Here is a 55,819-nt window from a genome sequence, read left to right as displayed (position 1 = left end):
TGTTGAGGGCCACCTGGTAGCGCTTGCGGCCCCGCAGGGCCAGGTTGCGGAAGTGGGCCTGGTAGTCGGCGAACAGGGCACGGAAGGTGGTGTCGTCGGCCTCGTCGAGGCCCATGCCCGCCACCCAACGGTCGAGGTCCTCGTCGTCGACGAACAACAGGGGGGGCTCGTCGCCCACCAGGACCTCGAGCCCGGGGTACTCCCGCTCCAGTGCGAACAGGTAGGCGAAGGCCTCCTGGTTGGTCAGCCGGGCCACGCCCGGGACCCGCAGCAGCTCCTCGGCGGTGGCCGGCAGGGAGGCGATGAAGGCGGCCAGGCCTCCCGGGGCCGAGGCCGGCGGGCCGGCGGCCAGGGCGTGGTTGGCGAAGCACGACCGGGCCAGCTCGTCGGGGGAGAAGCACGCCAGCAGGTCGTCGAGGGGGGCGTTGAGGGCGCGGGCCACGGCCACGATGGCCAACCCCCGGGTCGACATCCGCGTCGGCAGCCGGTAAGGCCGGGAGCGGGCCTCCATCAGGGCGATCATGGCCACCGAGACCGGGCGCTGGGGATCGAGCTCGGCCGTGCGCACGCTCAGGCCCTCGCGGGTCAGGTGCTCGCGGGCCCGTAGCCGTCGCAGCCGGTCGGCGAAGGGCTCCGGTGACGCCATCGGCCCCGAAGGCTACCAGTGCAACCCTGGGCTGCCGCGGACCACCGGGGCGCCCGGGAACGAAAAAGCGGAGCCCCAAGCAAGTCTCCTCCGACCGACCCGAAAGCCGCTCATTGGTCGCCCGCTCGGGACTCCAGGCATCATGATACCCACGACGGCGAACAAGTCAAGGGAGCATTTCTTGGGTAGAACCTGTGGACGCAGCCTGGCCGGTCTGGCCGTGACAGCCCTTCTGGCGGCCGGGTGCGGGGGCGGCGACGGGGGAGCGTCGGCCGGGCCGACGACCCCGCCCGGCCCGGTCGACCAGACCATCGAGGTGAGCATGGTCGACATCGCCTTCAAGCCCGAGGCGCTCACCGTGGCGGCCGGGTCGACGGTCCGGTTCGTCTTCACCAACGACGGCCGCGTCCCCCACGAGGCCGCCTTCGGCGACGACGCAGTCCAGAAGGAGCTGGCCGCCCGCCGGGGGCGGCGGGTGGGCCCAGCGGTGGGGCCCAACCAGACGCGCGAGCACGTCTACACGTTCGGCGGCCCGGGGCGGCTGGTCATCGGCTGCCACGTCCCCGGGCACTGGTCGGCGGGGATGAAGATCGAGGTGACGGTGGCCTGACGGCGGGGCCGCCGGGTCAGACCCCCCAGGACGGGGCGTGCTCGAGCAGGAACCGGCTCACTCCCAGGCACCGTTCGAGCACCTCGCACAGTTGCTCCTCGCCCGCCAGGACCTGGGCCAGGCTTACCTGCTGGCGGGCCACGACCGTGAGCGTGCGCTCGGCCGCGTCGGTGACCGACGCGAACGAGTCGATGGCCGACACCTCCAGGGCCAGGTCGGGCCCGCCCACGCCCGCCAGGTCGGTGGCCAGCACGAGCAGGTCGGGGCCCTTGGGCAGGGGAGGCAGCGCCCAAGTGAAGATGAGCGGGAAGTGGTAGTCGTCGGCCGGCTCGTCCTCGTCGGGCAGCTCGGCCACCACGTCCTCGAAGGCCAGCAGCACGCGGGGCTCGACCTCCAGGGCGAGGTGGAGGTCGACCGGCCCGCCGCAGCCCTCCTCGGGGTGGAGGTCGACCTCCCACACCTGGCGTAGTGAGTAGGTCTCCACGAAGTGCCGTTCGTCATGGACGTGGAAGCCGTGGTCGACGGCGTGGTCCTTCAGTTCGGCGACGAACCCGGCGACATCGATGGCGGCCAGCGCCCAGACCTCCTCTGACGGTTCATGGACAGTTGCCCGAGCGTAGGCCAGGCCCGCGCCGCCGGCCGTCCCCACCGCTGTAGCGTCCAGGCCATGCTGGCCGACGGGACGCTGCTCGACGTGCTGGGCGAGGCGGCCGAGGCCGTGCGCCTGGCCATGGCCACCGTCGACGACTGGGGGCCGTCGGGCCGCCGTGAGGGCCAGTACAGCCTCGACCTGGTGGCCGACGAGGCGGCGGTGACGGTCTTGACTTCCGCCGGCCTGGGAGTGCTCAGCGAGGAGAGCGGCCTCCACCACCCCGACCGCCAGGTGTGGGTGGCCCTCGACCCGGTCGACGGTTCGTCCAACGCCTCGCGCCACCTGCCGTGGTTCGCCACCAGCCTGTGCGCCGTGGGCCCCGACGGTCCCCAGGCCGCGCTGGTCGTCAACCTGGCCACCGGCGACCGCTGGGAAGCGGTCAAGGGCGGGGGGGCGACCTTCAACGGTTCGCCGACCGGCCCGACGGCGGCCGAGTCGCTGTCGGAGGCCATCGTGGGGGTGACGTCGTGCCCGCCCGTCCCCGGGCCCTGGCGCCAAGTGCGGGCGATGGGGGCGGCCGCCCTCGACATCTGCTCGGTGGCGTCGGGCTCGTTGGACGCTTATGTCGACTTCAGCCGCGACGCCCACAGCCCGTGGGACTACCTGGGAGGGCTGCTCGTGTGCCAGGAAGCGGGGGCGGTGGTGGCCGAACCGTGGGGCCGCCAACTGGTGACCCGCGACGAGGGCGTGCGCCGGTCGGTCGTGGCCGCCGCCACCGCACCCCTGCTCGACGAAGCCCTTGCCCTGCGCCTGTCGGCGGGCTGAGTGGGGGGCGAGGAGGGTAACGCCCTGCAGCGCCTCGGGTTCCGCACCTGGCGGGTCCTGCCCCAGCCTGTGCGCCAGTTCGTCGTCCGCCGGGCCACGCCGTCCTACTCGGTGGGCGCCATCGTGGTCATCGAACGCTCCGACGGCTCTCTGTTGCTCATCCGCAACAGCTACCGCCAGGGTTGGGGGTTCCCGGGCGGGTTCCTGAAGCGGGGCGAGGCCCCGGCCGATGCCGCCCGCCGGGAGACGGGCGAGGAGGTCGGGGTCGAGGTCGTGGTCGGCGACAACCCCAAGGTGGTCGTCGACGCCCATGCCCGGCGGGTGGACGTGATCTTCGGGGCCCGTCCGGTCGACGAGGCGGCGGCCGCCTGGCCCCGCCCGCAGTCGCCCGAGATCGTGGAGGTGAGCTGGTTCCCGCCCGACGGCCTGCCCGCCCTCCAGGACGAGGCCGCCTCCGCCCTCATCCAGATCGGCCGGGCCAACCGCCCACCCGCCCCCCGGCGACCGGCTCAGCCCGGGAGCTGACCGGCGGCCACCGGCGTCGAGGGGTGGCGCAGCTTGGACAGGGCTTTGGCCTCGATCTGGCGGGCCCGCTCGCGGGTCACCCGGAACTCCCGCCCCACCTCGTCGAGGGTGCGGGGCCGGTCCCCGTCCAGGCCGAAGCGCATCTCCAGCACGCGCTGCTCCCGGTCCGAGAGCGACGTGAGCACGGCGCGCAGTTCCTGGAGCTCGATGGAGGCCACGGCCGCTTCGGCCGGGCCCTGGACCGTAGGGTCGGCCAGGAAGTCGACGAGCTCGGCGTCCTCGTCGCCCACCTCGGCGAAGAGCGAGACGGGATCGGGGGCCAGGCGTTGGGCCTCAACGACCTTGTTGGGCGTGAGGTTGGTGGCCGCCGCGATCTCCCCCAGGGTCGGCTCGCGCCCCAGTACCCGTGCCAGGTGGACGGTGGAACGGTTGACCTGGCCGACGGTCTCGATCATGTGGACCGGCACCCTGATGGTGCGGCCCTTGTCGGCGATGGCCCGGGTCACGGACTGGCGGACCCACCAGGTGGCGTAGGTCGAGAACTTGAAGCCCTTGCGGTGGTCGAACTTGTCCACCGCCCGCATCAGGCCCAGGTTGCCCTCCTGGACGAGGTCGAGCAGCGGTAGCCCGGCGGCCTGGTACCGCTTGGCGATCGACACGACCAGGCGCAGGTTGGCCTGGATGAACCGCTGGCGGGCCCGTCGGCCGGCCTCGGCCGCCTCTGGGTCCCCGGCCTGGGGCCGCCCCGCCTCCAACCGGGCCTCGGCCACCCGCCCGTCGGCGATGGCCCCGCCCAGTTCGACCTCCTCGGCCGCCGTGAGCAGCCCATGGCCCCCGATCTCGACCAGGTACCGGCGCAGCAGGTCGTCGACCATGCCCCCACGACTACGGTCGCTCACGCCGTCCGACAGTAACGGCGCGGGCCGCGCCGAACGGGGATGGTCCCGTGCTCGGCTCGGTAGCCTCGTGACCTACGGGGCGCTTAGCTCAGCTGGTAGAGCACCTCCCTTACAAGGAGGCGGTCGGGGGTTCGAGCCCCTCAGCGCCCACCAACCCCGGCCGCCCCGGAAAACTGGTCTGTGGCCGGATCTTGACTTGGTCCAGTAGTGCGCTAGGGTCGGAGCGGATGGACCACGACTCACCGGCCGGCCACGAAGCTCTGCTCCGCACTCACGGCCTGCACGTGACGGCCCAGCGGCTGGCCGTGCTGCAGGCCGTCACCGACGGGCCCCACAGCACGGCCGACGACATCTGCCACTCCGTGCGGGCGGGCATCGGTGCCATCAGCCGCCAGGCCGTGTACGACGCCCTGGGTGCCCTCACCGACAGAGGGCTGCTCCGGCGCATCCAGCCCGCGGGGTCCCCGGCCCGCTACGAGGACCGGGTGGGGGACAACCACCACCACCTGATCTGCCGGTCCTGCGGCCGCATGGTCGACGTCGACTGCGCCGTCGGCTATACCCCTTGCCTGACGGCCGCCGACGGCGCGGGCTACGAGATCGACGAAGCCGAGGTGATCTATTGGGGCCGGTGCCCCGGTTGTGCCTCTTCAACCCCTGGAACCCCAGCAACCACCGTTAGAGCTCACAGAGAGGAGACTGACCGACGTGTCTGACCGCGGCAGCGAAAGCGAGAACCCGGTAATCCCGTCCCCTGAGCCGGCCCCCGGCCGGCCCCGGACCAACAAGGACTGGTGGCCCAACCAGCTCGACCTCAACGTCCTGCACCAGCACTCGCCCCGCGCCAACCCCATGGGTGAGGACTTCGACTACGCCGAGGAGCTCAAGAGCCTCGACCTCGACGCCCTCAAGCGCGACATCGTCGAGGTGCTGACGACCTCGCAGGAGTGGTGGCCGGCCGACTACGGCCACTACGGCGGGCTGTTCGTGCGTATGACCTGGCACGCGGCGGGCACCTACCGCATCGCCGACGGCCGGGGCGGCGGGGGCGACGGCTCGCAGCGCTTCGCCCCCCTCAACAGCTGGCCCGACAACGCCAACCTCGACAAGGCCCGGCGCCTGCTCTGGCCCGTCAAGCAGAAGTACGGGGCCAAGATCTCCTGGGCCGACCTGATCGTCTACGCGGGCAACGTCGCCCTGGAGTCGATGGGCTTCAAGACGTTCGGGTTCGGCTTCGGGCGCGAGGACATCTGGGAGCCCGAGGAGATCTTCTGGGGCCCGGAGGACACGTGGCTGGGCGACGAGCGCTACGTCGGCGAGCGGGAGCTCACCGGGCCTTTCGGGGCCGTGCAAATGGGGCTCATCTACGTGAACCCCGAGGGGCCCAATGGCAACCCCGACCCCCTGGCCGCCGCCCGTGACATCCGGGAGACGTTCGCCCGCATGGCCATGAACGACGAGGAGACGGTGGCCCTGATCGCCGGCGGCCACACGTTCGGCAAGTGCCACGGGGCCGTCGGCGCGGAGTACGTCGGCCCCGAGCCCGAGGCCTGCCCGGTCGAGCACCAGGGCCTGGGCTGGCTGAACACCTACGGCACCGGCAAGGGCGCCGACACGCTCACCAGCGGCCTGGAGGGAGCCTGGACCAACGACCCCGTGAAGTGGGACAACGGCTACTTCGACAACCTGTTCAACTACGAGTGGGAGCTGACGACCAGCCCAGCGGGGGCCAAGCAGTGGACGCCCACCAACCCCGAGGCCCAGGGCACCGTGCCCGACGCCCACGACCCGTCGAAGCGCCACGCCCCCATGATGCTGACCACCGACCTGGCCCTGAAGCTCGACCCCGTCTACGGGCCCATCTCCAAGCGCTTCCACGAGAACCCCGACGAGTTCGCCCTGGCCTTCGCCAAGGCCTGGTACAAGCTTCTCCACCGTGACATGGGCCCGGTCTCGCGCTATCTCGGCCCGTGGGTCCCCGAGCCCCAGCTGTGGCAGGACCCGGTGCCGGCCGTCGACCACGAGCTGGTCGGGCCCGACGACGTCGCTGCCCTCAAGGCCCGGGTACTGGCCACCGGGCTGTCGGTCTCCCAGCTCGTCACCACCGCCTGGGCGGCGGCCGCCAGCTTCCGGGGCACCGACATGCGGGGCGGGGCCAACGGCGGCCGCCTCCGCCTGGCCCCCCAGAAGGACTGGGACGTGAACCAGCCGGCCGAGCTGGCCACCGTTCTCCAGGCCCTCGCGTCGGTGCAGCAGGAGTTCAACAGTTCCCAGTCGGGGGCCAAGCGGGTCTCGCTGGCCGACCTGATCGTGCTGGGCGGGTGCGCGGCCGTGGAGCAGGCGGCCCGGGCCGCGGGCCACGACGTCTCGGTCCCGTTCACCCCGGGGCGCACCGACGCCTCCCAGGACCAGACCGACGTGGAGTCCTTCGCCGTCCTGGAGCCCACGGCCGACGGCTTCCGCAACTACCTGCGAGCGGGCGAGAAGCTGCCGGCCGAGCAGCTCCTGGTCGACCGGGCCAACATGCTGACGCTCACCGCTCCGGAGATGACCGTCCTGGTGGGCGGCATGCGGGCATTGGGGGCGAACCACGGCCAGGCCGGCCACGGCGTGTTCACCGACCGCCCGGGCACGCTCACCAACGACTTCTTCGCCAACCTGCTCGACATGGGCACGGAGTGGAAGCCGTCGGTCTCGTCCGAGAACGTCTACGAGGGCCGCGACCGGGCGACCGGCCAGGTCCGCTGGACGGCCACGGCCGTCGACTTGGTCTTCGGGTCCAACTCCCAGCTCCGGGCGCTGGCCGAGGTCTACGGGTGCGACGACGCCAAGGGCAAGTTCGTGGCGGACTTCGTGGCCGCCTGGGACAAGGTCATGAACCTCGACCGCTTCGACGTCCGCTAAGCGAGAACCCCGCGAAACCTGCGCGGGAATCGTGGGCGTTTCGCCCACGATTCCCGCGCGGGTTTCGTCATTGGTGGGCCGGGGACAGGAGGCGGTAGGCCAGCGCGACCAGTGCGAGGGCGACGACGGGCACGCCCAAGGGCATGGCCGGGGCGGTGAACCCGTGGCGGGCGAGCACGGCCATGCCCCCGGCCGCCAGCCCGGTGGCCACGAGGGCACGAGTGGTGGTGACGGCCGCCGCCGCCCGGGCGCCCCGGGGGGCCGGGGCCTCGGTGCGTGCGAAGACGGCGACCAGCGGCACCAGGGCGGCGACTGACAGGGCGACCCACACCGGCCGCCACGCCCACCAAGCCGCCGTCCCAGTGGGCGTCTCGGGCAGCAGGCCGGTGGGCAGGGTCAGGGCCGAGACGGCCAGCAACGCCGTCATGTGCCAGAGGTAGACGGTCATGGCCAGACCGTTGGCGGCCACCACGGCCGTCCACGCCCGGGGCCGGGCCAGCCAGCGGTCGGCCACCGGCCGCAGGGCCAAAGCGGTGGCGAACTGCCACACGGCCACGGCCACGAGGGCGAACGACGGCGGGAACGTGTTCGACCAGCCCTCGTCGGTGCCCCCGACCATGGACACGGCGTAGCCAAGACCGCCGCACAGGGCCCCGAGGCCCACCAGCGCGCCGACGGCCATCGCCAGCAGCCGTCCCTTCGACCAGGTGGACACCAGCCCCAACCGCCAGATCACACCCAGCTGGTGGGCGAACAGCCACACGGCGGCCAGGTTGGCCCACACGACCAGGGGCAGCCCCAGAGCCCGGTGCCCGGCGTCGGCGGCCGCCACCGTGGCAGCCAGGGCCACCGCGGCCCACCCTCCCCAGCACCGGTGAACGGCCACGGCGGCCGGGGCCAAGGCCACGACCACCACGTAGACGGCCAGGAACCACAGGGGCTGGGCGATCGAACCGGCCCGCACGGCCCCGGGGTCGACCCCGGTGGCCCGGAGGGCCAAGACCAGGGCCGACCACACGGCTGCGAACACCAGGGCGGGGCGGACGAGGCGGCCCAGGCGGGTCCCTAGCCAGGTCCCGTAGCCCAGGCCGTCACGGCCGGCGGCGGCCCACGAGGCGGCGTTCGCATAGCCGCCGACCACGAAGAACAGGGGCATCACCTGCAAAGCCCAGGTGAGCCATCGGGCGTCGGGGACGGTCTCGAGCACGTTCGACGCCCGTAGCCGGCCCCCCTCGAACACCACCACGGCCATGAGCCAGTGCCCGAGGACGACCACCACCATCGAAGCCACCCGCAGGAAGTCGACGTAGCGGTCGCGGCCCGCGGGCGTGGCCGCGGCCATGGCGGCCGGCGAGGGCCGGCCCGCCGGCGCGCGACGGGGCACGGGAGGGGGCGAGGGGCGGGGCGAGGGGCGGGGCGAAGGGCGTGCGGTGTGCATGCGCCCAGCATCGGGCCGCGGCCTCCCCGGCCGGAAGGCGGGCTCGCCCCCAATTCCCGGGCCCGCCCCCTAGGGGGAAATGAGGGTTGGCCCGCCTAGGCGGGCGCGCCCCCCGCGGCTCACGCTGGTCCTATGACCACTGCGACCAACCTCGTCTCCGTCCTGGCCGGTCCGGCCGCTGCCCACCCTCATCGTCCCGCCTTGGTCGTGGGCGACCGTTCGTTCGACTACGGCACCGTCGACACCATGGCCCGCATGTTCGCGGGTGCCCTGGCCGGCCTGGGCGCCCGCCCGGGCGAGCCCGTGGCCCTGCTGCTGCCCAACGTCCCTCATTTCACGGTCGCTTACTTCGGCGCCCTCTACGGCGGCCACCCGGTGGTGCCCATCAACCCGCTCCTAACGGCCGACGAGCTGGCCTACCACCTGGAGCTGTCGGGGGCCACCGTGGTGGTTGCCTGGGAGACGTTCACGGCTGTGGCCGCCGAAGCCGCGGCCCGGGCGCCCCGTGCCCGCTCCCTCGTAATCGCCCGGGCCGACTTGGCCGACCTGTCCGCTCCCGAGGGCTGGCACAACCTGGTGGCGGTGGTGGGGGCGGCCACCCCCGTGGACGGGCCTTTCCCCAGCCGGCCCGACGACACCGCAGTGCTGCTGTTCACGTCGGGCACCACGGGCCGGCCCAAGGCGGCCGAGCTGACCCACGCCAACCTGCTGTACAACGCCCGGGCGGCGGCCGGGCTGGTGTCGCTCGGCTCCGGGACCGTCGCCCTGGTGGCCCTGCCCCTGTTCCACGCCTTCGGCATGACCGTCATGCACAACGCCGTGCTGGCCGTGGGTGGCTCACTGGTACTGCTACCCCGCTTCGACGCGGCCGCCGCCCTCGGGCTCATCGAGGCGCACGGGGTGACCTTCTTCGGCGGGGTGCCGACCATGTACGCCGCCCTGTTGGCGGCCGCCGGCCCTGATACCCGCCTCCCCTCCCTGCGGTGGTGCGTGTCGGGCGGGGCGGCCATGCCCGCGGCCGTCATGGAGGCCTTCGAGCGACGCTTCGCGGTGGCCGTGATCGAGGGCTACGGGTTGTCAGAGACATCGCCCGTCGTGAGCTTCACCGTGCCCGGCCGTCCCCGCGCCCCGGGTTCGGTCGGCTACCCCCTGCCCGGCACCGAGGTCCGCCTGGTGGGCGACGACGGGGCCGAGGTGGGCGAGCCCGGAGTGCCCGGCGAGGTCCTTGTGAGCGGCCCCGGCGTGATGAGGGGCTACCTGGGCGACCCGGCGGCCACCGCCGAGTCGTGCCCGGACGGCTGGCTGCGCACGGGTGACATCGGCACCTGGGACGGCGACGGCGCCCTGCACCTGGTCGATCGCAAGAAGGACATTGTCATCCGGGGCGGGTTCAACGTTTACCCGGCCGAGGTCGAACGGGTGCTGCACGAGCACCCAGCCGTGGCCCAGGCCGCCGTGGTGGGCGTGCCCGACGAGCGCTTGGGCGAGGACGTGCGGGCTGTGGTCGTGCTGCGCCCCGGGGCGGCGGTCACCGGCCCCGAACTGGCCGGCTTCTGCAGGGCCCGGCTCGCCTCCTACAAGCGGCCCCGGACGGTGGAGGTGTGGGACAGCCTCCCCCTGGGCCCCACCGGCAAGGTGCTCAAGACCGAGGTCCGCCGCCGCCGCCAGGAGCAGGGGGCGGCATGACCTGGGCGGTGGCCGGCGCCGGAGCAGCCTGGCGGGCCGCGACCCGCCTGTTGTCGCCGGTGGCTGGCTCGGCCGTACGGCGGCCGGTGACGGTCGTGGCCGGCGGGCCCGCCGCCTTCGCGTTGGTGGCTGCCGGCCGGGCCCTGTTCACCCTCGGGCCGGGCAACCAGCCAGCCGGGGCGTGGGTGGCCATCCTGGGCGGGCGCCCTGGCGGCCGCCGGCACCTAGGGTGTCCGTGACTGGGCCCTGGGCCGGCAGCGACGCTCGCCGCCTGCATGAGGGCGCCGTGGCCCTATCCTCTGTACCTGTGGAACGGTCGGTCCTCCAGGGCCTGGCGTTGTTCCGGTGGGGCGCCTGGCTGTGGGTGGCGGGCGTGCTGGCGGTGGCCGACCGCGAACTGGTCCGGCCCAAGTTGGCCGTCGTCCTGGTGGCGCTCGCCCTGGGCGTGACCGTGTACGACTCGGTCCTGCTGCGCCGGGACCACACCGCCCTGCTGCGGCCCGCCCCCGTGCTGGCCGAACTGGCCGTGGGCGCCGCCCTCGTGCTGTGCGACGGGCTGGTGTTCGCCGAGGGCCACGCCTTCGCCACCGCCCAGTCCCTGGGCTCGATGTGGCCCCTGGCCGGGATCCTGGCCGCCGGTGTGGCCCTGGGCCCCGTGGTGGCGGCGGCCGCGGGCGTGGTCGTGGGCCTGGCTCGCTTCGGGTCGGTGGTGGCCAACGGGGCCTCGGTCGAGACCACCGGCCAGGTCCTCTCGCTGGCCAGCACGGTGGTCTTCTACGCCCTGGGGGGTGCAGCCGCCGGTTACCTGATGGGCCTGCTGCGGCGGGCCGAGCGCGAGATCTCGGCCGCCCGCGCCCGTGAGGAGGTGGCCCGTACGCTCCACGACGGTGTCCTGCAGACGCTGGCCCTGGTCGAACGGCGGGCCACCGACCCGGGCCTGGCCCGCCTGGCTCGCCAGACCGAGCGCGACCTGAGGGGTTTCCTGGCCGGCGCGGCGCTGCCCAACGGGGGACGTCCCGACCTGGCCGGGGCCCTGCGCCTGGCGGCCGCCCGCTTCGAGGACACCTTCGGGGCCAGGGCGGATGTGGTCGTGGCCGGGGACCTCCCGGTCCTGGGCCGCGCCCCGTGCGAGGCCCTGACCGGGGCCGTGACCGAGGCTCTCACCAACGCCGGCAAGCACGGGGCGGCCAAGAAGGTGACCGTCTACGTCGAACCGGCCGAGGGAGGCGGGGTGTTCTGCTCGGTGAAGGACGACGGCTCCGGCTTCGACCCCGCGCAGGCCCCCGAGCGTATGGGCCTGGCCCGTTCCGTCCGGGGCCGCCTGGCCGACGTGGGCGGGCGGGCCGACGTGCGCAGCCGTCCGGGGGACGGGACCGAGGTGTGCTTGTGGGCGCCGTGAGGGTCGTCCTGGCCGACGACCACCCCATCTGGCGGGACGGGGTGCGGGCCGACCTGGCCGACGGGTTCACGGTGGTGGCCGAGGCGTCCAGCGCCGACGAGGCCATCGTGGCCATCCATGAGCAACGGCCCGACCTGGTGGTGTGCGACCTGCAGATGCCCGGGGGAGGGGGCCTCAAGGTGGCCCGCGCATGCGGCCACGAGACCCGCATCGTCGTTCTCACCGTCAGCGAGCAGGAGAGCGACCTGCTCGACGCCGTGGCCGCGGGAGCCGTCGGTTACCTCCTCAAGTCGACCACAGCCGCCGACCTGCGGGCCGCCTTGAAGCGGGCTGCAGGCGGCGAGCCCGTTTTCTCACCGGCGCTGGCCGCCCTCGTGCTGGGTGAGTTCCGGCGCCTGGCCAAGGCTGCCTCGGGGGCCCAACCCCTCTCTGAGCGTGAGCGGGAGGTGCTCCAGCTCGTGGCCCGGGGCCACACCTACCGCTCTATCGGCGAGGACCTGTTCATCTCGGAACGCACCGTCGAGAACCACGTCCGCAACATCTTGCGCAAGCTCCACCTCAGCCGCCGGCAGGAACTTGTCCGCTACGCCCTGGAGCACGGCATCGAGTAACGGCCCGCCCGGCGCGGCTGCTCGCGCCGGCTCGGTGTGGCCCGGGCCGGCCCTGGGGACCGACCGGGTCTCAGGCCACGGCTTCGGGGACCTCGCCGACGGTGATCGCCGCGTGGGCCTCCTCCACTGTGGCCCCGATGGGGACCACCCGGTCGAAGCCGGTTACCGAGAGAAGGCGCTGCACGCTGCCCCGGCGGACGCACAGGGCGGCTCGCCCACCCGCCGTGCGGATCTCGCGCACCCCGCAGATCAAGGCCCCGAGGCCGGCGGAGTCCATGAACGGCACGGTGCGCAGGTCGATGACGACGGCCCCGTGGACGGCGGCACGGCGCAGGTTCTCCCGCAGCTCGGCCGCGTTCGACGAGTCGATGTCCCCCGTCACCTGCAGGGTCGTCCCGTCGCCCGCCGGCAGGTCGTCGAACTTGATCATCGCCATGGGCACGCTCCCTGTTCGATCGGTCTGGCCCCGCTCCTATCGGCCCAGCACCGTGCGTGCTGGGTCAACTGGCGGCCACCAGGGTGCCGGCCGCGACCGCGGGCACGGTCTCGTGGATGGGGGCGACGCGGTCGAAGCCCACGGTCGTGAGCAGGCGGGCGATGTTGCCCCGCACGCCGCACACCGAGACCTCACCACCGTTCTCCCGGGCCCGGCGGACCCCCACGATGATCACCGACAGCGCCGTCGAGTCCATGAACCTCACGTGGGACAGGTCGAGGTAGACGTCTCGGAAAGCGGCACACTCAGCCATCGCCTCCCGGAGCTGCTCGGCCCCCTCGGCGTCGAGGGCGCCCGCGAGCCGGCACACGGCCAGGTCGGCCCCGTTGGACTCGATGACGGCCGACATGGTGGCCTGCGGCCCCCGGGCGGCACTGGTCGGGATCACGCCCACGATGATGACCGCTCGACCTGAAGATCCGACTTCTGCCACCTTGCGGTTCAGTAACAGTCCGTGAACGCCCCCCGTTCAGGCCGGGCCCACCAAGGGGAAGTCGGTGCGGCGCAGGGCGCCGCTCCGGAGTGTGCCGTCGCCCCCGGGCACCTCGACGGCCCGGCCCGCGAGCGTGAAGCGGGCGGCGCCCACCCCCTCGACGCCGGTGACCGTGTAGACGATCTGGGCGATGGCCAGGACCTCCTCGGGGCCGCCGGCTGCCTCGGTGAACCACCGGGACAGGTCGAGGGTGACCGTGTCGCCCACCGTGGCCGCCAGCGCCACTGCGGCCGTGGGGGGTACGGCGGTGCGCAGGCCCCGCCTGGCCTCGGCCTCGGTGGGGCCGCTGAGCAGGGCTCTTATCGACGTGGCCACCCCCGGCGGGCCCGCGACATCCCGCTCGGCGGCCACCAGGCGCTCGTCGCCCACCAGGTAGACCGTGGTGGCGGTGGCCCCGGGGCCGGCGGTGGTCGGGGCCCGCCCGTCGTCGGGCTCGAGCAGCCCGAACGGCACTCGGTCGGCGCTGATCGTGCGAGGTGAGCTGTCCGAAGGTACGCCGCAGCCGGACAGGGCGAGGGCCACCACGGCCAGGACGACCGCGGCGGTGAGAGCCGGGCGGCGCGTGCCGTGGTGTCTCATTTAACGACCGGCAGTTCTATGACGAACCGCGCCCCGCCACCGGGGCGGTCCTCGGCCCGGGACCGCCCGCCGTGGAGGCGGACGTGCTCGCGGACCAGGGCCAGGCCCAGCCCCGTCCCGTCGCCGTCGCCCCGGTTGCCGGCGGCGTCGCCCCGGGCGAAACGTTCGAAGACCCTCTCCCGGTCCTCGGGGGGCACGCCGGGACCGGCGTCCTCCACGGCGAACCTGGCCCACGGGCCGTCGCGTTCGATGCTGACCCGGGTCACGCCCCCGCCGTGCCGGACGGCGTTCTCCACCAGGTTGGCCACCACCCGCTCCAGGCGCCGCTTGTCGGCCTTGACCACGGTGCCGGCCGCCTCGGCGTCGATCTCCACGGGCACGAGCCCGTTGCGGCCCTGGCGGACGGCCCTCAGTACGAACTCGCCCAAGACGACCTCGTCGGTGGCCAGCTCTCCCACGCCCGAGTCGATGCGGGCCATCTCCAGCAGGTCCTCGACCAGCCGCTCGAACCGGCCGACCTCGGCGTTGAGCAGGTCGAGGCCCCGCCGGGCCCGCTCGGGCATCTCCTCGCGCCGGGAGCTCACCACCTGGAGGGCAGCCGCCAGCGTGGTCAGTGGGGACCGCAGCTCGTGGCTCACGTCTGACGCGAAGCGGGCATCGCGTTCGATCCTGGCCTGGAGGGCGTCGGTCATACGGTTGAAGGAAACGGCCATCGACGACAGGTCGGGGTCGCCGCTCTCGTCGAGGCGCACGTCGAAGCGGCCCCCGGCCACGGCCGCGGCGGCCGCCGAGACGTCGGCCATGGGGGAGAGGGCACGGCGGCTGGCCCACCGGCCCATGGTCGCCCCGGCCACCGTGGTGGCCGCAGCCGCAGCCGCCAGGGAGTTGCCCAGCACCCGCAGCGTGCGCTCCAGCTCGGCGAACGGGAAGACCTCGTAGTAGGCCGCCTCAACGGCCGGGAGGGGCACGCCCACAACGAGCTGGGTCGTGCCGCCGAGCACGAAGCGCTGGCGGGCGGCCTCCCCCGACGAGACCGTCTCCCGTAGGGCGGCGGGCAGGCTGTCACGCCCCACGGCTACCGACGAGCCGAACCACTCCTGGCGGTGCGAGACGACGGGGAACGAGCCCGACGGTCGCTGGAGCGACACCAGGAGCCGGGGGATGTCGGGGTCGGGCGAGCGCAGGACGCTGTTGACCAGGCGGGCGTTGGCGTAGGTCTGGCGCATCACAGACGTCTCGCGCTGGCGCAGCAGGTAGGACCTGGCCAGTTGGTAGGTGAGCACTGCCAGCCCGGCCGACAGCAGGAGGGCACCGAGGGCGAACGCCACGGTGACCCGGGTCCGCAGCCCGGGGCGGCCCCGGCGGGCAGGACCGCTCTTGCCGGCCAGTCCTGACCTCTCCTGGCTCACTGCTCCAGCTTGTAACCCAGCCCGCGGACGGTGACGATGTGCCGGGGGTTGGCCGGGTCCTTCTCGATCTTGGTGCGCAGACGGCGGATGTGGACGTCGACCAGCCGGCTGTCGCCGAAGTAGTCGTACCCCCAGACCCGCTCCAGGAGGCTCTCGCGGGTCGAGATGCGCCCGGCCGCCTCGGCCAGCTCGCACAGGAGCCGGAACTCGGTCTTGGTCAGGGGAACGGGCTCACCGTCGACGCGTACGACACCGGCGTCGGGCATCACCTCGAGGTCGCCGAATATCAGGCGCTGGACGTCGAGCCCTGTTCCTCCAGTACGGCTGGTCCGCCGTAGGACGGCCCTGACCCGAGCCGAGAGCTCCTTGGGGACGGCCGGCTTGACCACGTAGTCGTCGGCCCCCGCCTCCAAGCCGGCCACCACGTCGTGGCTGTCCGAGCGGGCGGTGAGGATCAGGATCGGTACGTCGTGGTGGGCCCGCAGGCGCCGGCAGAGGTCGAAGCCGTCCATGCCCGGGAGCATCAGGTCGACGATCACCACGTCGGCCGGCTTGCGGTCGAAGACCTCGAGAGCCTCCTCGGCGCTGGCCACCTGGTCGACCTCATTGCCCTCGTCCTCGAGAACGAGGCTCAACGAGGTCCGGATCCGCGGGTCGTCTTCGACGAGAAGGATGTGCGCCCCCACGGGCCCCATGATGGCTCAACCAGCGCGGGAGTAAGCGGCGAGCAGCGCCTCCTGGCCCGTGTCGGAGCTGGCCCGGTAGGCGATCCGGCGGCCCGCGCCGGGAGGGTAGCGGCCCTGGAGGTCGGCTAGTGCATCCAAGCCGTCGTCGGTGTGACCGGTGATGTGGCCGAGGTCGATGTGCACCCGGTCCCAGCCGTTCTCGAGGGCGCCGGCGGCCGCACCGGCCATGGCTGCCACGGTCGCCGCGTCGAGGGTGCCGTGGGCCTCGATGGTGATCGTGTCGGCGGCCGACGTGAGCCGTAGCTCTCCCTCGCTCCCTCCCAGCAGGATGCGACCCTCCACCCAGGCAGTATCGCCGCCCCGTACTGCGGTTCGGTTACGGCGGCGTACCGGTTTCGGGGCGCGAGGCCGCGGGCGCGTCCTTGCCGGCGTCCTGGGGCCGCTCGGAGCCCGGCGTGCTGCCGGGATCCTGGGCAGAGCCTTTGCCGGGCCCGGGCCCGGGCCCGGGCCCCTGCCCGTTGCCCGGTCCGTTTGGTTCGTGGCCGTTGCCGTCGCGGTGCCAGACCACCCGCTGGGGGACGGGGATCTCGATGCCCTCTCGGTCGAAGGCCTGCTTGATCCGGGCCCGCAGCTCGCGCCCGATCTTCCACTGCGACAGGGGCCTGGTCTTGGTGACGAGACGGATGGCGATCCCGTCGGCCTCGAAGCGCTCCACTCCCCAGACCTCGGGCTCCTCGAGGATCTCGCCCACCCACTTGGGGTCGCGCCAGGTCTCGACGGCCACCTGCTTGATCACCGCCGTGGCCCGGTCGATGTCGGTCCCGTAGGCGACCCCGATGTCGAGGAGCGAGCGGGACCATTGCTGGGACATGTTGGCGATGCGCTCGATGCTGCCGTTGGGGATGTGCCACACGTTTCCTTCGACGTCTCGGAGCCGCGTCGTGCGCAGGCTCACACCCTCCACCACCCCGGTGGCCGGCCCGGCGTTGATCACGTCGCCCACGCCGTACTGGTCCTCGATCAGCATGAACACGCCCGACAGGAAGTCCCGCACGAGGTTCTGGGCACCGAAGCCCAAGGCGATGCCCACGATGCCGGCACCGGTCAGCAGGGGGCCGATGGCCAGGCCCAGCTCGCCGAAGACCATGAACGTGGCGATCGTCCAGATCGCTACGGTCGTGACGCTGATCATCAGCGACCCGATCGTCTCGGCCCGTTGGGCGGCCCGGGGCGAGCTGCCCGGTGACGTGCGCAGCAGGGTGCCCGGCGAACGCTCGCCTCCGATGATGTCAGCCTGGGCGTTGCGGACGCCCCGCACCGACCGCCGCACCGCTCGCCTGACCAGCCGGGTGCCGATGAAGGCCATCACCACTATCAGCCCGATGCGGGCGGGCATGACGATGACTGCGTTGCTGGCCTGGGCGAGGGCCTCGTTGCCGGTTATCGAGTAGATGCTGCTGCAGACCGCCCCCGCTTCCTCCGGCGGCCCGCAGGGGGCGACGGTGGTGGTCGTGGTGGCCTGGGCCAGCACAGCGATGAACGCACCTGGAGAGAACACGGCACCTCCTCGGCACAAGCTTCGTGGGTGCGGCCCGGCGGTCGACGGACCTCCACGGACCTTGCCGAACCACGGGCTCCCCAAACCCTACCCGCCCCTGCCGCAGGCCCCGACCGCGCCGCTGTCGGGGCCTGTAGCTTCGTGACCTCCGGCCCTTGGCGGCGAGCCCTCGGGGGCGGAGGATGGCGAGGATGAGGTCCGTGGCCCGGCCGAGAGGTGAGCGCGATGTCTGAGGGGGTTGCGGTCGTCGTGATCATGGCGGCCGCGTGGCTGGTCATCGGGCTGGCGTTGGCCGTGGTCATGGGCCGGCGGGGCCACAGCGGGTTCGGGTGGCTGGTCCTCGGTACGGTCCTGGGCCCCCTGAGCCTCGTACTGGCGGTGGACGCCACCCGCCGGGGCGAGTCGTCCTACGGGGCGGAGCAGGAGGCACCGGGTACCCGGGTGGGCCCGGTCGACGTCCTGGTGGGCTACGACGGCTCGCCCGAGTCGGCGGCCGCCCTCGCCACCGCCGCCCACCTCTTCGCCGACCGGACGGGACGCTTCACGGTGGCCACGGTGGTCCCCTTCGGCGACCTGCCCGACGTCGAGCGCCGGGCCGAGCAGGCCCTCGCCCAGGCGGTGGCCGGCCAGGCCGGGGCCGAGCCGCTGCTCCTTCGGGACCACCCCGCGACTGCGCTGGCCCAGTTCGCCGTCGGATCGGGCTTCGACGTGGTCGCCATCGGCACCCGGGGGACAGGGATCAGCAAGGCCATCTTGGGCAGCGCGGCCAGCGAGCTGGCCCGCAACTGCAAGGTGCCCGTCCTACTGGTGAGCGGCCGCCCCGGCCCCTGACCCGGCCCCTGACCCGGCCCCTGACCCGGTCCCGGCCGAGCCGCCCGGGCTCAAACCAGGGTGTTGGGGACCCGCCACTCCACGGTCGTGCCCGCCGGCTTGCGCCCACGGACGGCGGCCGTGCCTCCGAGGCGCTCGGCCCGGGCCACCATGTTGGGGAGCCCGCGGCCGGTCGACACGAGGTCGTCGGGCACGCCCCGGCCGTCGTCCTCGACCCGCAGCACGAGCTCGGTGCCGGCCGTCACCTCGACCTGGGCCCGCTGGGCCTGGGCGTGGCGGACGACGTTGGTCAGCGCCTCTCCGAGGACGGCCAGCAACTCGGTGGCCTTCTCCTCGGCCACGGCGTCGACCGGGCCGTCGAACAGGACCTGGGGGTCGAAGCCGAGGGCCTCGGCCGCCTGAGCCGTCTCTTGCAGTACCCGCTGGCGCAGGCCGCCGTTGTTCCTCCGGGAGGCCTCGAGGCCGAAGATGGCGGTGCGGACCTCCTTGACCGTCAGGTCGAGGTCCTCCACCGCCTGGTTGATGCGCTCGGCCACCTCGGGGCGCTCGGTGAGCCGGGCGGCGCCCTGCAACCGCAGCCCGGTGGCGAACAGGCGCTGGATCACGGTGTCGTGCAGGTCCCGCGCGATCCGCTCACGGTCCTCGAGCAGGGCCAGCTCGCGCACCCGCATGTGCAGCCGGGCGTTCTCCACGGCCACCCCGGCGGCCGCAGCCAGGGCCACGACCAGCTCCTCGTCGATGTCGCTGAACACCTCGGCCGTCGTCTTGTCGGTCAGGTAGAGGTTGCCGAAGACCTGGCCCCGGGAGCGGATCGGGACGCCGAGGAACGACTTCATGGGGGGGTGGTGCGGTGGGAAGCCGTAGCTGTCGGGGTGCTCGCTCAGGTCAGGCAGCCTGATGGGCTTGGGGTCGGCGATGAGCAGGCCCAGGATCCCGTGGCCCTCGGGCAGGTCACCGATCTTGCGATAGGTCTCGTCGTCCATGCCGACGGTGATGAACTGGGCCAGCCTCGTTCCCGTGGGGTCGAGCACGCCCAGGGCGCCGTACTGGGCGTTGACGAGGGCGACGGCCGAGCCCACGATGTGGCGCAGCACGGCCTCGAGGTCGAGGTCGGACCCGATGGTGACGACCGCCTCCAGCAGCCGTCGCAGGCTGCGGGGGCCGGCATAGCTGGTCTCGGTCGCCACGCTGACGAGGCTAGCGACAACAATGGGGGGGTGACCCGAGCCCGCGTGTTCCTCTTGGACGACCACGAGATAGTCCGGCGCGGCCTCCGGGAACTGCTCGAGGCCGAGAGCGACATCGATGTGGTGGGAGAGGCCTCGACGGCCGCCGAGGCCTTGGCCCGGGCCCCGGGTTCGGGGGCCGATGTGGCCGTGCTCGACGTCCGCCTGCCCGACGGCGACGGCATCGAGGTGTGCCGCGAGCTGCGGTCCGGGGCGCCCGACATCAAGTGCCTGATCCTCACGTCCTTCGCCGACGACGAGGCTCTTTTCAGCGCCATCTTGGCCGGGGCGTCGGGCTACGTGCTCAAGCAGGTCCGGGGCAACGACCTGGTCGAGTCCGTGCGCCGGGTGGCGGCCGGGGAGTCGCTCCTCGACCCACTGATCACGGCCCGCGCCCTCGAGCGCCTGCGCACCCCCCAGCCCTCTACCGACGACCTGGCCACCCTCACCGAGCAAGAGCGCAAGATCCTCGACCTGATCGCCGAGGGCCTGACCAACCGCCAGATCGGCGAGCGCGTGTTCCTGGCCGAGAAGACTGTGAAGAACTACGTGTCCAGCATCCTGATGAAGCTGGGCATGAGCCGCCGCTCGGAGGCCGCGGCCTACGCCGCCCGCCAGGCCGAGCGCCGCCGCCAGGCACCCGGCAGGGGGGAGCAACCTTGAGCGAGCCGAGGATCGTGGTCGGCGTCGACGGGTCGGAGCCGAGCGGGGCCGCCCTGCGGTGGGCCGTGTCAGAGGCCGAGCTGCGGGGGGCGTCGGTCGAGGCGGTGCTGGCCTGGCGCTACCCGTCGCTCACGTTCGTGCCGGGGATCGTGGCCCCCCCGGTGTTCGCCCGCGAGGACCTGGAAGCGGGCGCCCGGGCCGAGCTCGACCATGCCGTCGACCAGGCCCTCGCCGGGGTGGGCACGCCGGTGGGAGTGGCGCGGGTGGTGGTCGAGGGGGCAGCCGCCGAGGTGCTCCTGGCCCGCTCCCACGGAGCCGACTTGCTCGTGGTCGGCCACCGGGGGCGGGGCGGCTTCGCCGGCCTCCTGCTGGGGTCGGTGGCCCAGCAGTGCGCGGCCCACGGCGTCTGCCCCGTGGTGGTGGTCCGCCACCCCGCCGGCTGAGGCGCCGGGCCCCGGGGCGGTACGCGATCGGGCCCCGGTGCCCCGAGCTCGCAGCAGGCTGGGAAAGAGGTGGAGAACCCGACTGCCGTGAGCCGAGGGCACGGGGGCCCGTACCGGCGTTCTCTTGAGGCTGGCACCGCCTCGGTACTGCTCCGGCCGCCGGCCGGGGCCCACGGAGGGGCCCCGGCCGGTAACCCGGACCTACAGGTACTGCTGGTTACTTGCGCACGGCCGCAGCCGCGGGGGCCCGGCGGGCCTGGCGGACGAAGGCGATGAAGCCCGCGCCGAACAGGGCCAGACCAAGGGCACCGAGGCCGACGGTCAGGGCGATGATGCCCGAGGAGCTGCTCTCAGAGCCAAGAGCGCCTGCGGTGGTGGCGGCCGGGGTGACGACCGACTGACCGTTGGGGCCGAGGATCTGGTAGCTGGCGCGAGCCGGGGTGCCGTACACGTCGGTCCCGTTGGCGTCACGCTGGGTGGCCACGATGACGTAGTAGCCGGGCTGGCCGTCGGGCACGGTGAACGTGGCCGAGATGTTGCCGGCACGGTCGGGCTGGACCTGGGCGAGCGTCGCGCCGTCGACACCGTTCCACTTCATGACGACCGGGAAGGACGCCGACAGGTTCTGGGCGTTGACCCGGAACGACGAGCCGGTCACGGTCACCGTGTCGCCCGCCTTGCCAGCGGAGCTGGACAGGTTGAGGGTCGCCAGGTTGGTGCACGCGAACGCGGAGGCACCGGCAATGACGGTGGCAGCCGCAGCGGCCCCGAAGGTCACTGCAACCTTTCTACGAAGGTTCATTCCCACCTTCTCTCTTTCTGTTGGTTTGTGAGCCCCGCCTCGGTGTGGTCGGCGCGAGTGCCTGCGCCTTCCTCCCTTTGTCGGGTACCTAAGTGTCGCGTTCTGCAGTAAATAGTGCAATAACCGCGTTCATGCTAGAGCCTATTAGCCTATAGCTGGGCTCGCAACGGCCCAGGTCAGGGCACTGAACAGGGATTACTGACCTCGATCACCCCATATAGCGGCGAGCCAGCGCGCCAAAAGCGCCTCTACTAAGGCGCAATTACTACTGTGAATGGCGTCGCATGTGCCCCGGTCACGCCGAGGCCGCTACCTGGGGGCCATGGCTCCGGGACGGCCCTCGTTCGCCGGACCACGATCAGCCTCCGCCAGCAATGCGACTTTCAGCGGGCGCGGAGATGACTTTTTGTTGACGATCCGCGGACCGGCCCGCGGTAGGCGTCAGCGGGCGGTCGTGGTGGGAACCGGGCGGTCCAGAAGGCCGTAGGGCACGTCGGCGTCGCGGACCAGTCGGGGCTCGTCGTGGGTGGGCACCCCACAGGAGGCAGTCCCGAGGGAGGCGGCCACCGCGAGGGCCGCGATGAGGGGCCGCGCCCCCCGCCGGCGGGCCCTCGTCAAGAGACCACGGGTAGTTCGACCACGAAGCGGGCGCCGCCGCTGGGGCTCGGCTCGACCCAGACGCGTCCGTCGTGGGCGCGTACGTGTTCGGAGACGAGCGAGAGGCCGAGGCCCGCGCCGCCGTCGTGGCGCCGCTTGACGGCCGCCCGGCCCCGGACGAAGCGTTCGAAGATCTGCTCACGCTCGTCGGCGGGGACCCCGGGGCCGGAGTCCTCCACGGCGATGCGGGCCACCCCGTCCTCCCGCTCGACGGCCACCCGGGACACCCCGCCGGCGTAGTTCTCGGCGTTGCTGATGAGGTTCCCCAGGACCCTCTCCAGGCGGCGTTTGTCGGCCCGGACGACGGTCGAGCCGACGCTCGCCTGCACGTCGATCTGGACGTCGGCCGACGAGCTTGTGCCCACCGCCCGATGGACGAACTCGTCAAGGTTGACCTCTTCGAGGGCCAGGTCGGCCACGCCCGCCTCCAGCCGGGAGATCTCCAGCAGGTCCTCGACCAGGCGGACCAGCAAGTTGACCTCGTCGGCCAGCAGGTCGAGGGCCTCCCGGGCGGGCGCACCCAGCTCGTGGCGCTTGGCCGTCACGACCTCGACCGATGCCACCAGCGTCGAGAGGGGGGACCGCAGCTCGTGGCTCACCGATGAGGCAAACCGGGCATCGCGCTCCATCCGGGCCACCAGGGCATCGGTCATGCGGTTGAACGACTTGGCCACGATGGCCAGGTCGGGGTCGTTGCCGGCGTCGAGGCGCACGTCCAGGCCCCCGCCGGCCACCGCGGCCGAGGCCTCGGCCACGTCGGTCAGCGGCTGCAGCACCCGGCGGCTGGCCCACTGGCCGGTCGCCGCCCCCACCAGGGTCGTGATCAGCGCGGCCACCATGAGCGAGTTGCCAAGGACGGTGAGCGTCCGGTCGAGGACGTCGAGGGAGTAGACGGCGAAGTAGGCGAGGTCCGCCTCGGCGATCGGCACGCCTACGGCCATGTGCGGTTGGCCTTCGAGGCGGAAGAGCTGGTGGCCGGCCCGGCCCGACACCACGGCCGACCGCAGCCCCGCAGGCACCTGGGAGGGGTCAGCCGAAGGGGAACCCACGGTCCACTGGCCGTCCTGCAGGCTGAGGTGCTGGGAGGTCGACCGGGGGCTGAGGGACGCCAGCAGGGCGGCCACGTCGGTTTCACCCGCCCGGATGCGGCTGCGGACGAGGCGGGCGTTGACGAACGCCTGCTGCTCCAGCGACGTCTGGCGCTGGCGGACCAGGTAATTGCGCGACAGCTCGTAGCTGATCACCGCTACCGATGTCGACAGCAGCAGGGCGCCGATGGCAAAGATGAGCGTCAGCCGCCTCCTGAGGCCGAGGCGGCGCCCCCGCCCGGCCGGGGTCGTCACGGGTCGACCTTGTACCCGAGCCCCCGGACGGTGATCACCCACCGGGGCTGGCCCGGGTCGTCCTCTATCTTGCGCCGCAGGCGGCGGACGTGGACGTCGACCAATCGGCTGTCGCCGAAGTAGTCGTAGCCCCACACCCGCTCGAGCAGCATCTCCCTGGTCAGGACCCGTCCCGGCATGTCGGCCAGCTCGCACAGCAGGCGGAACTCGGTCTTGGTCAGGGGGACGACCTCACCCCGGCGGCGGACCTCGGCGCGGTCGGGCTCGATGGTGAGCTCGCCCACCGTCAGGCACGGGCTGGACGACGGGGCCCGGCTGGCCCGGCGCAACAGGGCACGGATCCTGGCGGCCAGCTCCTTCGGTACGGCCGGCTTGACCACGTAGTCGTCGGCCCCGGCTTCCAGGGCGGCCACCACGTCGTGGCTGTCGGAGCGGGCGGTGAGCACGAGGATGGGCACGTCGCTCTCGCGCCTCAGGTCGCGGCACAGCTCGAAGCCGTTGGCGCCGGGCAGCATGATGTCGACCAGGACGACGTCGCTGGGCCGGGCGCGGAACGCGGGGAGCCCCTCCTCGGCGCTGACCGCCTCCGAGACGTCGTTGCCCTCCTGCTCCAGCGCCAGCCGGAGCGAGGTCCGCACATGTTCGTCGTCCTCGACTATGAGGACGCGCGTCGCCATGGGCCTCATCATGGGCCACCGGGGGCACCCGATGCCACGACCCGTCCCTGGGGGCCACCTCGGGAACGGGCTGGCGGTCAGCGGAGCTGGTCGAGCGCCTCGAAGAACCCGGGAAAGGTCTTGGCCACGCAGCCGGGGCCGGCGATCGAGATGCCGTCCACGGCCAGGCCGGCGACCGCGAACGCCATGGCCATGCGGTGGTCGTCGTAGGTGTGGACTTCGGCGGCCCGGGGCGGGCCGGGGTGGACGACGAGCCCGTCGTCGAGCTCCTCGGCCCTCACCCCGCACCGGCGCAGCTCGGCGGCCACGGCCGCCAGGCGGTCGGACTCCTTGGCCCGGATGAAGCCGACGCCCCGGATGCGGGTGGGGGAGGATGCGAAAGCGGCGGTCACGGCCAGCGTGGGGACGGTGTCGGAGAGGTCGGCCATGTCGACGTCGACGCCCCGCAGGGGGCCGCCCCTCACCTCGGTGTACGACGGCCCCCGTTCCACGGTTGCCCCCATCGCGGCCAGGACGTCGACGAACCGCAGGTCCCCCTGGCGAGAGGCAGTGCCGAGCCCCTCGACCCGGGCTCGTCCACCGGTGACGGCCGCCGCCGCGAAGAAGTACGAGGCGGCCGAGGCGTCGGGCTCGACGGCCAACTGGGTGGCCGAATAGCGCTGGCCGGCGGCCACCGTGAACCGGTCGCCTCCGGTCCCGATGTCCACCCCGACGCCGAAGGCGGCCATCGTGGCCGCCGTCAGCTCGAGATAGGGGCGGCTCACCACCCGGCCGGTCGCCTCCAGCGCGATCCCGGCCGTGAAGTAGGGCGAGCTGAGCAGGAGGCCCGAGAGGAACTGGCTGCTCACCGAGGCGTCGACGGCCAGCCGGCCCCCGGCCACGCCCTTGCCGCCCTGACCGGTGACCTCGAGGGGCAGGCCGCCCCCGGGGGAGCTGGCCACCTCCACGCCCAGTGCCCGCAGGCCCTCGACGAGGCCGGCCATGGGCCGGGCCCGCATCTGGGCGTCGCCGTCGACGAGGTAGCGACCCGTCCCCAGGGCACAGACGGCCGGGAGGAAGCGGGCGGCCGTGCCCGCCTGGCGCACGTCGATGCGCATCGGCCCGGGTGGCACCCGCCCGTCCCACCCCTCGACTTCGATGGTGAGCGTGCTCGGGTCGAGGGCCAGCCGCGACCCCATGGAGGTCAGGGCGCCGGCCATGGCCTCGGTGTCGTCGCTGACCAGGACGCCGGTCAGCCGGCTGCGCCCGGCGGCCAGGGCGGCCACCACCAGCGCCCGGTTGGTGATGCTCTTGGACCCCGGGACGGTCACCACCGCGTCGGGCGGCCGCACGAGCGGGCGGACGGCCCGGGGCGGGACGGCTGCAGGCACGGGCACCTCAGCCCGGGGCGGGGGCGTCGAGGGGGGCCAGGATGTCGACCGTCCGCTGGCGCAGCCAGTGGTCGGCCAGCACGAGGCAGGCCATGGCCTCGACGATGGGCACGGCCCGGGGCAGCACGCACGGGTCGTGGCGGCCGGCAGCCGCCAAAGTGACGGGCGCGCCCGCCCGGTCAACGGTCTGCTGGGGGGACGAGATCGTGGCCGTGGGCTTGAAGGCGACCTCGAACCAGATGTCCTCGCCGTTGGAGATCCCGCCCTGCACGCCTCCCGAGCGGTTGGTCGCCGTGCGCACCCGGCCGTCGGGACCGGTCACGAAGGCGTCGTTGTGCTCCCGGCCGGTGAGGCGGGTGCCGGCGAAGCCGCTCCCGATGGCGAACCCCTTGGCCGCCGGCACCGAGAGCATGGCCCGTGCGAGGTCGGCCTCCAGCTTGTCGAAGACGGGCTCGCCCAGACCGGGCGGCACCCGGCGGGCCACGCACGCCACCACCCCGCCCAGCGAGTCGCCGTCGCGCCGGGCGGCGGCGATGGCCTCGGCCATCCGGGCCGCGGCCTCGGGGTCGGGGCAGCGCACGTCGTTGGCCTCGACGTGCTCGGCGGTGACCGACCCCGGGTCGACGGACGAGCCGATCGTGTGCACGCTGTCCACCCAGGCCAGCACCTCCACCCCGGCCACCGTACGCAGGAGCTTGCGGGCGACGGCCCCGGCCGCCACCCGCCCGACCGTCTCGCGGGCACTGGCCCGCCCGCCGCCCTGCCAGTTGCGGTGGCCGTACTTGGCCTCGGTGGTGTAGTCGGCGTGGGACGGCCGGTACACGTCGCGCATGGCCTCGTAGGCCCCGGGCCGGGCGTCGGTGTTGCGGACCAGCACTGCAATGGGCGAACCGGTGGTGAAGCCCTCGAACACCCCGGAGAGGACCTCGGCCCGGTCGGCCTCCCCTCGCTGGGTGGTCAGGCGGCTCTGGCCCGGCCGGCGCCGGTCCAGGTCGTGCTGGACGTCCTCGACGGCCAGGGCCAGGCGGGGAGGGCAGCCGTCGACGACGACACCGATGCCGCCCCCGTGGGACTCCCCGAAGGTGGTGGCCCGGAACAGGTGGCCGAACGTGCTGCCCATGGCCCCCTACCGGGCCGGCCGGGTGCGCAGTGACCTTACGGGCGGGACCTCGACCGGGGGTTCCGCCGTCAGTTCGTGTGTGCCCGGGACCATCGTCGCGGGCCGATGGTAGCCGTGGCCGCCGGCCCCCGATCGCCATTTCCCGGTCTCGGGCGCGGCCGGGTGACCAGGTGGCACACCCCCACGGCGGCCGCCGCCAGCCCGTAGCCCCACCGCCCGAAGGCGGCCGCACCCGGCGCGTCCAGGATCACCGCGAAGAACAAGGGGTAGGCGGCCAGGGCCACGGCCGCCCAGACGGGTGCCACGGCCACGGTGGCCATCGCCAGCAGGACGACCGCGTACCAGGGCTGGACGGGGGTGGCCGCCAGTAGCAGCACCCCCATCAGGACCGTGAAGCGGGCGGGCACGGGAGCCTCGGGCCCGGCCCGCACCGCCCATATGACGGTGGCCACCACCGTCAGGGAGGCCAGGGCGGTGGCCAGCATTGCCGGCCCCGGGACGAGCCCGGCCAGCAGGTAGCGGGTGCCCGCGTCGTAGCCCTCCTCCCGGAGGTACCCGGGCAGGTAGCCCAGCACCCTGGGCCCGGCCGAGAGCACGTGGGGCAGGTAGCCGGCGGCCACCATCGCGACCGCCGCGCCGCCCGCCTTGGCGAGCACAGCCGCCTTCGGCCGGCGACCCGTGGCCAGGCCGGCCAGTCCCACGATCAGCGCGACCGGGTAGAGCTTGACCAGGGCGGCCGCGCCCAGCAGGGCGCCGGCCAGCGTGGGCCGGTGCCGGGCAGCCACCACCAGCGCAGCCACCACCAGGGCGGCCGCCACCCCGTCGACGTGGCCGTTGTTGACCACCTCGACGACCGGGACAGGCGACAGGGCGTACAGGGCCACCCAGCGCGGGTTGCGACCCCAGGCCCGCAAAGCGGCCACAGCCAGACCGAGCAGGGCAACCTCGCCGAGCAGCCCAGCCACCTGCCAGAGCTTGTGCTGGGCGTCAATGCCCCCGAGGCGGTAGGCGGCCGCGAACCAGGCCTGGGCCAACGGCGGGTAGATCGTGCGCTCCGCCGGCCGGTTCATGCGGGTGCACCCGGGGGGCCGGCTCAGCGCCCGGCAGCCCTGCTCGTCGGGCCACAGCCATGGTTCGCGCAGCCCCGCCAGCTCGGGGGCCAGAGGCGGGTGGAGGTACGGGTTGACCCCGGCGGCCTGGGCCCGGCCGTCCCACGAGTACCGGTAGAGGTCGTCCGAGAGCACGGGCGGCCCGGCCAGTGCGGCCAGTCGGAGGGCGATGCCCGCGGCCAAGGTGGCGGCCACGGCTGCCCGCCGGGGCATCCGGAACACGACGATCACGCCGGCGGCCCACACCAACGCCCAGGCGGCCAGGACGTGCAGTGCCTCCCAGCGGGCCTCGAATATGTCGCCCCCCCGGGCGAACACCACCGACAGGCATGTCCCGGCTACCGCCGTCACCCCGAACAGGGCGGCGGCCCCGGCCGCCGGCCAGGTGGGGCGGTGCCGCTCGCCGGGCCCGGCGGGGGGGGCGTCCACCCCGGCATGATGTCCCAGCGCGGGTCCGCCCGGCCTGGGACGCGGCCCAGTTCACCGAATGGTTAGCACCGTGCAGTTGGCGCGCCGCTCAAAGGTGGCTACAACAGGGGCTTGCCCGTCGTCGTACTACCGGTGCTGAACGAAGCCTCAGCCCTGCCCGGGCTCCTGTCGGTGCTGCCGGCGGGGTACTCGGCTGTCGTGGTCGACAACGGGTCGACCGACGGCTCGGGGGCCATCGCGCTCGCTCTGGGCGCCCAGGTCGTGGAGGAGCCGGTGCGGGGCTTCGGAGCCGCGTGCTGGGCCGGGCTGGTGGCCACCGCCCCGGCTGACGGCGTCGTCTGCTTCATGGACGCCGACGGGTCGTTGAGCCCGGCCGACCTGCCGGCGGTGGCCGGCCCCGTCCTGGCTGGCCGGGCCGACCTCGTGCTCGGGGCCCGCTGTCCCGTTGGCCGGCGGGCCTGGCCCGTGCACGCCCGGGTCGCCAACCGCTACCTGGCGGCTGAGGTCGGGCGCCGGACGGGCGTCCGCTTGCGCGACCTCGGGCCCATGCGGGCCGCCCGGCGCGACGGCCTGGTGGCCCTGGGGATCGCCGACCGCCGCTTCGGCTGGCCGCTGGAGATGGTGCTGCGGGCCGCGGCCGCAGGCTGGGCCATCAGCGAGGTGGACGTGCCGTATGTGGCCCGTACGGGAAAGTCCAAGGTCACGGGCACGGTGATGGGCACGGCCCGGGCCGTGCGGGACATGCGCCGGGCCCTTTCAGGATGACAATGCACGTGCTGGTGGTGGCCAAGTCGCCGGTGGCCGGTCGCGTGAAGACCCGGCTGTGCCCGCCGTGCACGCCGGCCGAGGCCGCCGCCCTGGCCGAGGCCGCCCTGGCCGACACCCTCACCGCGGCCGCCGCCTGCGGGGCCGCCCGCCGCCTGGTGGCCCTCGACGGCCCTGCTGGCCCCTGGCTGCCCGAGGGGTTCGAGGTGTTCGCCCAGTGCCAGGGAGGCCTTGACCGCCGCCTGGCCCACGCCTGGGCGGTGGCCGCAGGGCCCGGGGTACAGGTCGGGATGGACACGCCCCAGCTCACCTCCGGCCTGCTCGACGACGCCCTGGCCGCACTGGACGGGTCGTCGGCCGCCTTGGGCCACGCGTCCGACGGTGGGTGGTGGGCCATCGCCCTGCGCCGTCCCCACCCGGCGGTGTTCGCCGGTGTCCCCATGAGCAGCGCCCGCACGGGTGCCCACCAGCAGGCGCGGATGGCGGCCCTCGGCCTGGACGTGGCCCCCCTGCCCACTCTCGTGGACCTTGACCGAGCCAGCGACCTCGTGGCCATCGCCGAGGCGGCCCCCGCGTCGCGTACCGCCGCCTTGGCGCGCGCCCTGGGCTTGGTCCCTGCGGCACCGGTGAGCACGAGCCGAAACCCCGGCCGCCGAGGTCCCACCCCAGATGACCGGACGCGGGGCGCGTTCCGGGTCACCATGGAGGGGTGAGAGCGCGAGCCAGGTCGGCGGCCACTGCCGTCGGGATGGCTGGAGCCTTGCTGGTGGCGGCCTGCGGGGCGCCCGCGCCCGGTCCTGAGGCCCAGCTGTCAGCCGGCCCGATGTCACCGCTCGTAAGGACGGCAGCCCTGGCCGGGATCGACCGCTCCAGCCTGCCCGCGGCCCTGCGCTCGGCGGGAGTGGTGCTGCCGCCCGGGACCAACGTCTATGCCGCGGTGGTCGACGGGCGTGCTCCGCAGGCGCGCGCCGAGTACGAGGCCGGCGGGGGTGGCGGAGCGTCGGGGTTCTGGCCGGCGTCCTCGGTCAAACTGCTGGCCGCGGTAGGGGCCCTCGAGTACCTGGGGACCCTCGGTTTCACGGGGTCGGCGACCGTGGCCATCGGAGGCGGGCAGGCGGTGGCCGTCAGGACGCTCTACTGGGCGGCGGTCACCGAGAGCTCCAACGACGCCTACGACCGGCTGGTCGAGGTCGCGGGCGTCGACTGGCTGAACGAGACGTTCCTCAGTCCCGCCCGGGGGTTCCCCGTGTCGGTGGTCCAGCGCTCCTACGCCTTCGGCGGCGTCCTCGCGTCGCCCCCCATGACCGTGCGCGAGGGCGATCGCGAGGTCTCGCTCCCGGCTCGGCCGGTCGAGGGCGACTACGGAGTGGTGGCCGCCGGCAACGTCTCCAACCTCTTGGAGATGACCGAGTCGGTGCGCCGGGTCGTGTTCCATCGCCAGCTACCCCCCGGTGACCGCTTTGCCATCGCCGACGCCGACGCCGACGCCCTGCGCCGGGCCCTGCGGGCGGCCGAGAGCTTCATCGAGCCGGCGGTGGCCAGCGTGTTGGCGGCCGATGCCCGGCTCTACGCCAAGCCTGGATTCGTCGAGGGCGACGACTGCGTCGACGTGGCCCTTGTCGACGACCCCAGCCGGCCCGAGGCCTACCTTCTGGGTATCTCGTCGCCCGACGACGGGCAGGACTGCGCCGTTCTCGTACGAGTGGCCGAGGGCACCCTGAACTTCCTCACCGGCCTCTGACCGGCCGGCCCCTCAGGCCGTCCCTGGCCACCACAGGGCGGCCACCGTGCGCTGGCGCCCAGGTCCCGCAGGACGGCCTCGGCGTCGTCGCCACCCGGTGGACCGGCCATGGTCACTACCTGGCGGGTGCCCGACTAGGTGGCGGGCCTGCCCGGTGATGGAACGGGGGCGGGCCCGGGTATCTTGGGCGGGCCCATGCGGATGCTCGCCCGGTTCCTCATCGCCGTCCTCGTCGCCGGGTTGGGCTTGGCCGTCGGGGTGCTGGCGTTGGCCCCGCAGGTCAAGGCGTTCTTCACTGCGGGCGTGGCCGGCCCCGACGAGGAGATCGACCTGGCCCCGCTGGCCACCCGCTCGGTGGTCTACGCCCGGGACGGGAGTGTGCTCACCACGTTCCACGCCGAGGAGAACCGGGTGCTGTTCGAGCTGGAGGCCGTCCCCGCACACGTGGTGCGGGCTGTGCTCGACGCCGAGGACGACCGCTTCTTCGACCACGGGCCCATCGACTTCCGGGCCATGGCCCGGGCGCTGGTGGAGAACATCGAGTCGGGCGGGATCACCCAGGGCGGCTCCACGATCACCCAGCAGCTCGTCAAGACGGCGCTGCTCAGCCCGGACCAGGAGATCAGCCGCAAGCTCCAGGAGGCCGCCCTGGCCATCCGCCTCGAGCGCCAGATGAGCAAGGAGGAGATCCTCGAGCGCTACCTCAACACGGTCTACTTCGGCAACGGGCAGTACGGGCTGGAAGCGGCCGCCCGGCTCTACTTCGGGGTCAGCGTGGGCGAGCTGTCGCTCGGCCAGGGTGTGCTGCTGGCCGGGCTCATCCGCAACCCGGTGGGCGGTGACCCGTGGGTCTACCCCGAGGAGGCCATCGCCCGCCGCGACCTGGTGGCCGACCGGATGCTGGAGCTGGGCCACATCACCGCCGAGGAGGCCGAGCAGGTCAAGGGCGACCCTCTGCCCACCCCCCCGGCCGAGCGCCCAGCCGAAGGCAGCGACTACTTCGTCGAGCACGTCAAGCAGCTCCTACTGGCCGACGAGCGCCTCGGCAAGACCGTCCAGGACCGCATCCAGGCGGTGTTCAAGGGAGGCCTGCACATCCACACCACGCTCGACCCTGGCCTCCAGCAGAACGCCGAAGCCAAGGTGGCGGCCATCGTGCCCGACACCGAGGGCCAGTTCGGGGCGGCCATGGTCTCGGTCGAACCGGCTACTGGGGCGGTCCGGGCCCTGGTGGGTGGCAGCGGGTTCGACGCCAACAAGTACAACCTGGTGACCGACCCCCCGGGACGCCAGACCGGTTCGTCGTTCAAGATCTTCACCCTGGCCGCCGCCTTGGAAGCGGGCTACCTGGTCAACGACACGATCAGCGGGACGGCCCCGTGCCGCATCCCCAACCCCGAAGCCGTGGACCCCATCTGGGAACCGAAGAACGTCGAGGGCCAGGGTGGGGGACTGATGACCCTGACCGACGCCACCGTCTACTCGGTCAACTGCGCCTACGCCCGCCTGGTGAAGCTGGTGGGGCCCCAGAAGGTGGCCGAGGTGGCCAAGCGCATGGGTGTAGCCGAGCCCCTCGACCCGCCCGTGCTGTCGATGACCCTGGGTTCCAAGGACGTGACGCCCCTGTCGATGGCCGCGGCCTACGCCACGCTGGCAGCCGAGGGCGAGCGCCGGCCCCCGTACTTCGTCGAGCGGGTAGACGACGGAGCCGGCAAGCAGGTCTTCAAGCACGAGCCCAAGGCCGAACGGGCGCTGTCGGTGCAGAACGCCCGGACCATGAACCAGGTGCTGGCCCAGGTCGTGTCCCGGGGGACGGGCGGGGCGGCCGCCATAGCGGGGTGGGCGGGCGGGGTGGCCGGCAAGACAGGCTCGACCGACAACAACCTCAACGCCTGGTTCGTCGGTTACACGCCCAACCTGGCGACTGCGGTGTGGATGGGTTCACCGGGCCGCACCCAGGCCCCGATGACCAACGTGGGCGGCCTGACCGTCTACGGCGGCACCTACCCGGCCATGATCTGGGGCGCCTACATGCGGGAGGCGGTCGCCGGCCAGGCCCCGGCCCGCTTCGCGGCCCCCGACAGCCTCACCACCCGCCAGCCCCGCCTGCTGGTACTGGCCGACGAGGTGGCTCCCGACCCGCGCACGTTCGTCACGGCGCCCGGGCCGCCCACCGACCTGGCGGGCGGGGGCGGCGGCCCCGGCGGCCCCGGCGGCCAGACGTCCTCGACGGTGCTGGGCCCGATCACGGTCCCGTCGTTCACCATCCCGACGCTGCCTTTCGACGACGACGACAACAGCCCCCGCACCACCCGCACCAGCCGGCCGCCGCGCGAGCGCGACCTCACCACTACGGTCCCGCCGTAGTGGGCCGGTTCGACGACCTGCTGGCCGTGCAGGAGCACGACACGGCCATGGACCGGCTCCGCCACCGCCGGGCCAACCTGCCCGAGCTGGCCGACCTGGCCCGCACCGAGGACGAGCAAGCGGGCGTCGAGAAGGCGCTGACCGAGGTGACGGCCCGCCGAGACGAGGTGGCCCGCCGCCAGAAGCGATTGGAGGACGAGCTCGCGGCTGTCGAGGCCAAGGTGGCCGAGGTCGAGGCCCGCATGTACTCGGGGGCGGTGACCGTGCCGCGGGAGCTCCAGGCCATGGGGGCCGAGGTCGAGGCCATGCGCCGGCGTTGCTCGGTCCTGGAGGACGGCGTACTGGAAGCCATGGGCGAGCGCGAGCCCCTCGACGACGAGGTGGAGGCCCTCGGGGCCCGCAGCCGGGAGCACGACGCCACCGCGGCCCGGCTCCGGGTGTCTGTGGCCGAGGAGCAGGCCTGCATCGACGGCGAGCTGGCGGCCGAGCAGGCCGCCCGGGGTGAGCTGGCGGCCACCTTGCCGGCCGACCTGGCCGCCTTCTACGAGCGGCTGCGGGCCAAGCTGGGCGGGGTGGGGGCGGCCCGGCTGGCCAGCGGGCGCTGCACGGGCTGCCACCTGACGCTGCCGGCCACCGAGGTCGACCGCCTCCGCAAGGAGCCCCCCGACGTGCTGGTCCAGTGCGACCAGTGCTCGCGCATACTCGTGCGCTGACGGCCGGTGTTCCTCTGGTTCGTCGGGGCCGCGCTGGTGGTCGCCTGGGTGGTGTTCCGCGACCCGGCCATCGACCACCGCGTGCTGGTGGCCGGCGCCCTGCTGCCCGACGCCGTGGACCTGCCGTTCGGGGGGGCCCGGGTGGCCCACACCCTGCTGGCCAGCGTCGCCTTGCTGGCGGCCGTCATGGCTGTCACCCGGGGCCGGCGGGCAGCGCGCCGCCGGTGGCTGGCCCTGCCCATCGGGACGTTCGTCCACCTGGTGGCCGACGGGGCATGGACGCGGGCCGAGACCTTCTGGTGGCCGTTCCTCGGCGGGGAGCTGGCCGGGCCTCTTCCGTCGCTCGACCACGGCCTGGCCGTGGTCTTGGCCATGGAGCTGGCCGGGGCGGTCGCCGTCGCCTGGTTCGTGACCCGGACGGGACTGGCTGCCCCCGCGGCTAGGGCCACCTTCTGGCGGACCGGCCGCCTCCCCCGGGAGGCGGCCGGCTGACTACTGCTCTTCCCGGGCCTGGAACAGGTGGTAGAGCAGGATCAGCTGGGTGATGGCCAGCGGCTCGCTGCGCACGCCCTGGTCGATCGTGCCCAGCGACTCGGGGATGTCCTCGGTCGCACCCAGCTCCTTCCATATCTCCTCCTCGACTTCGCGGGTTGTCTCCCGGCGGGCGTAGGAGTGGATGTGAAGGGCGTCGACGGGCTTGTCGAACTCGTCGCGGGCCAACTTCAGGTGCATGGCCTCGCGGTGGTCGTCGGTGAGGATCCGGTTGAGGTTGGGGTGGGCGATCGTCGGGCGCAGCAGCAAGGTGGCCGAAAGAGGCGTCCGGGCGGCCGCCGACCACTGCTCCATGGCCATCCACGACTCCTCGAAGCCCTTGGAGCAGTCGTCGCGGAAGTCGTCGAGCCGGGTGGCCGCCTCGGCCAGCGGGGGAGCGGGCTTGAAGGCGTGGGCCAGGCCCTCGGGCAGCTCGTCGCGGCCCTCGATGGGGCCGAAGCGCACCACGATGTCGGCGTTGGCCCGCTGCGGGCGGATGAACGCGGCCGACTCCACCTCGCGCTTGGCCAGGTCCTTCTTGACCTCCTCGGGCTGGTAGCCCCGCTTGCCCGTATCGCGGTTGACCTTCCACTGGAACCGGACGGGCTCGGGGGGGTCGAGGTAGACGGTGGCGTGGAAGCAGGCCCGCGACAGCTTGGAGAACAGCGGGAGCAGGCCCTCGATGATCACGAACTCCCGAGGTTCGACCAGCACGGGCCGGTCGAGGGTGCCGTTCTTGTGGTTGTAGACCGGCTTGAGGATGGGGTTGCCCATGGCCAGCAACTGGAGGTGCTGCTCCATGATCTCGACGTAGTTGCACTCGGGGTGCAGCGGCGTGAACGGGAGGTTGAGCTCCTTGCGCTGGGCGCGGTCGTACCGGTGGTAGTCGTCGACGCAGATAGAGGTGATGCGCTCGGGGCCGAGGGCCTCGACCAGCCCCTTGGTGATCGTGGTCTTGCCAGCCGCGCTGTCCCCGGCGATGGCCAGCATGATCGGGCGGGTCGGCGTCTTGCCGTTGGAGCGCAGAGCCCGGGTCATGCTCATGCTGCTGACGGTGCTCACTGGGCCACCACCGCCTCCCCCGCCAGCTTGCGCAGCTCGGTCACGGCCGCGGCCAGGCCCCCGGAGTGCTTGTACAACCCCGACCCGGCCACCAAGACGTTGGCCCCGGCGGCCGCTGCCCCCGCGACCGTCTCGGCGTTGACCCCGCCGTCGACCTCGAGGTCGATGTCGAAGCCCGACTCGGAGATCATCTCCCGCACGGCCCGCACCTTGGGCTCCATGGTCTTGATGTAGGCCTGACCCCCGAACCCGGGGTTCACGGTCATCACCAGCACCATGTCGGTCAAGTCGAGCACGTGGCGCACGACGTCGACGGGCGTCGAGGGGTTGAGGGCGACGCTGGAGCGGGCGCCCATGTCGCGGATCGAGGCCAGGGTGCGGTGCAGGTGCAGGCAGGCCTCGGCGTGGACGATGATCAGCTCACAGCCGGCCTCTACGTAGCGGTGAAGCAGCTCGTCGGGGTTGACCACCATCAGGTGGGCCTCGAAGGTGACCGTGGCGTGCTTGCGGCAGGCGGCGATGACGTCGGGCCCGAAGGTGAGGTTGGGGACGAACCGCCCGTCCATCACGTCCCACTGGATGCGGTCGACGCCGGCGGCCTCCAAGGCGGCCACCTCTTCGCCCAGCCGGGCGAAGTCGGCGGGCAGTACCGACGGGACTATCTCGAAGCGGGTCGGGTTGGTCATACGTGGCCTTTCAGGACGCGAACTAACCACGGGGCGGGGGCCCGGTCGGACGACCCTAGGGCAACGGGCACCCCGAGCGCATCCCCGGTGGAGGGGAGTTCGGAGGGGGAGCCGGGTAGGTTTAGGGCACTGTGTTCGATGATGACGACTACTACGGTCCCCAGGCCGCCTTAGCGGGATGGGGACGATGAGCGAACCGGCCGCCCCCGTCGACCTCCACAGGGCCCCGGTGCGCCTGTTGCTGGTCGACGATCACCAGGTGGTACTCGAGGGGCTGCAGTCGATGCTGGCGTCCCAGCGCCACCGGGTGGAGATCGTCGGGGCCACCACCAACCCGACCGAGGCCCTGCACCTGGCCGGCGAGGTCAAGCCTGACGTCGTGCTGCTCGACGTCCGCCTCAAGGGAGCCAGCGGGCTCGACCTGTGCCGCCAGCTCGTGGAACAGTTCGCCCGTGTCCGTGTCGTGTTCTTCACCGTCTATGACGACGAGCAGTACCTCTACCAGGCGCTGCGCATGGGGGCTTCGGGCTTCCTGCTCAAGACCACGACCGCGCCCGAGTTGGCCGACCACCTCGACCGGGTCATGGATGGCGAGGTGGCCGTCGACGCCGCCCTGGCCGGACGGGTGGCCATGACGGCCGCCCGGCTCCAGAGCGGCGAGTTCTGGCCGGGTGCCCACCTCGGGCTGACCCAGCGTGAGAGCGAGGTCCTGGGGCTGATGGTGCGGGGCCTGTCCAACCGGGCCATCGCCCAGCGCCTCTACATCGGCGAAGAGACGGTCAAGAGCCACACCCAGGGCATCTACCGCAAGCTGGAGGTGCCCGACAGAGCCCAGGCCATAGCCACCGCCCTGCGGGAGGGGATCTTCCATTGAGCGATCACCGAGACGCAGCGGAGGGGCGTAGCTCCCCCGAAGGCGGGCCGACGACCGGCCCCCCCCCGACCGGGCTCCCGCCGACTGAGCCCCCGCCGCCCGCAGGAATCGACCGGGCCATCGACAACCGCCTGCTGCGCCGGATCATCGAGGCCACCTCGGTCGAGCTCGACCTCCACGAGGTGGCCCAGCGGGTGGCGGCGGTGATGACCGAGGCCACGGGCGCCGACGTCTGCTTCGTCCACGCCCTCGACGAGGAGCACAACCGGGTTGTCTTGATCGGGGCCACGCCGCCGTTCGACGAGGCCGTGGGCAGCGTCGAACTGGCCGTGGGGGAGGGCATCGCCGGATGGGTCGCCCAGCACGCCGAGCCCGCGGTGGTCCCCAACAAGTGGGACGACCGCCGTTACAAGTACATCCCCGCCCTCAAGGGCGAGGACTACACGTCGATGCTCTCGGTCCCCATGCTGGTGCGGGGCAAGGTCGTGGGCGTGCTCAACGTCCACGCCAAAGCCACCAGGGTGTGGGACGAGGGCGACGTGGCCCTGCTGTCGGACGTGGCCAACCTCATGGCCCGGGCCATCGAGAACTCCCGGCTGGTGGCCAGCCTGGCCGAGCGGGAGGAGATGCTGGAGGCCTTCGCGGCCCGCACCATCGAGGCCCAGGAGCTGGAGCGGCGCCGGCTGGCGGGCGAGATCCACGACGGCATCAGCCAGCGGCTGATCAGCCTGTGGTACCACATGCTGGCGGCCGAGGACGCGGCCAACGGCGGCCAGGTGGCCCAGCTCGTCAAGGAGCTCGGGTCGGCCAAGGAGCTGGCCACCGCCGCCCTCGACGAGGCCCGGTCGGCCATCAGCGGCCTGCGGCCCACCGTGCTCGACGACCTCGGGCTAGGGCCGGGGCTGGAGAGCCTGGCCCGCTCGCTCCCCAATCTCGAGGTCGAGGTCGACGTGGTCGCCGAGGACCTGTCACCGCACGTCGAGATGGCCCTGTACCGCATCGCCCAGGAGGCTCTCCACAACGTGGCCCGCCACGCCGACGCCACGAGGGTACGCCTCAGCTTCGGGCCGGCAGACGACGGCGTGCGCCTGGTGGTGGCCGACGACGGCAACGGCTTCCCCAACGACTGGATCGCGGTGGCCGAGGACCGCGGGTCTTACGGGATGGTCGGGATGCGGGAGCGGGCCGAGCTCATCGGCGGACGGCTCACGGTGACCAGCCGCCCTGGCCGGGGCACCACTGTCGAGGTCATCGTCCCGAACTGACCGGGACGCGAAACGACCGGCCCGGTCTTGGACCAGGCCGGGCGTCGGGCTAGGAGGCTGGTGTCTAAACCCTCCCCAGGCGGCCGACCGCCCCGTTCGCGGCTCGGCGACACTGCAAAGGTGCTGGTCAGGGGCAGGTCGGCCGCTCGGCGCGAAGCGCCGATCTAGGGGGCCTTAGACCCCGGCGGTCTCCATCTCCCGGTCGTAGGACCCGGTGGCCGCCATCGAGGTCAGCTTGGCCCGGTGGCTGGCCGCCTTCTGGGCCTCGCCCACGTTGTCGGGCGCGCCCCTCCAAGTGCTCAGGGCCTCGTTCTGCAGGGCCCGGCCGTAGGAGAAGGTCAGGACCCAGGGGTGGGGCCCCTGCTTGTTCATGAGGTCGAGGTGCAGCGTGGCCACGTCGGCCGACTGCCCACCCGACAGGAAGGCGATGCCGGGCACGGCCGCCGGGACCGTCCGGTAAAGGCACTTGAGGGTCTTGCGGGCCACCATCTCAGGCGGGGCCTGCTCGGGGCACTTCTTGCCGGAGATGACCATCGACGGCTTGAGGACCATGCCCGCGAAGTCGACCCGCAGGGCGGCCAGCTCGGCGAACACCCGGCGCTGGGTGCGCACGGTCACCTCGTAGCAGGTGTGGATGTCGTTCTCGCCGTCCATGAGCACCTCGGGCTCGATGATCGGCACCAGGCCACCTTCCTGGCACAGGGCGCCGTAGCGGGCCAGGGCGTGGGCGTTGGCCGCGATGCCGCCGTCGGTGGGCAGGCCGTTGGCCGAGTCGATCACGATCACGGCCCGCCACTTGGCGAACTTGGCGCCCAGGCTGACGTACTCGGCGATGCGCTCCCGCAGGCCGTCGAGGCCCTCGGTGACCTGCTCACCGGGGAAGCCGGCCAGCTCCTTGGAGCCGGTGTCGACCTTGATGCCCGGCAGGATGCCCCGCTGCTCGAGCATCTTGGGGAACGGGGTCCCGTCGTCGGCCTTCTGGCGGATCGTCTCGTCGTAGAGGATCACGCCGCTGATGTACTCCTCGAGGCCCGGCGTGGACAGAAGGGTGTTGCGGTAGGACCGGCGGTTCTCTTCGGTCGACTCGATGTCGAGAGCCCCGAACCGCTTGCCGATCGTCGCGTTGGACTCGTCGGCGGCCAGGATCCCTCGCCCCGGAGCGACCATCTGCTTGGCGATGGCGGCGAGCTCGCTGTTGTGGCCCATGTCGTTGGTCGTCCTCCTCGAAATCAGGTCAGATCAAGGCCGAGGTTAGTCCTCCGGCCTGCCCGCCACCAGAGTGGGCTTTCCCGCTGGGGGACGAGCTGCGGGCCGCTCAGTTCCTCAGCACCCGCCTGCCTTCGGCCGTCGCCCTCAGGCTGCCGCCGGGCCCCACCATCGACCTCGCCAGGGCAAGCGCCGTCGGACCGAGTGGTTCACCCGAGTGGCAGACCAGGTGCCACGGCCGGTCGATAGGGGTGCCAGGGCACGCCCATACCTTCACCGACCCCCCGGAGATGCGATCGGCTGCGGAGTCCAGGGAGATCAGCCCCACGCCCAGGCCCATCTCCACGCCCCGCTCGACGGCGGCGTTCGAGCCGAGGATCATCGTGGGTGGGTCGATGCCCAGGTCGGCGAGCAAGGAGTCGGCTGCGGCCCGCGTCCCGGACCCCGGTTCGCGCAACAGCCAGGTCTCCTGGGCCGCCTCACGGAGTGCGCTGGCGCGGTCCGTGGGCGGCGTACCGGAGGCGGGCCCGATGACCACGAGCCGGTTCTCGCCCCGGGCCAGGGTGTCTGCCGGTACGGCCGCAGGCGGGCGCCCCGCTACCACGAGGTCCGCTTGGCGGTGGCGCAAGGCCTCCCAGACGGTCGTCCTGTTGCCGACCTCGATAGTGACCCCGGCGTCGGGGTGCTGCTCGCGGAAGCGGGCGACGACGGGTAGGAGCACCCGCTCGGCGGCTGTGGCCACGGCAACCAGCCGGACCGTGCCCCGAGCTGGGTCCTCGATGCTGCGGGCGCGGCGAGAGCCCTGGTCGAGCAGGCCGAGGCTGGTGCGCACGTCGTCGGCGAAGGCCGTCCCGGCCGCGGTGAGCCGCAGGCCACGCCCGTGGCGAGCGACGAGGGCCACCCTCAGCTCCCGCTCGAGGGAGGCGATGGCGGCCGACACCGCCGGCTGAGACACGAAGAGCGACTCGGCTGCGGTCCGGACCGACCCCGAGTCGGCCACGGCCAGGAACGTACGGAGTTGGCTCAGCGTCATGGCCATGGTGGGGCTAACGATAACTGTTTACGTATGTATGAGCCGGACATCGAGGTCATGTCCTGCAAGCGCGCTGGTCTGGACCGGTTTCGGAGAGCCCTCTACTCATAAGCGAACAGCGATGATACATAACCATGTATTCATTTTACGCTGCGAAGGGGCGGCGTTAGGGTCCTAGTAGCTACCCAGACAGGCGTCACACCCCGTAGTGGGAGTCCGAGACCGGGCCCAGACCGGGCTTCAGCCGAGGAGAACCGCGTGGCAGAGAAGACCTACCAGGCCGGCGTGAAGGACTACGCCAAGACCTACTGGACCCCGGACTACGTCCCGCTGGATACCGACCTTCTGGCGGTTTTCAAGGTGGTCCCCCAGGCCGGCGTGCCGCGCGAGGAGGCGGCCGCGGCGGTGGCGGCCGAGTCGTCGACCGGCACGTGGACCACGGTGTGGACCGACCTGCTGACCGATCTCGACTACTACAAGGGCCGGGCCTACCGGATCGAGCAGGTGCCGGGCGACGCCAGCGCCTTCTTCGCGTTCGTGGCCTACCCCATGGACCTGTTCGAGGAAGGCTCGGTCGTAAACGTCCTGACCTCGCTCGTGGGCAACGTCTTCGGCTTCAAGGCTGTGCGCAGCCTGCGCCTGGAGGACCTTCGCTTCCCGGTGGCCTACGTGAAGACCTGTGGCGGCCCGCCCAACGGCATCCAGGTCGAGCGTGACCGCCTCAACAAGTACGGGCGGCCCCTGCTGGGCTGCACGATCAAGCCCAAGCTCGGCTTGTCGGCCAAGAACTACGGGCGGGCTGTCTACGAGTGCCTGCGAGGCGGGCTCGACTTCACCAAGGACGACGAGAACATCAACAGCCAGCCGTTCATGCGCTGGAACCACCGTTACGAGTTCGTGATGGAAGCGGTGCACAAGGCCGCGGCCGAGACGGGCGAGCGCAAGGGCCACTACCTCAACGTCACGGCGGCGACGCCCGAAGAGATGTACAAGCGGGCCGAGTTCGCCAAGTCGCTCGGCGCTCCGATCATCATGCACGACTTCTTCACCGCCGGCTTCACGGCCAACACGGGCCTCGCCAACTGGTGCCGGGAGAACGGCATGCTGCTCCACATCCACCGGGCCATGCACGCCGTGGTCGACCGCAACCCCATGCACGGCATCCACTTCCGGGTGCTGGCCAAGTGCCTGCGCCTGTCCGGCGGTGACCACCTCCACGCCGGCACCGTGGTCGGCAAGCTCGAAGGCGACCGCCAGGCCACGCTCGGCTGGATCGACACGATGAGGGAGTCCTTCATCCCCGAGAACCGCAAGCGCGGCCTCTTCTTCGACCAGGACTGGGCATCGATGCCCGGGGTCATGCCCGTCGCCTCGGGGGGCATCCACGTCTGGCACATGCCCGCGCTGGTGGCGATCTTCGGCGACGACGCCTGCCTGCAGTTCGGCGGCGGCACGCTGGGCCACCCATGGGGCAACGCGCCCGGCGCTCACGCCAACCGGGTGGCCCTCGAGGCGTGCGTGGAGGCCCGTAACCAGGGCCGTGAGGTCGAGCGCGAGGGTCGCGAGATCTTGACCGAGGCCGCCCGCCACAGCCCCGAGCTGGCGATCGCCATGGAGACCTGGAAAGAGATCAAGTTCGAGTTCGACACCGTGGACAAGCTCGACGTCGCCTGATCGCGAACCGGTCCGGGCCTGGTCACCGGTTCGCCCTCCCGGCCTCTCAAGGAGAGATTGACATGCACATTGAAGCCTACGGGCCCACCCAGCGCCGTGGGGAGACCTTCTCGTACCTGCCACCGATGACGCCCGAGCGGCTCCGCCAGCAGGTCGCGTACCTCGTCGGGTCGGGCTGGAACCCGGCCATCGAGCACACCGAGCCCGAGAAGGCGCTGTCGAACTTCTGGTACCTGTGGGAGCTGCCGCTCTTCGGGGAGCGGTCGGTCGACAAGGTCATGGCCGAGGTCGAGGCCTGCCACCGGGCCAACCCCGGTCACCACGTGCGCCTTCTGGGCTACGACAACTTCCTGCAGTCCCAGGGCACGGCCTTCATCGTCTACCGCGGCGGAGCAACCTGACGATGGGGATGTACGCGGTCCAGACCGCCGACAGCGGTGACCTGGCCGCGCTGGCAGACGTCGCCCGCGAGGGCCGCCACGCAGCCATGGCGAGGCGCCGGGCGGTCGCGGCCGGCCGGTCGGCGCTGGCGCCCGGGCGCCAGGCGGCCCGTACCCGCCCGGGCACGGCCGCGCCACCTCCGCCCGCAACCCCCGCGCCACCTCCGCCCCCCGCCGTTCAAGGCGGCCAAGCCGTCCCCGCCGCCCCGCCCTCGTCCACCGGGGGGGTCGCCGATGCCCACGTCGGCCGCACCCTCTCCATGGAGCGTCGCCGCCAGCTCTCCCAGGGCAAGCGCGCCGTCGGCGCGGATGGCGGCCCGGCCACCGGTGCCACCCACGGCCAGGCCAACGGCTCGGCGCCGCCGGCCGCCGGCCAAGCCGTCCCCGCCGCCCCGCCCTCGTCCACCGGTGGGGTGGCCGATGCCCACGTCGGCCGCACCCTCTCCATGGAGCGTCGCCGCCAGCTCTCCCAGGGCAAGCACGCCCTGGTGGGGGCGCGGCCCGCTCACGACGGCGCCGGGACGGCCCCGGAGCAGGATCGGGCTCGCCCCGCCGAGGTGAGCCAGCCGGGCGCGGGGGCCAGCAGCCCGGGGCGCGAGGGAAGGGTGACCTACGCGCCCAAGGTGGTCCTGTCGCCGACCCACGGCGGCCAGCGGGTGACCGGGCTGCGGATCGGTCCGGGTGCCCGCGTCACCGGTGACGAGGCGGGCGCCGCGCTCCCGGTCTCGGGCTCGCAGTACATCGCGGCCGACGGCCCCTCCCCGTCCTCCAGTGCCGGGCGCAAGGTCGGGCAGGTGCGGACCCCCCAAGGCCTGGTCGTCTCGGGCACGACGGTCCGCAACAAGGTCGCCATCACCGGTGACGAGGCGGGGGAGCACCTTCGGATCACGGGCGAAGCCGAGCCCAAGCTCGACGACGACCTCACCCCCCGCGAGGACGGCACCTACCGTTCGGCCCAGTTCCCGCGCCGGGCTGACCCTCACGGCGCGACGGCGGTCGGCACCAGGCTGGCGCCCCCGCGGACGGTGGTCCGCGACGACGGCGGGCGCTGGCACCCGCTGGAGAACACCGACGGAGGGCTGGCCGTCACCGGGACCGCCGTCGGCCGTAGCGGGCGCGTCACCGGTAACGAAGCGGGCGCCTGCCGCCCGATCACGGGCGACCAGTACCAGCATCTCGCCTCCTACTCCAGCGAGTGCGGCGGCACCGGCGGTGGCACGGCGCCGGCCCCGCACCTCAACCGGGCGCGCATCGACCCGGTGACCGGAGCCAAGGTGACGGTCGCCCAGACCTGGGGGGGCCAGCGGGTCACCGGCCCCAACGTGGAGCACGGCCGCAACGTCACCGGCGACGAGCCGGGCGTCTGCCGCCCGGTGACGGGCACGCCCTACCAGGGCCCGTCCACCGTTCTCGGCTGGTGCGAGCCCGACGAGAGTGAGCCCACGGCCCAGCGCTTGGTCCCCCGGCCGCAGGGTGTGGCCGTGACCGGTGACCTCCCCATGCCCGCCAAGGCGGTCACGGGCACCGAGCGCGGCCAGCAGAGGAACGTCACGGGTACGCCCTACTACCGCGACCTGCGGGCCGCGGAGCCGGCCTCTGACGACTGGACCAGCGTGCAGGCCTTCCCGGTGGCCTTGGCCCGTCGCCTGGCAGGCGAGCAGAGCGACGGTCCCGCCACCCAGAAGGGCGAGGACGTCGTGCCTGCTTCCGGCGTGCCAGGGCGCATAACCGGTTCGTTCGCCGTTGGCGACGGCAAGGTGACCGGCAACAACGAGTTCCTGTTCCGGGCCCGCCCGAACCGCGGCCCCCAGCAGCCCGTGGTGACCGGCGAAGGGAGCACCGAAGGCCGGACGATCACCGGGTCGGCTTGGACGGCTCACGATCGGGTGACGGGCACCGAGGGTTACATCGCAGCCGGGCGCAACCCCAGCGAAGGCGGCGGCGGGCGCCACGGCTGGGCCGGCGCAGCCAAGTTCCGCGACCGGGCGACGCCTGGTGACGACCGCCAGAACGTCACCGGCCTGTCCGGTTGGAGCCCGAAGGCGGCGGCCAGGGTGACCCTGTCGGGCGGGGCCCAAGGATGAGGTCGCTCGTCCAGCCTGACGGGCGTTGGCGCGCTCCCTGGGACCATGAGGCCGCCTGGCCTACCCCGGGGGCGGTGGCGACGCCCGTGGCGGGGCGGCGACAGCCCTGGGACGAGGGGCCTGCCCCGACCTCACCGGCGGGCGTCGCGGCGCACCCACTGGCCGAGCCAGCGCTCAGCGCCGCCCTGCGGCAGCGGGCCGAGGAGATCGGCGCTGCCTTCGCTCGGATCGAGCCCACATTGCGGCGCCTGGCACCACGCCAGTTCGACGAGGGCTTCCCCGAGCAGGCCCACCGTGAGCTTGTTGACGCCCTCGGGGTCGACATCGCCACGGCCGAGCTGGAGTCGTCCTGGAGCACACCTCTTCCGTTAGGTCGCGTTCACGCTGGCTGCGTGCTCGGGACCTTCTGCAACCTGGTCGAGCGCCAGTTCGACCGGGACCTCGGGCTGCTCCTCGACGACGGCGAGAGCGCCGAGGTGCTGATCCGGCGGTTCGGCTTCCACGCCGTCGACATCACCTCCTGCGCCGACGGGCGCCTCGGGGGGGCCGTGGACTACATCCTACGGGTCCCGCCGGCAGTCGTCGTGTGGCACGACTCCTATGCCGGTGCCATGTTCAACGTCGAGGACGCGCTGCACCGCTGGGAAGGCGTGGAGCTGCGACGCTGGCGCGAGGGCTGGCCCAACGACGCCAGCGAGCCCACCCGTTACCTCAAGATCGGGCTGTACCACTTCAGCAGCGTCGACCCACGCCGCCAAGGGTGTGCCGCCCACGGCAGTGACGAGGTGCGGGCCGCCACAGCCTTGCTCGACCGGCTCCGCGAGCTCGAGGGCGCCATCGAGTCCACGCAGTGCTGCGCCGCGAGTGTGGCCACGCTCCTTGTCGGGGTGGACACCGACACAGACGCCATCCGCGTCCACGTCCCCGACGCGGCCGGCAGGACGGACGTGGGCCGCTTCGTCTCCAGCGCCACGCTCTACGAGCGCACGGCAAGCCTCGATCGTGAGACCGCCAAGGAGCTGATCCGACAGGAGGTAGCCGACAGTGCCGGTGTGGACGCGGCTGACGCGCCGACCGAGGGCATGCGCTGGCTGTGCGGCTACCTGCTGAAGAACAACATCGGCCAGGTGGACGCCGTGCGGGGCTGGAGCGGCGGGAGCTACGCGGACCCGGGGCACACCGAGAGGCTGGTCGTGGCCGGCGACGCCATGGACGACGTCCAGTTGCGCAACCTCGCCTTCCAGGCGCAGATGCGCACGGTCGAAGAAGGGGCCGTCGACCTCGACGTCGGGATCGGGATCCTGCGCAAGACCAACTCGCCCCAGGGCCTCGCTGTCCCCGTGCTCGTGCACGTGGCCTACGACGAGCGCATTCCCGGTGCCAGCGACGGGGCGCGCGAACGCGCGCTGCGCCTGGCCTCGGCCATCGAGACCCGGTACGCGGGGGCGGCCGGCCCTGCCGGTCTCGTCACCCAGAGCGTCGTCCGAGCGCGCGGGCGGGCGCGCCTCGATGTGGTCGAGCAGGGGGCACAGCGATGAAGATCTGCCGTGTCGAAGGGACCCTCGTGGCCACCGCTCGCATCGGCGGGCTGGACCACCACCGGCTGTTGGTCGTGCAGGAGCGCCGGGGCGGGGGCAAGCAGGTGGCTGTCGACCCTGTCGGGTGCAAGCCCGGCGACTGGGTGATCGTGGTCGGCAGTTCGGCGGCGCGCGAGGCCGCCGGCAACAAGGACTACCCGAGCGACTTCACCATCGTCGGCATCATCGACTACTGGGACGACGAGGAGGGCCAGGGGGAGGCACCGGCCCCCCGGTCGCCGGACGGCGGGAGGCGGCGATGAACATCCATCGCGTCGCCAGCGACCTCGTCGCCACCCATCGAACTCCCTCGCTGGCCGACAAGTCGCTACGGGTGGTCGAGGACCACAGCGGGAACCTCGAAGTTGCCCTCGACCCGGTCGGCGCCAAGCCGGGCGACTTCGTGATCACCATCGGCATCTCGGCGGCCCGCATAGCCGCCGGCGACCCGAGGATCACCACCGACCTGACCATCGGCGGGATCATCGACCACTGGAGCGAGGAGCGCTGGCGCGCCTGACTCGGTCCGACTGACCCCTGTTACACCCGAGATCCAACTGACTAATGGAGGATGAAGATGGCCAGCCAGAATGAGAAGATGGGTATCGCCTTGGGCATGATCGAAACCCGGGGGCTCGTCCCGGCGATCGAGGCTGCCGACGCCATGACCAAGGCTTCCGAGGTGAGGCTGATCGGTCGCCAGTTCGTCGGGGGCGGCTATGTCACCGTGCTCGTCCGGGGCGAGACGGGTGCCGTCAACGCCGCAGTCCGTGCCGGCGCTGACGCCTGCGAGCGGGTTGGTGACGGCCTGGCTGCCGCCCACATCATTGCCCGCCCGCACACCGAGGTGGAGCAGATCCTTCCGACCGGTGCCGACGACACCCAGATCTCCGGCCAGGCGGCGAGCTGATCGTCAGCTCACCGCGGAAGGGGCGACGCCAGCCGGCCGGGCTCGGCGTCGAGGATCCCATTCATCGTGAGGAGACCAAGATGACCATGGAACCCCAAGGGCCGGAGGGCTGGACAGAGGTCGCGCAGCCGTCGATGCTGTACCGCCGCTTCGACTTTGCCGCCTACCCCGAGGCACGGGCTTTCCTCGACCGGCTCGCCTGCCTGTCGAAGGAGACCGGCCTCTACCCGGACCTCAGCTTCAGCCGGACGCATGTCAACGTCACGGTCTACGGGCCCGGTGGAGCGGTCGTCGGGATGGAGGCACGGATGTTCGCCGCCCGTGCCGGGGCTCTCGCCAACGTGGACGCGGCGTTGAGATGACACCCGCCAAACCCAGCGCGGCCATCCCCGCGCGACAGGCGAGGACGGCGGCGGCGACCAAGGACGGCACCCGAGGGGGTCGGACGGGCACTGCGGACCAGGGTTCGGCCCCGCCGGTGAGCACCGGGCCCGCCGGCCCGGGAGGAGGGGGGACAACGGTGTCGCCCAGGACACATCGGGCGCTGCACCCGGAACGGGTGTGGCCGGACTGATGCTGCCCTGCCGCCGCCGACCGCTAGTCGGTCGTCCCGTGGTCGACGTCGCGGTCGGCGTTCTCCGAGCTCCGGACGGGCGCGTGTTGCTGGCCGAGCGTAAGCCCGGCAAGGACGCGGCCGGCTTCTGGGAGCTGCCCGGGGGCCAAGTCGACCCCGGCGAGAGCGCGGCCCAGGCCGCGGCTCGCGAGCTGCTCGAGGAGGTCGGCGTCCAGGCCCTCGAACTTGCGCCGTGGAGGGTGTACGAGCACGACTTCCCGGCTAAACGGGTGCGATTGCACTGGTTCCACGTGTGCCGGTGGTCAGGTGAGCCCCGCGGCAGGGAAGGCCAACGGCTGGCCTGGGTGGACCCGGGGCGCCCCACGGTCGGGCCGTTGCTGCCCAGCAACGAGCTCGCCCTCACCACGTTGGCGCTCCCCGACCTGGTGGCCGTCGCCCGTGTCGCCCGGGCGCCGGGCGCATTGGAAGAGACGCTGGCCACGATCCCGTCGCTGGCGGCCAGAGGTGTGCGCTTGGTGATAGTCCGGGCACCGGAGCTCGCTCCCGCCCAGCGGGTCCAGCTCACCCGCCGGCTGCGCCAGCTCCGGCGGGGGACCGACCTGCGCCTGCTCCTGTCGGGGACGGCACTCGAGGCCCGGCAGGCAGGGGCCTGCGGTGTGCATAGCACCGCCGCCGCCCTGGCTCGCATGACGGAGCGGCCTCCGGCTCGCCTGTGGGCCGTTTCCGCTCACAGCGCCGGCGACCTCGGGCGGGCCGCAGCTCTCGGGGCCGACGTGGCGCTCCTGTCGCCCGTTCTCCCCACACCTTCCCACCCTGGCGACCAGGCGCTGGGATGGCCCGGACTGCGGGCGCTGGTCGAAGCCAGCCCGGTACCCGTGTACGCCCAAGGGGGCCTCGGGCCCGACGACGTCCGCGCTGCACGTGACGCGGGGGCGCTGGGTGTGGCAGTCGACGCCTCCCGCCTTCCCTGGCCGGGCGGCGACGCGACCACGCGCTGATCGAGGGGCCATCAGATGACTCTGACCGAGGCATTGGTGGTCCTCGTCCCGGCCCTGCCTGCCATCGCCGCCGGGGCAATAGCCCTCGCCACCCCCGTTGGCTGGTCGACCCCCACGGCGAGGGTCGGGGAGCGGAGCTGCCGGTGGGCGGTGGGGGCGGCCGCGGCCGCCTTCGCGGTGGCGGTCGCCGTAGCCGTCGTCGTGGCTGTGGACGGACCTTTCGCGGCGGTCGTCGAGGGGAGTGACGGCGACGCCCTCGTCGGTTTCCATGCGAGCCGGGTCACGAGTGTGCTCGGCCTGCTCACCACCGGCGTCGGCCTGGTCGTGCAGTCGTTCGCCGGCCGCAACATGCAGGGGGACCTCCGAGGGCGTCGCTTCTTCGTGCTGGCCTCGCTCCTGACTGCGGCGACCACCTCGGTGGCCTTCGCGGCCACTCTCGGCGTGCTGTGTGCTTCGTGGATCGTGGCCGGCGCGGCCCTGGCGAAACTGGTGGCGCACCGGGCCACCTGGCAACCGGCGCCCCGTGCTGCCGAACGGGTCAGGCGTAGCCTCCAGGTGGGCGACGGCGCGCTCCTGCTGGCCACCCTGCTGGCCATCGTGTCCGCCGGCGAGGTCGATCTCCGCTCACCAGCCGGGGCTGCCACCGAGCTGGCGAACGAGTCGATCCCGTTGCTCGGTTGGAGCGTCTTGCCGGTGGTCGCCGTGCTTCTGGCGGTCGCCAGCGTCTCTCGGTCCGCCCTCGTGCCGCTGCACCGGTGGCTGCCATCCACGATCGCCGCCCCCACGCCGGTTTCGGCGCTGCTCCACGCGGGCGTGGTCAACGGGGCCGGCGTCCTGCTGGTAAGGCTGGCCCCGGTGTTCGGGTCGTCGGCCCTGGCCACGCACCTCGCCTTCGCGGCGGGCGCGATCACGGCCTGCTACGCGACCTCCGTGAAGCTGGTACGCAGCGACGTGAAGGGCAACCTGGCCTGGTCGACGGCCGGCCAGATGGGGTTCATGACGGTCCAGGTGGCCATCGGTGCGCTCGCGGCGGCGTTGCTCCACGTCGTCGGGCACGGCATGTACAAGGCCGCGCTGTTCCTGGCCGCCGGGGGCTCGGTGGCCGCCCATCACCGTCACCACCAGCGCCCGGCCCCCCGGGTCGTCGCCCGCAGGCCCCGGCTGGCGGTCGCGGTGGTCGTTCCCGCCTTGGCCCTATGGGCCGCGTACGCCGCCTTCCACCCGCACATGTCAACAGCCGCGTTCGTGCTCGTGACGGTGTTCGCGTGGGCAACGGCAGCCCGGGCGGCCGACGGGTGGATGCGCTCGGCGCCGTTCCGGCCCGTGGGGGCAGTGGTAGCGGCCGCCCTCGGAGCCACCGCCGGTGTGTTCGCCTACATCGGCGGGCTCACGACCTTGGAGACCTTCGTCGCCCCGGCGCTGCCGGCCGACATCGCCGAACCGGTCAGCGCCGCTCTCCTGGTGGCGACCCTGGCGGTGATCGCGGTTGTCGTGGCCGCCTTCTGGCTGGCCCCGGGGGAGCGGATGCGCGCGCTGCGCAGCCGGGTATACGCCCTCGTGCTCACCTCTGCCCCCGTCGCCGTCCCGTTGACGACGCGCGGTAGCTCGACCGGGGTCGCCCCGGTGCCGGAGACCCGCCACCTTCAGCCCCGCGTGGAGACGGTCCGATCGACGCGAGCGATATGAACGACCGGAACGACGACCACCGCGGACGATCGGCCCGCGACGCCGAGCTACTCGCTGACATCTCGATGGCGGCCGAGATCGTCGCGCCGCTCTGGCCGTTGACCAGCTTCGTGGCGGTCAACCCCCTTCTCGGCCTGCAGCACCTCTCGTTCGACGACGCCACGGCGGTCGCCCGGCGGTGGTTGCGGGCACGCACCCACCTGACCATGGCCGCGTCCCGGGAGGCCTACGAGCGCGGGTCCGTCTCCGACGCGGACCTGCGGCGCGCCATTGTCGGGGCTGGCCCTACCTTGGCCTCCCAGCCCGGCATCGAGATCGGCGATCGAACGGTCGATGCCGTGGAGATCATCCGTTTGGACCTTCTGTTGGGGCCCGACGACAAGCCCCGTGACGCCAGCCGCGATCGGCTCGGCCGCACCGACGTCGAGACCGTCCGAGCGGTCAGCGAGTTGGTGGCTGCGTGGTGCGCGGTCTTCGTCGACGAGGCCCACGTCCCGTGGCCCATGCCCGGCCGTGATCGAGGCTTCTTCCGTGCGTGGCGGGAGCTGGCGAGCTACGACCGGCGGCTCCGGCGCCTCGCAGGCCCGGAGGGAATGGGTTGGCTGGCGGGGCTACCTGATCAACCAGTCGAGGCCCTCGACGTGTCCCTCGAGACGCTGGGCGTGGGGCCAGACCGAGTCGACGCCCTTCGCCACCACCTTGGGCGGCTCCCGGGTTGGGCGGGGTACGCCCGCTGGCATGACGAGTGGGCGCCGCCCGACAGCCACCGTCCCCGGTTACGCCTCGTGGACCTGCTCGCCGCCCAGGTGGCCGCGACCGCCGCCGCGGCTCACAGCGCCTCCGCCGCCCCACCGGCAGCGCAGCAGAGCGCCGCGCTGGAGGACGAGAGGCTCCGCGATCGCCGAGTGGCGGCCGTGCTGGACGCTCTGGGTAGCCGGCCCGACGACCCGCTCGTCACCTCCGCGGTGCGGGGCGTGCTGGAGCAGGTACCCCCGCGGGTACGGAACTCGATGTGGCTCGATGCCCAGGAGGGCAACTTCCGCGACCGTCTCCTGGGCCTATTGAGCCGACCGGGGCCGGGCCCGCAGACCGATCGACCGGACGTGCAGGTGGCCTTCTGTATCGACGTGCGCTCAGAGGGGCTACACCGGCACCTCCAGGCCTGCGGGCCCTACGACACCCTCGGGTTCGCCGGGTTCTTCGGGGTACCCGTGCGCTGGCGGCCCCTAGGGTCCAGGCTGAGCCAACCGCGTTGCCCGGTGCTGTTGACACCCCGCCACGAGGTCGCCGAGCAGCCTGTGGTGGCCGACGGCGCTCTCGGCTACCTGACCGCCCAGCGAGCTGCCGGCGCAGGGCACGAAGCCTTCCACGCCGCCAAGGGCAGCCCGGGTGGCCCGTTCGCCCTGGCCGAGGCCGCGGGTTACGTGATGGGCCCGGCAGCCGCGGCCAGAACGCTGGCCCCGGGACTGGTGCGGCGCCTCAAAGCGATGAGTGCCCGCCTGGTCGCCCCTCCCCAGACACGACCGGCCGTCGAAGCGGAGGACGGCGACGGGCTCGGCTTGACCGTCGAAGAGCGGGTGTCGTTCGCGACGAGCATCATCCGGACGATGGGCCTGACCCGGTTCGCCCGGCTCGTGGTCCTCTGCGGGCACGGCAGCTACAACCTCAACAACCCGCATGCGTCCTCCTATGACTGTGGCGCGTGCGGCGGCGCCCCCGGAGGTCCCAGCGCCCGGATGGCCGCGGCCATCCTCAACGACCCCGGGGCCCGTGCCGGCCTGGCCGAGGGCGGGATAGTGGTGCCCGAGGACACCCTCTTCGTTGCCGCCCAGCATGACACCGTCTCGGACGTGGTGTCCGTTCTCGACCGCCAGGCCGTACCGGAAAGCCACGAGCCCCTAGTGGCCGCTTTCGAGCGCGACGTGGCCACTGCTGGCGCACGGCTGGCCCGCGAGCGCGCCGGGCGGCTCCCGGGAGAGCCCGGGAAGGTCCGGGCCCGCGGGCACGACTGGGCGCAGGTGCGGCCGGAATGGGGGCTGGCGGGCAACGCTGCCTTCGTCGTGGGCCCCCGCTCGATCACGGCCGGGCTCGACCTCGCGTGCCGGGTCTTCCTGCACTCCTACGACGCCGAGGCCGATGGCGACGGGACCGCCCTGGAGACGATCCTCACCGCGCCCCTCGTCGTGGCCCAGTGGATATCCGCCCAGTACTACTTCTCGTCGGTCGACCCCGATCAGTTCGGCGCGGGGGACAAGACGCTTCACAACCCGGTCGGCGGCATCGGCGTCGTCCTCGGTGAGGGGGGCGACCTCCAGGTCGGCCTCCCGGCCCAGGCCGTGGGTGTCGGGGACCGGCGTATGCACGAACCCCTTCGCCTGCTCGCCGTCATCCAGGCGCCCCGCGACCGCATCGAGGCCATCATCGGGCGCCACCAGGTGCTGGTCGACCTGATCGGCGGCCAGTGGGTCACGGTGGCCGCCCGATCGCGCGAGGACGAGCAGTGGTCGGTCCGTAGCCCGGCCGGGACATGGGCGCCGTGGGCCCCAGCGGACGACACGGTGGACTACACCAGCGCCTCACTGGAGGTGCGATGAGCGGGCGCGGGCCGGGTTCGGGTCAGGTACGGACTACGAAGTCGTACTCGCCTTGGCGGCCCGCCGGCGTGTCGCTCATGGTCATCTCCAACGCCCGGTTGTAGATCCCGTCCGAGGCGTTGCGGGCGTCCCCCGGGAAGTAGAGCTGGGTGGTCAGGACCGGTCCGTTGGGGGCCTGGACCTTGACGTGGATGTGCCGGGTGCGCCCCGGGTAGAGGCCGGGCACCACCGTCTCGAATCGGTAACGGCCCTGGGCGTCGGTGAAGGCGTGGCCCCGCAGCCGGTAGCCCGAGTTGTCGTAGGTGCCGTCGCCGTCGGCCTGCCACATATCGACCAGGGCCCGGCCCACCGGTTGGCAACTGGTGGTGAGGACGGCACCCGTCACGACGAGCCGGGCCCCACTGTTCACGTCGGCGTAGAGGTTCGTCTTGGCCGGGGAGTTGGGTGTGAAGTACGGCCCTTCGGTCTGGGCCACCGTCAGGTCGTCGGCGTCGGCGCACTCGGGCGTCGGCGCCAAGGTGGTGGGCGAGGCCTGGCCTCCGGCGGTCTCGGTGGTCACCGGCCGGTCGCCTGTTGGGGGAGCGCCCCCCGTGGTCGGGGCCTGGCCTCCGGCCTCGGTGCCCGCGCCGGTACCGCGGCTGCAGGCAGCCAGCACAGCGGCCACGGCCACACCCGCGCCGGCCCCGATCAACCGCCGCCGGGACATCGAAGGGTCAGGGGCGGGCTCGTGTTCGCCTGTCATGGTCCCCAGGATGGTCGATCCTCCTGGCCGATTGCTGGGCGCGTCCCGGGAGAAAGCTGAGAGCCCTGCCGGGGGCGACCCCCGGGCCCCGGTAGGATGATCGTCCTGGCGGCGTGGCCGAGTGGTTCAGGCAAGGGCCTGCAAAGCCCTGTACGGGGGTTCGATTCCCCCCGCCGCCTCCAGGGGTCCTGATCTGGTATAACCCCAGGTCAGGCCCACGTTTTCGGTGTGTCCGGCAGGGCCGGTCAGTGACCGCTGGATACCCCCACAACCCCTGGTTTCGCTCCCACAGCGCTCTCAAGGCGCTCCCACGGGATCGACAGGAGGATGGAGATGGGGTTCATCGAGAAGCGCAGCGGCCGCTACCGCGCGCGCTACCGGGACCCGCTGGGGCGCCAGCGGTCCGAGAGGTTCAGCTGCAAGGCCGACGCCGAGCGGTTCATCCGCGAGATGCAGGTCGACATCGAGCGGGGTCGGTGGATCGACCCGGCCGGAGCCGATGTCGCGCTCGGCACCTGGGCCGAGGAGTTCCTGTCGCTCGCCCGGCGGCTGTCGCCGTCGACGCAGGAGACCTACGCCCGCGACCTCAACCGGTACGTGCCGCCGAGGTTCGGCTCGTACCGCATCGGACGGCTACCGGCGGACGAGATCGAGAACTGGCTCAACGACGAGATCGCCGCCGGCATCGCGCCGTCGTCGGTCCACCGCCATTACCGGGTGCTCCGCCGCGAGCTGCAGGTCGCGGTGGAGAAGGAGAAGATCCCGACCAACCCGTGCGACCGCGTCCAGCCGCCACGGGTGCCGAAGAGGGAGATGGTCTTCCTCACCTGGGAGGAAGCAGTCGACCTCGCGGAGGCGATCAACGAGCGCTACCGGGCACTGATCTACCTGGCGGTCGACAGCGGCATGCGGTGCAGCGAGCTGGTCGGGCTCCGCCGGGCGAAGGTCGACCTCAACCGCGGCAAGGTGCGGGTCACCGAGCAGCACATCCGGCTCGAGGCGGGTGAGTGGCTCCGCAAGGAGCCGAAGACGGCGGCTGGCGTCCGGTCGATCACGATCTCTCGGGAGACGGCGGCGATTCTCGCCGAGCATGTCGAGCGGTTCACCGTGCCGGGCCTCGACTCGCTCGTGTTTCCCGAACCCGCTGATCTCATCGAGCTTCTGGCAGCACTACTTCAAGCCGGCGCTCGACGCTGCTGGTCTCACCTGCCGGTTCCACGACCTCAGGCACACGAGCGTCGCCCTGGCCATCGCCGAGGGCGCCCACCCGAAGGCCATCCAGGTGCGCATGGGCCACTCCTCGATCAACGTGACGCTGGACCGCTACGGCCACCTGTTCCCGGAGCTGGACGAGGCGATCGCCGTTGGCTTCGGAGCACGGCTGGCGGAGGTGCGGCGCCTGCGAAGCGCGAGCTGACGCGCGCCGGTGTTGTCGACCGTAGTAGTAGCGTTTACGCTACCCCTTATGGATGAAGGGCTCGCCGCGACACTCGCGAAGGCGGCGCGCGACCGGGCAGGTTTGTCTCGGCGCGCCCTGGCTTCGAGAGCAGCGGTGCCGACATCCACAGTCTCGCGGATCGAGGCCGGGGAGGTCGACCCAACGGTCGGGATGCTCGAGCGCATCGTCGAAGCCGCTGGGTCCCGCCTGGTCCTTGCGCTGGAGCCTGCCGACGCCGAGCCGACGCTGGCCTCACTCTCCACCGCCGTCGAGCAGGTTGGCGGGAGGCTCAAGATCGACTGGACCCGCCTGCGCGGCTTCGCTGACTGGGGCGCCCAGCATCCTGAGCGGCTCGGACGGGCCCTGGCCGACCCGCCGGCCCGGACCGGGACGCCCTTCGACGCCCTCCTCGCCGCCTTCGCTGAGGAGCTGGCCGCAGAGCACGGCCTTCCGCGACCGCGCTGGACGAGGTCGGTCGGGCCTCTGCAGGAGGAGTGGGCAGCACCGGGGACCCCCAGGATGAGGGCCGAGGCGGCGGCCACCACACCTGAACCGTTCCGGCGTCGCAACCTGGTCCTGGCGCGCTCCGCGCTGTTCCGACAGGCGGCATGAACCTACCCCCGGAGCCCGGACACGCGAACCAGTATGAGCTGGTAGAGAGGATGTCCGTATGGCAGGGAGATCACCGCAGCGCTACACGGCGGAGGTAAGTGTTCACGTAGCTGGCGGCGTGGGTGGCATCCACGGATCGCCCTTGAAGAGCCGGGTGAGGGCGTCGATGGCGGGGACGTCGTGCTTGCGGGTGGTGGACAGGTAGCTGCGTAGGTGGGCGA

The 55,819-nt window shown here is 72.6% G+C and carries 57 protein-coding genes, 2 tRNA genes and 1 pseudogene (1 of these 60 cut by a window edge); 36 read left to right on the top strand and 24 right to left on the bottom strand.

Annotated features, from left to right (window positions below; translation table 11 throughout):
- A protein-coding gene (locus tag AB1673_04390; GenBank protein MEW6153218.1) for a hypothetical protein crosses the window boundary here: on the bottom strand, window positions 1–646 show its 5' portion. 428 nt of this gene lie to the left of the window's left edge; the window shows 646 of its 1,074 coding nt (coding positions 1–646); it begins with the start codon at window positions 644–646; the stop codon falls past the left edge of the window.
- A gap of 181 nt (window positions 647–827) precedes the next feature.
- Between AB1673_04390 and AB1673_04385 the strand changes: the two genes are divergently transcribed.
- Complete coding sequence (locus AB1673_04385; protein MEW6153217.1) at window positions 828–1,256, top strand: plastocyanin/azurin family copper-binding protein; 429 nt, start codon at window positions 828–830, stop codon at window positions 1,254–1,256.
- Window positions 1,257–1,272: 16 nt separating this feature from the next.
- Here AB1673_04385 and AB1673_04380 read toward each other — a convergent pair whose 3' ends face one another.
- Window positions 1,273–1,905, bottom strand: a complete 633-nt coding sequence (locus tag AB1673_04380) for a hypothetical protein (protein MEW6153216.1) — start codon at window positions 1,903–1,905, stop codon at window positions 1,273–1,275.
- Window positions 1,906–1,923: 18 nt separating this feature from the next.
- Between AB1673_04380 and AB1673_04375 the strand changes: the two genes are divergently transcribed.
- Both AB1673_04375 and AB1673_04370 read left to right on the top strand, forming a co-directional pair.
- Entirely contained in the window at window positions 1,924–2,673 is a 750-nt protein-coding gene (locus AB1673_04375; protein ID MEW6153215.1) for an inositol monophosphatase family protein, read from the top strand.
- Window positions 2,674–3,198: an NUDIX hydrolase gene (locus tag AB1673_04370; GenBank protein MEW6153214.1), complete on the top strand. Its 525-nt coding sequence runs from the start codon at window positions 2,674–2,676 to the stop codon at window positions 3,196–3,198.
- Here AB1673_04370 and AB1673_04365 read toward each other — a convergent pair.
- Window positions 3,183–4,097 carry a sigma-70 family RNA polymerase sigma factor gene (locus AB1673_04365; protein MEW6153213.1) on the bottom strand — a complete coding sequence of 305 codons (915 nt, stop codon included), beginning with the start codon at window positions 4,095–4,097 and terminating at the stop codon, window positions 3,183–3,185. The genes AB1673_04370 and AB1673_04365 overlap by 16 nt on opposite strands.
- 77 nt (window positions 4,098–4,174) lie before the next feature.
- Between AB1673_04365 and AB1673_04360 the strand changes: the two genes are divergently transcribed.
- From AB1673_04360 to katG, 3 genes are all read left to right on the top strand, one after another.
- A tRNA-Val gene (locus AB1673_04360) sits at window positions 4,175–4,250 on the top strand.
- Between the two features lie 74 nt (window positions 4,251–4,324).
- Entirely contained in the window at window positions 4,325–4,813 is a 489-nt protein-coding gene (locus AB1673_04355; protein ID MEW6153212.1) for a Fur family transcriptional regulator, read from the top strand.
- A complete protein-coding gene (gene katG / locus AB1673_04350; GenBank protein ID MEW6153211.1) occupies window positions 4,806–7,001 on the top strand; it encodes a catalase/peroxidase HPI in 2,196 nt (731 codons plus the stop codon). The genes AB1673_04355 and katG overlap by 8 nt, the downstream gene beginning before the upstream one ends.
- Window positions 7,002–7,068: 67 nt before the next feature.
- On the opposite strand, the gene AB1673_04345 is transcribed toward katG, so the two are convergent.
- Entirely contained in the window at window positions 7,069–8,385 is a 1,317-nt protein-coding gene (locus AB1673_04345; GenBank protein MEW6153210.1) for an acyltransferase family protein, read from the bottom strand.
- 186 nt (window positions 8,386–8,571) lie between these two features.
- Here AB1673_04345 and AB1673_04340 point away from each other — a divergent pair, with 186 nt between their 5' ends.
- The 4 genes from AB1673_04340 (at window position 8,572) to AB1673_04325 (ending at window position 12,135) form a co-directional block, all read left to right on the top strand.
- Complete coding sequence (locus AB1673_04340; protein ID MEW6153209.1) at window positions 8,572–10,125, top strand: AMP-binding protein; 1,554 nt, start codon at window positions 8,572–8,574, stop codon at window positions 10,123–10,125.
- Window positions 10,122–10,364 (top strand): hypothetical protein, encoded by a 243-nt coding sequence (locus tag AB1673_04335; GenBank protein ID MEW6153208.1) that lies wholly within the window; start codon window positions 10,122–10,124, stop codon window positions 10,362–10,364. Before AB1673_04340 ends, AB1673_04335 begins: the two co-directional genes overlap by 4 nt.
- 68 nt (window positions 10,365–10,432) lie before the next feature.
- The gene (locus AB1673_04330) at window positions 10,433–11,524 is read left to right on the top strand and encodes an ATP-binding protein (protein ID MEW6153207.1); all 1,092 of its coding nucleotides are present in this window, start codon (window positions 10,433–10,435) and stop codon (window positions 11,522–11,524) included.
- Complete coding sequence (locus tag AB1673_04325) at window positions 11,512–12,135, top strand: response regulator transcription factor (protein ID MEW6153206.1); 624 nt, start codon at window positions 11,512–11,514, stop codon at window positions 12,133–12,135. The genes AB1673_04330 and AB1673_04325 overlap by 13 nt, the downstream gene beginning before the upstream one ends.
- Before the next feature lie 70 nt (window positions 12,136–12,205).
- Here the strand turns inward: AB1673_04325 and AB1673_04320 are convergent, their stop codons facing one another.
- The 7 genes from AB1673_04320 to AB1673_04290 form a co-directional block, all read right to left on the bottom strand.
- Complete coding sequence (locus tag AB1673_04320) at window positions 12,206–12,571, bottom strand: STAS domain-containing protein (GenBank protein ID MEW6153205.1); 366 nt, start codon at window positions 12,569–12,571, stop codon at window positions 12,206–12,208.
- Between the two features lie 64 nt (window positions 12,572–12,635).
- Window positions 12,636–13,064, bottom strand: a complete 429-nt coding sequence (locus tag AB1673_04315; GenBank protein ID MEW6153204.1) for an STAS domain-containing protein — start codon at window positions 13,062–13,064, stop codon at window positions 12,636–12,638.
- 36 nt (window positions 13,065–13,100) lie between these two features.
- Window positions 13,101–13,703, bottom strand: coding sequence for a GerMN domain-containing protein (locus tag AB1673_04310; GenBank protein ID MEW6153203.1), 603 nt, complete (start codon window positions 13,701–13,703; stop codon window positions 13,101–13,103).
- The gene (locus AB1673_04305) at window positions 13,700–15,112 is read right to left on the bottom strand and encodes a HAMP domain-containing sensor histidine kinase (GenBank protein ID MEW6153202.1); all 1,413 of its coding nucleotides are present in this window, start codon (window positions 15,110–15,112) and stop codon (window positions 13,700–13,702) included. The genes AB1673_04310 and AB1673_04305 overlap by 4 nt, the downstream gene beginning before the upstream one ends.
- Entirely contained in the window at window positions 15,109–15,807 is a 699-nt protein-coding gene (locus AB1673_04300) for a response regulator transcription factor (protein ID MEW6153201.1), read from the bottom strand. The genes AB1673_04305 and AB1673_04300 overlap by 4 nt, the downstream gene beginning before the upstream one ends.
- Before the next feature lie 6 nt (window positions 15,808–15,813).
- A complete protein-coding gene (locus AB1673_04295) occupies window positions 15,814–16,140 on the bottom strand; it encodes a hypothetical protein (GenBank protein ID MEW6153200.1) in 327 nt (108 codons plus the stop codon).
- A gap of 34 nt (window positions 16,141–16,174) precedes the next feature.
- Window positions 16,175–17,356 (bottom strand): mechanosensitive ion channel family protein, encoded by a 1,182-nt coding sequence (locus tag AB1673_04290; GenBank protein MEW6153199.1) that lies wholly within the window; start codon window positions 17,354–17,356, stop codon window positions 16,175–16,177.
- Window positions 17,357–17,581: 225 nt separating this feature from the next.
- Between AB1673_04290 and AB1673_04285 the strand changes: the two genes are divergently transcribed.
- Window positions 17,582–18,187: a universal stress protein gene (locus tag AB1673_04285; protein MEW6153198.1), complete on the top strand. Its 606-nt coding sequence runs from the start codon at window positions 17,582–17,584 to the stop codon at window positions 18,185–18,187.
- Between the two features lie 50 nt (window positions 18,188–18,237).
- Here AB1673_04285 and AB1673_04280 read toward each other — a convergent pair whose 3' ends face one another.
- Window positions 18,238–19,374 carry a GAF domain-containing sensor histidine kinase gene (locus AB1673_04280; GenBank protein ID MEW6153197.1) on the bottom strand — a complete coding sequence of 379 codons (1,137 nt, stop codon included), beginning with the start codon at window positions 19,372–19,374 and terminating at the stop codon, window positions 18,238–18,240.
- Window positions 19,375–19,404: 30 nt separating this feature from the next.
- Here AB1673_04280 and AB1673_04275 point away from each other — a divergent pair, with 30 nt between their 5' ends.
- On the top strand, window positions 19,405–20,076 hold the full coding sequence (locus AB1673_04275) for a response regulator transcription factor (protein MEW6153196.1): 672 nt from the start codon (window positions 19,405–19,407) through the stop codon (window positions 20,074–20,076).
- Complete coding sequence (locus AB1673_04270) at window positions 20,073–20,519, top strand: universal stress protein (GenBank protein MEW6153195.1); 447 nt, start codon at window positions 20,073–20,075, stop codon at window positions 20,517–20,519. Before AB1673_04275 ends, AB1673_04270 begins: the two co-directional genes overlap by 4 nt.
- A gap of 217 nt (window positions 20,520–20,736) precedes the next feature.
- On the opposite strand, the gene AB1673_04265 is transcribed toward AB1673_04270, so the two are convergent.
- The 7 genes from AB1673_04265 to AB1673_04235 form a co-directional block, all read right to left on the bottom strand.
- Entirely contained in the window at window positions 20,737–21,321 is a 585-nt protein-coding gene (locus AB1673_04265; protein ID MEW6153194.1) for a hypothetical protein, read from the bottom strand.
- Between the two features lie 441 nt (window positions 21,322–21,762).
- Window positions 21,763–21,939 (bottom strand): hypothetical protein, encoded by a 177-nt coding sequence (locus AB1673_04260; protein ID MEW6153193.1) that lies wholly within the window; start codon window positions 21,937–21,939, stop codon window positions 21,763–21,765.
- Complete coding sequence (locus AB1673_04255; GenBank protein MEW6153192.1) at window positions 21,936–23,321, bottom strand: HAMP domain-containing sensor histidine kinase; 1,386 nt, start codon at window positions 23,319–23,321, stop codon at window positions 21,936–21,938. Before AB1673_04255 ends, AB1673_04260 begins: the two co-directional genes overlap by 4 nt.
- Window positions 23,318–23,998: a response regulator transcription factor gene (locus AB1673_04250; GenBank protein MEW6153191.1), complete on the bottom strand. Its 681-nt coding sequence runs from the start codon at window positions 23,996–23,998 to the stop codon at window positions 23,318–23,320. The genes AB1673_04255 and AB1673_04250 overlap by 4 nt, the downstream gene beginning before the upstream one ends.
- Window positions 23,999–24,075: 77 nt before the next feature.
- Complete coding sequence (gene aroA / locus AB1673_04245; protein MEW6153190.1) at window positions 24,076–25,368, bottom strand: 3-phosphoshikimate 1-carboxyvinyltransferase; 1,293 nt, start codon at window positions 25,366–25,368, stop codon at window positions 24,076–24,078.
- 7 nt (window positions 25,369–25,375) lie between these two features.
- Complete coding sequence (gene aroC / locus AB1673_04240) at window positions 25,376–26,488, bottom strand: chorismate synthase (protein ID MEW6153189.1); 1,113 nt, start codon at window positions 26,486–26,488, stop codon at window positions 25,376–25,378.
- 68 nt (window positions 26,489–26,556) lie between these two features.
- Window positions 26,557–28,026, bottom strand: coding sequence for a glycosyltransferase 87 family protein (locus AB1673_04235; GenBank protein ID MEW6153188.1), 1,470 nt, complete (start codon window positions 28,024–28,026; stop codon window positions 26,557–26,559).
- 111 nt (window positions 28,027–28,137) lie between these two features.
- On the opposite strand from AB1673_04235, the gene AB1673_04230 reads away from it, so the two are divergent.
- From AB1673_04230 to AB1673_04205, 6 genes are all read left to right on the top strand, one after another.
- Window positions 28,138–28,791, top strand: coding sequence for a glycosyltransferase family 2 protein (locus AB1673_04230; GenBank protein ID MEW6153187.1), 654 nt, complete (start codon window positions 28,138–28,140; stop codon window positions 28,789–28,791).
- A complete protein-coding gene (locus AB1673_04225; protein MEW6153186.1) occupies window positions 28,788–29,504 on the top strand; it encodes a DUF2064 domain-containing protein in 717 nt (238 codons plus the stop codon). Before AB1673_04230 ends, AB1673_04225 begins: the two co-directional genes overlap by 4 nt.
- A gap of 35 nt (window positions 29,505–29,539) precedes the next feature.
- On the top strand, window positions 29,540–30,532 hold the full coding sequence (locus tag AB1673_04220; GenBank protein ID MEW6153185.1) for a hypothetical protein: 993 nt from the start codon (window positions 29,540–29,542) through the stop codon (window positions 30,530–30,532).
- Between the two features lie 195 nt (window positions 30,533–30,727).
- A complete protein-coding gene (locus AB1673_04215; protein ID MEW6153184.1) occupies window positions 30,728–32,899 on the top strand; it encodes a transglycosylase domain-containing protein in 2,172 nt (723 codons plus the stop codon).
- Window positions 32,899–33,612 carry a C4-type zinc ribbon domain-containing protein gene (locus tag AB1673_04210; protein ID MEW6153183.1) on the top strand — a complete coding sequence of 238 codons (714 nt, stop codon included), beginning with the start codon at window positions 32,899–32,901 and terminating at the stop codon, window positions 33,610–33,612. Before AB1673_04215 ends, AB1673_04210 begins: the two co-directional genes overlap by 1 nt.
- A 6-nt stretch (window positions 33,613–33,618) precedes the next feature.
- Window positions 33,619–34,104 carry a hypothetical protein gene (locus tag AB1673_04205; protein MEW6153182.1) on the top strand — a complete coding sequence of 162 codons (486 nt, stop codon included), beginning with the start codon at window positions 33,619–33,621 and terminating at the stop codon, window positions 34,102–34,104.
- Here AB1673_04205 and AB1673_04200 read toward each other — a convergent pair whose 3' ends face one another.
- Window positions 34,105–35,181: a phosphoribulokinase gene (locus AB1673_04200; GenBank protein MEW6153181.1), complete on the bottom strand. Its 1,077-nt coding sequence runs from the start codon at window positions 35,179–35,181 to the stop codon at window positions 34,105–34,107.
- Between the two features lie 20 nt (window positions 35,182–35,201).
- A complete protein-coding gene (gene rpe, locus AB1673_04195) occupies window positions 35,202–35,891 on the bottom strand; it encodes a ribulose-phosphate 3-epimerase (protein MEW6153180.1) in 690 nt (229 codons plus the stop codon).
- 187 nt (window positions 35,892–36,078) lie between these two features.
- Here rpe and AB1673_04190 point away from each other — a divergent pair, with 187 nt between their 5' ends.
- Complete coding sequence (locus AB1673_04190; protein ID MEW6153179.1) at window positions 36,079–36,765, top strand: response regulator transcription factor; 687 nt, start codon at window positions 36,079–36,081, stop codon at window positions 36,763–36,765.
- Window positions 36,762–38,030 (top strand): GAF domain-containing sensor histidine kinase, encoded by a 1,269-nt coding sequence (locus AB1673_04185; protein ID MEW6153178.1) that lies wholly within the window; start codon window positions 36,762–36,764, stop codon window positions 38,028–38,030. Before AB1673_04190 ends, AB1673_04185 begins: the two co-directional genes overlap by 4 nt.
- Before the next feature lie 174 nt (window positions 38,031–38,204).
- Here AB1673_04185 and AB1673_04180 read toward each other — a convergent pair whose 3' ends face one another.
- Together AB1673_04180 and AB1673_04175 are read right to left on the bottom strand one after the other, a co-directional pair.
- Entirely contained in the window at window positions 38,205–39,236 is a 1,032-nt protein-coding gene (locus AB1673_04180; GenBank protein ID MEW6153177.1) for a class I fructose-bisphosphate aldolase, read from the bottom strand.
- Window positions 39,237–39,345: 109 nt separating this feature from the next.
- Window positions 39,346–40,275, bottom strand: a complete 930-nt coding sequence (locus AB1673_04175) for a LysR family transcriptional regulator (protein MEW6153176.1) — start codon at window positions 40,273–40,275, stop codon at window positions 39,346–39,348.
- 252 nt (window positions 40,276–40,527) lie between these two features.
- On the opposite strand from AB1673_04175, the gene AB1673_04170 reads away from it, so the two are divergent.
- From AB1673_04170 to AB1673_04120, 11 genes are all read left to right on the top strand, one after another.
- Window positions 40,528–41,943, top strand: a complete 1,416-nt coding sequence (locus AB1673_04170) for a form I ribulose bisphosphate carboxylase large subunit (GenBank protein MEW6153175.1) — start codon at window positions 40,528–40,530, stop codon at window positions 41,941–41,943.
- Between the two features lie 62 nt (window positions 41,944–42,005).
- Window positions 42,006–42,344, top strand: coding sequence for a ribulose bisphosphate carboxylase small subunit (locus AB1673_04165; protein ID MEW6153174.1), 339 nt, complete (start codon window positions 42,006–42,008; stop codon window positions 42,342–42,344).
- A 2-nt stretch (window positions 42,345–42,346) separates the two neighbouring features.
- Complete coding sequence (locus tag AB1673_04160; GenBank protein ID MEW6153173.1) at window positions 42,347–44,467, top strand: CsoS2 family carboxysome shell protein; 2,121 nt, start codon at window positions 42,347–42,349, stop codon at window positions 44,465–44,467.
- 74 nt (window positions 44,468–44,541) lie between these two features.
- Window positions 44,542–46,005, top strand: coding sequence for a carboxysome shell carbonic anhydrase (locus AB1673_04155; protein ID MEW6153172.1), 1,464 nt, complete (start codon window positions 44,542–44,544; stop codon window positions 46,003–46,005).
- Window positions 46,002–46,307, top strand: a complete 306-nt coding sequence (locus AB1673_04150; GenBank protein ID MEW6153171.1) for a carboxysome peptide A — start codon at window positions 46,002–46,004, stop codon at window positions 46,305–46,307. The genes AB1673_04155 and AB1673_04150 overlap by 4 nt, the downstream gene beginning before the upstream one ends.
- Complete coding sequence (locus AB1673_04145) at window positions 46,304–46,564, top strand: carboxysome peptide B (protein MEW6153170.1); 261 nt, start codon at window positions 46,304–46,306, stop codon at window positions 46,562–46,564. Before AB1673_04150 ends, AB1673_04145 begins: the two co-directional genes overlap by 4 nt.
- Window positions 46,565–46,621: 57 nt before the next feature.
- Window positions 46,622–46,954 (top strand): BMC domain-containing protein, encoded by a 333-nt coding sequence (locus tag AB1673_04140; protein MEW6153169.1) that lies wholly within the window; start codon window positions 46,622–46,624, stop codon window positions 46,952–46,954.
- On the top strand, window positions 46,951–47,316 hold the full coding sequence (locus AB1673_04135; protein MEW6153168.1) for a 4a-hydroxytetrahydrobiopterin dehydratase: 366 nt from the start codon (window positions 46,951–46,953) through the stop codon (window positions 47,314–47,316). Before AB1673_04140 ends, AB1673_04135 begins: the two co-directional genes overlap by 4 nt.
- Before the next feature lie 250 nt (window positions 47,317–47,566).
- Window positions 47,567–48,526, top strand: coding sequence for a Nudix family hydrolase (locus tag AB1673_04130; GenBank protein ID MEW6153167.1), 960 nt, complete (start codon window positions 47,567–47,569; stop codon window positions 48,524–48,526).
- 15 nt (window positions 48,527–48,541) lie between these two features.
- Window positions 48,542–50,212: a proton-conducting transporter membrane subunit gene (locus AB1673_04125; protein ID MEW6153166.1), complete on the top strand. Its 1,671-nt coding sequence runs from the start codon at window positions 48,542–48,544 to the stop codon at window positions 50,210–50,212.
- The gene (locus tag AB1673_04120) at window positions 50,209–52,806 is read left to right on the top strand and encodes a DUF2309 domain-containing protein (protein MEW6153165.1); all 2,598 of its coding nucleotides are present in this window, start codon (window positions 50,209–50,211) and stop codon (window positions 52,804–52,806) included. Before AB1673_04125 ends, AB1673_04120 begins: the two co-directional genes overlap by 4 nt.
- A gap of 22 nt (window positions 52,807–52,828) precedes the next feature.
- Here AB1673_04120 and AB1673_04115 read toward each other — a convergent pair whose 3' ends face one another.
- Window positions 52,829–53,548, bottom strand: coding sequence for a dioxygenase (locus tag AB1673_04115; protein MEW6153164.1), 720 nt, complete (start codon window positions 53,546–53,548; stop codon window positions 52,829–52,831).
- A 107-nt stretch (window positions 53,549–53,655) separates the two neighbouring features.
- Here AB1673_04115 and AB1673_04110 point away from each other — a divergent pair.
- The 4 genes and pseudogenes from AB1673_04110 (at window position 53,656) to AB1673_04095 (ending at window position 55,598) form a co-directional block, all read left to right on the top strand.
- Window positions 53,656–53,730, top strand: a tRNA-Cys gene (locus AB1673_04110).
- Window positions 53,731–53,875: 145 nt separating this feature from the next.
- Window positions 53,876–54,541 (top strand): annotated as a pseudogene (locus tag AB1673_04105) (tyrosine-type recombinase/integrase).
- A gap of 97 nt (window positions 54,542–54,638) precedes the next feature.
- Window positions 54,639–54,965 carry a tyrosine-type recombinase/integrase gene (locus AB1673_04100; protein MEW6153163.1) on the top strand — a complete coding sequence of 109 codons (327 nt, stop codon included), beginning with the start codon at window positions 54,639–54,641 and terminating at the stop codon, window positions 54,963–54,965.
- A 48-nt stretch (window positions 54,966–55,013) separates the two neighbouring features.
- Entirely contained in the window at window positions 55,014–55,598 is a 585-nt protein-coding gene (locus AB1673_04095) for a helix-turn-helix transcriptional regulator (protein ID MEW6153162.1), read from the top strand.
- The last annotated feature ends 221 nt before the right edge of the window (window positions 55,599–55,819 follow it).

It is taken from the genome of Actinomycetota bacterium (assembly GCA_040754375.1).
Taxonomy (GTDB): domain Bacteria; phylum Actinomycetota; class Acidimicrobiia; order Acidimicrobiales; family AC-14; genus JBFMCT01.
The sequence above is the reverse complement of the archived record's forward strand: the minus strand, read 5'-3'. Positions and strand labels throughout refer to the sequence as shown.

Excerpts from the sequence above, each read along its gene's own strand:
- AB1673_04225 (MEW6153186.1), top strand. The coding sequence starts at position 28,788 with ATGACAATGCACGTGCTGGTGGTGGCCAAGTCGCCGGTGGCCGGTCGC.
- rpe (MEW6153180.1), bottom strand. The coding sequence starts at position 35,891 with ATGACCAACCCGACCCGCTTCGAGATAGTCCCGTCGGTACTGCCCGCC.
- AB1673_04310 (MEW6153203.1), bottom strand. The coding sequence starts at position 13,703 with ATGAGACACCACGGCACGCGCCGCCCGGCTCTCACCGCCGCGGTCGTC.
- AB1673_04200 (MEW6153181.1), bottom strand. The coding sequence starts at position 35,181 with ATGACCCGGGCTCTGCGCTCCAACGGCAAGACGCCGACCCGCCCGATC.
- AB1673_04160 (MEW6153173.1), top strand. The coding sequence starts at position 42,347 with ATGGGGATGTACGCGGTCCAGACCGCCGACAGCGGTGACCTGGCCGCG.
- AB1673_04285 (MEW6153198.1), top strand. The coding sequence starts at position 17,582 with ATGTCTGAGGGGGTTGCGGTCGTCGTGATCATGGCGGCCGCGTGGCTG.
- AB1673_04125 (MEW6153166.1), top strand. The coding sequence starts at position 48,542 with ATGACTCTGACCGAGGCATTGGTGGTCCTCGTCCCGGCCCTGCCTGCC.
- AB1673_04140 (MEW6153169.1), top strand. The coding sequence starts at position 46,622 with ATGGCCAGCCAGAATGAGAAGATGGGTATCGCCTTGGGCATGATCGAA.
- AB1673_04220 (MEW6153185.1), top strand. The coding sequence starts at position 29,540 with ATGGCTGGAGCCTTGCTGGTGGCGGCCTGCGGGGCGCCCGCGCCCGGT.
- AB1673_04145 (MEW6153170.1), top strand. The coding sequence starts at position 46,304 with ATGAACATCCATCGCGTCGCCAGCGACCTCGTCGCCACCCATCGAACT.
- AB1673_04355 (MEW6153212.1), top strand. The coding sequence starts at position 4,325 with ATGGACCACGACTCACCGGCCGGCCACGAAGCTCTGCTCCGCACTCAC.
- AB1673_04265 (MEW6153194.1), bottom strand. The coding sequence starts at position 21,321 with ATGAACCTTCGTAGAAAGGTTGCAGTGACCTTCGGGGCCGCTGCGGCT.
- AB1673_04175 (MEW6153176.1), bottom strand. The coding sequence starts at position 40,275 with ATGGCCATGACGCTGAGCCAACTCCGTACGTTCCTGGCCGTGGCCGAC.
- AB1673_04250 (MEW6153191.1), bottom strand. The coding sequence starts at position 23,998 with ATGGCGACGCGCGTCCTCATAGTCGAGGACGACGAACATGTGCGGACC.
- AB1673_04300 (MEW6153201.1), bottom strand. The coding sequence starts at position 15,807 with ATGGGGCCCGTGGGGGCGCACATCCTTCTCGTCGAAGACGACCCGCGG.
- AB1673_04340 (MEW6153209.1), top strand. The coding sequence starts at position 8,572 with ATGACCACTGCGACCAACCTCGTCTCCGTCCTGGCCGGTCCGGCCGCT.
- aroC (MEW6153189.1), bottom strand. The coding sequence starts at position 26,488 with ATGGGCAGCACGTTCGGCCACCTGTTCCGGGCCACCACCTTCGGGGAG.
- AB1673_04095 (MEW6153162.1), top strand. The coding sequence starts at position 55,014 with ATGGATGAAGGGCTCGCCGCGACACTCGCGAAGGCGGCGCGCGACCGG.
- AB1673_04320 (MEW6153205.1), bottom strand. The coding sequence starts at position 12,571 with ATGGCGATGATCAAGTTCGACGACCTGCCGGCGGGCGACGGGACGACC.
- AB1673_04115 (MEW6153164.1), bottom strand. The coding sequence starts at position 53,548 with ATGACAGGCGAACACGAGCCCGCCCCTGACCCTTCGATGTCCCGGCGG.
- AB1673_04180 (MEW6153177.1), bottom strand. The coding sequence starts at position 39,236 with ATGGGCCACAACAGCGAGCTCGCCGCCATCGCCAAGCAGATGGTCGCT.
- AB1673_04165 (MEW6153174.1), top strand. The coding sequence starts at position 42,006 with ATGCACATTGAAGCCTACGGGCCCACCCAGCGCCGTGGGGAGACCTTC.
- AB1673_04335 (MEW6153208.1), top strand. The coding sequence starts at position 10,122 with ATGACCTGGGCGGTGGCCGGCGCCGGAGCAGCCTGGCGGGCCGCGACC.
- AB1673_04215 (MEW6153184.1), top strand. The coding sequence starts at position 30,728 with ATGCGGATGCTCGCCCGGTTCCTCATCGCCGTCCTCGTCGCCGGGTTG.
- AB1673_04375 (MEW6153215.1), top strand. The coding sequence starts at position 1,924 with ATGCTGGCCGACGGGACGCTGCTCGACGTGCTGGGCGAGGCGGCCGAG.
- AB1673_04100 (MEW6153163.1), top strand. The coding sequence starts at position 54,639 with ATGTCGAGCGGTTCACCGTGCCGGGCCTCGACTCGCTCGTGTTTCCCG.
- AB1673_04120 (MEW6153165.1), top strand. The coding sequence starts at position 50,209 with ATGAACGACCGGAACGACGACCACCGCGGACGATCGGCCCGCGACGCC.
- AB1673_04190 (MEW6153179.1), top strand. The coding sequence starts at position 36,079 with ATGAGCGAACCGGCCGCCCCCGTCGACCTCCACAGGGCCCCGGTGCGC.
- AB1673_04150 (MEW6153171.1), top strand. The coding sequence starts at position 46,002 with ATGAAGATCTGCCGTGTCGAAGGGACCCTCGTGGCCACCGCTCGCATC.